Genomic DNA, 43,119 nt, shown 5'->3' with positions numbered 1-43,119 from the left:
TGGTCGGCGATGCGGCCAAGTGCAAGTGGATCTCCGATCTGCTGCTCGACAATTGCGGCGTCTATGTCCAGCCGATCAACTATCCCACCGTGCCGAAGAAGACCGAGCGGCTGCGCATCACCCCGACACCGCTGCATTCCGACGCCGATATCGCCCATCTCGTCGACGCCCTGCATTCGCTCTGGTCGCGCTGCGCGCTGGCAAGGCACGTCGCCTGATCTTTCAACGATCACCTGGGTTCTAACCCCGCGAATCGGAACCTCCATCAGAGGTTCTGACGGCCATTGGTTTTGTTCCTCATCCATTAGCCAGATAATGGTTGTCTGTGCTTTGCATTGAGATTGCCTGCCGCTGCGCGGACGAATGACACATTGCAATCCTGTCTCATGGATTCGCGCCGGCCTTTCCCACGCCTCCTCCCTGCGGTCCACGTCTCGTCGCTCCATCTTTCGATTGCATGAGAAAACCTTTTCTCACTTGACAGAGAGATTGGTAAAAGCTTTTCTCAAGCCACTTCAGAAGGAGGAAGGTCTGAACATCTCGGGAGGAAAAAGAGGCAGGATCACCATCCATGAGGTGGCGTCGGCTGCCGGGGTGAGCATCTCGACGGCGTCGAAGGCGCTCAACGACACCGGCCGGATGGGGGCGGAAACACGCGAGCGGGTGAAGCGGATTGCCGGCGAGATCGGATATCGGCCGAATGCGCTGGCGAGAGGTCTTCTCAGCAAGCGCAGTTTCACCATCGGGCTGCTGACGAACGACACTTACGGCCGTTTTACGCTGCCTGTGATGGCGGGCATTTCGGACGCTCTCGTCGATCATGGCGTTTCGGTTTTCCTGTGCGCCATCGAAGACGATCCGGCGCTCGCTCAGACCCATGTCGATGCGATGCTGGACAAGCAGGTGGACGGTATCATCGCGACCGGCAAGCGGCTGGACAGGCGTCTGCCCGTCGATCTGTCGAATTTGCATGTGCCCGTCGTCTACGCCTTCACGGAGGGGACGCAGAACAGCGTTACGTTCCGTTCGGACGACGAACAGGGTGCGAGACTGGCTGTCGAGTGGCTCGTGAAGGTCGGGCGGCGGCGGATTGCCCACATCACCGGGCCGGAGGATTTCTTCTCGGTGCGGGAACGTGCCGGCGCCTATCACGAAGTCGCAGGTCATCGCGAACCGGTGCTCTACGGCGTGTGGTCGGAAAGCTGGGGGCATGACGCGGTCGAACAGCTTTGGAAGAGGCCGGGAGAAAAACCGGATGCGCTCTTCTGCGGCAACGACCAAATCGCCCGCGGAGCGGTGGATGCGCTGCGCGAGCGCGGCATCAAGGTGCCGCAGGACGTTTCGGTGATCGGCTTCGACAATTGGGAGATTGTCGCAGCCCAGACGCGGCCACCGCTGACGACGGTGGATATGGAGCTGAAGGAGCTCGGGCGGCAGGCCGGATTGACGGTGCTGGCGCTTGCGGAAGGACGGCCTGTCGAGCCGGGAGTGAGGAAATTGCCCTGCCGGCTCGTCGTCCGGCGGTCATGCGGGGGTAAGCCCCCCGAAGAATGAGATCAGGGAAATGAGCAAAGGCGCAAGGAGATGCGCCATATTGGGAGGAGTGTCATGATCAAGCGTCTATTGGCGGCGACCGGCATCGCTACCTTGTGCCTGGTGTCGGCTGCATCGGCCGCCGAAAACGTCGAAATGTGGGTTCGCACGGGGATCGGCGACTCCTTCAAGAAGGTCGTCGAATCCTATAATTCGAGCCATGAGAACAAGGTCGTGGTGACCGAGGTGCCGTTCTCCGAACTGGTGCAGAAATATGCGACGGCGATTGCCGGCGGACAGGCGCCCGACGCGCTCTCGATGGACCTCATCTACAATCCCGCCTTTGCCGCGGCCGGCCAGCTGGAAGATCTGACGGATTGGGCGAAGTCGCTGCCCTATTTCAACTCGCTTTCGCCGTCGCATGTCCGACTCGGCACCTATCAGGACCGGATCTACGGCCTGCCGCTCTCTGTGGAAACATCGGTCTTTGCCTGGAACAAGGATCTCTACAAGAAGGCCGGCCTCGACCCGGAGAAGGCGCCGGCGACCTGGGAGGAAATCACCGCCAATGCGGAGAAGATCCGGGCGCTCGGTGACGACACCTACGGCTTCTATTTCTCCGGCGGCGGCTGCGGCGGCTGCATGATCTTCACCTTCACGCCGCTCACCTGGGGGGCGGGCGCCGACATCCTGTCGGCCGACAGCAAGACGGCGACGCTCGATACGCCCCAGATGCGCAAGGCTGTCGACATCTACCGCAACATGGTCAAGAAGGACCTGGTGCCGGCGGGTGCTGCCAGCGACAACGGCACGAACTTCCTGACCTTTACCAACGGCAAGATCGGCCAGCAAAGTCTTGGCGCCTTCGCTATCGGCACGCTGGTGACCCAGCATCCCGAGATCAATTTCGGCGTGACCCTCATCCCCGGCGTCGACGGAAAGCCGTCGTCCTTTGCCGGCGGCGACAATTTCGTCATCACCAAGGGCACGAAGAAGATCGACGCGGTGAAGGACTTCCTCGGATATATCTATTCGGAAGACGGCCAGAAGGTCATGGCTAAATATGGCAGCCTGCCGACACGCGGCGACATTGCCGACAAGGTGCTCGAAGGTCTCGACCCGCGCATGCAGGTCGGCCTCAAGGCGATCAGTGTGGCCAAGACGCCCTATACGCTGCAGTTCAACGACCTGATCAACAGCGCCAACGGTCCCTGGGCAACCTTTACCAACGCCGCGATCTTCGGCGACGACGTCGACGGTGCGTTCTCCAGCGCCCAGTCGGAAATGCAGTCGATCATCGATAGCGGCCAATAACTCTCCCAAGGCCGCGGCCGGGGAGCGGTGGCAGCTTCCCGGCCAACTTCAATGGACAGATGCGGAGTGTTTCGATGACCGGTTCCGGTTCGAATACCCTATTGCCTCGGCGAAAGCGGCGGCGCAGATCGAACTGGCGCGGCCCTCTCTACATCGCGCCTGCCATGGCGCTGGTGATCGTCTTCTTCGTCATGCCGGTTCTCTTCACGGGATGGATGAGCCTTCACAACTGGCCGCTGATGGGGGCATCACGCTGGATCGGATTCAACAACTATTTCCGCATGTTCAACGACACCCGCTTCATGGCGGCGCTGAATTTCACGGCCTATTACACCGTGATCGTCACCATCGCGATCTTTGCCGTCGCCTTTCCTCTGGCGATCTTCGTCGAAAAGGAACGGCAGTTCGTCAGCGCCTACCGCACGATCATCTTCCTGCCCGTCGTCGTCGGCCTTGCCACAGCCTCGCTGCTCTGGGTCTGGCTTGCCAACGTCGACAGCGGCTTCATCGGCCCGGCCTTGAGAGCGCTCGGTCTTGTCGAAAAAAGCCCCAACCTGCTTGCGACCTTCGACACCGCCTTTCTGACGATCGTGGTGATGGTCGTCTGGAAGATCGCCGGCTTCACCATGATCATTCTTCTGACCGGGCTTCAGGCCATTCCGTCGGAATTGACGGAGGCCGCCCGCATCGACGGCGCCGGCCGCTGGCAGCGCTTCCGGCATCTGACGCTGCCGCTGATGCGCAAGACGATCGCGCTGGCGCTGATCGTCTCCGTCACCGGCTCGATCCTGGCTTTCGACCAGTTCTACATCATGACGTCGGGAGGGCCGCAGAACAAGATGATCTCGGTGGTCTACTACATCTTCAACCAGTCCTTCGTCTCCTTCAATCTCGGCTATGGCGCCGCGCTTTCAATCGCGCTTCTCGCCATCCTCGTCGCCATCAGCATCGTGCAGCTCTGGCTGCTTCGTGTCGGGGAGGAGCGCCCATGACCACGTCAAGAGAGCGCCGCGCACGCAAGGCCATCCGTGCGAAATCGGCCTACCACGTCACCGGCATCGCCATTTCGATCTTCTTTCTCGCGCCCTTCGTGATCACGCTGCTCGCCTCCTTCCGGCGGGGCGCCGAGGCCAGCCTGCCGCCCCTGCCGCCATGGCCGACATCGGGCGTCAGCTTCGATGCCTATGCGCTGCTCGATACGTTCGGCGCCGGCATCTGGCAGCATATGATCAATTCGCTGTTCGTTTCGGCTGCCACGGTGGTGCTCACCGTTCTCGTCAGCCTGCTCGCCGGCTACGGTTTCTCGCGTTACCGGTTCCCGATGAAGAATGCGCTCTTCGTGCTGATCATCGCGACGCTGATGATCCCGTTCCAGTCGATCCTGACACCGCTCTTCATCATCCTGGCAAAGCTCGGCCTCAACAATTCGCTGCTCGGGCTGACGCTCGTCTACGTGACGCTGCAATTGCCCTTCTCCGTCTTCATGATGCGCAACGCCTTCGACGCCGTACCGAAGGAAATCGAGGAGGCCGCGCGCATCGACGGCGCGCGCGATCTGAGGCTCTTGGCGCGGGTTCTCCTGCCGCTGGTGCTTCCGGGTGTCGCCACGGTCGCGATCTTTGCCTTCCTCAATGCCTGGAACGAGTTTCTGGCCGCGCTCGTGCTGCTCTCCAGCAATGAGAAATACACCCTGCCGGTGCTGATGACGGCGGTTCGCGCCGGACGGCTCGGCGCGATCAATTGGGGAGCGGTGCAGGCCGGCGTCGTCGTCATGACGATCCCCTGCCTGATCGTCTTCCTGCTTCTGCAACGCTACTACATGCGCGGGCTGATGGCCGGCGCGGTGAAATGATCCCAAGAAGGTAGAGCCCATGACCAACTCACGTAATGACCGCCAGTTTCGTCCTGTCGCCGTTCCCGATGTCGAACTCGGCGGGTTCTGGGGCAAATGGCAGGATGCCGTCTGTAATTCGACCGCCGAGACCCTGCTCGACCGCTGCGTCGAAGCCGGCATGCTCAAGGCGATCGATGTCAGCCAGCCGAGCCCCGGCGTCGTCATTCCCATTCAGCCATGGGGCGGGACGACGCAGATGTTCTGGGATTCCGATCTCGGCAAGTCGATCGAGACGATCGCCTATTCGCTCTATCGCCGGCCGAACCCGAAGCTGGAGGCGCGCGCTGATGAGATCATCGACATGTATGAGAAGATGCAGGACGAGGACGGCTATCTGAACGCCTGGTTCCAGCGCGTGGAGCCAAGCCGGCGCTGGACCAACCTGCGCGACCATCACGAGCTTTATTGCGCCGGCCACCTCATGGAAGCCGCCGTCGCCTATTATCAGGCAACGGGCAAGCGCAAGCTGCTCGACATCATGTGCCGCTATGCCGATTACATGATCAAGGTGTTCGGCCATGGCGAGGGCCAGATTCCTGGCTATTGCGGCCATGAGGAAGTCGAACTGGCGCTGGTCAAGCTCGCCCGTGTGACCGGCGAGAAGAAATATCTCGACCTTTCGAAATTCTTCATCGACGAGCGCGGCACCGAGCCGCATTTCTTCACGGCCGAGGCCGCTCGCGACGGCCGGAGCGCTGCCGACTTCCATCAGAAGACCTATGAATATGGGCAAGCGCACCAGCCGGTGCGTGAACAGACGAAGGTCGTCGGCCATGCCGTGCGCGCCATGTACCTTTATTCCGGCATGGCTGACATCGCCACCGAATATAAGGACGACAGCCTGACGGCGGCGCTGGAAACGCTCTGGGACGATCTCACGACCAAGCAGATGTATATCACCGGCGGCATCGGCCCGGCCGCGTCCAACGAAGGCTTCACCGACTATTACGACCTGCCCAATGATACGGCCTATGCGGAAACCTGCGCCTCCGTCGGCCTGGTCTTCTGGGCAAGCCGCATGCTCGGACGCGGGCCGGACCGGCGCTATGCCGACATCATGGAGCAGGCGCTCTATAACGGTGCGCTGCCCGGCCTTTCCACGGACGGCAAGACCTTCTTCTACGACAACCCACTCGAAAGTGCCGGCAAGCACCATCGCTGGAAATGGCACCATTGCCCCTGCTGCCCGCCCAACATCGCCCGCCTGGTGACGTCGATCGGCTCATACATGTATGCCGTTGCCGATGATGAGATCGCCGTGCATCTCTATGGTGAGAGCACCAGCCGGCTGAAGCTTGCCAACGGCGCCGAGGTAACGCTGGAGCAGGCCACCAACTATCCGTGGGATGGCGCGGTCGCCTTCACCACCAGGCTGGGAAAGCCGGCCCGATTCGCTTTGTCGTTGCGTATTCCGGATTGGGCGGAGGGTGCAACGCTTAGCGTCAACGGAGCGATGCTCGATCTCGGCGCTCATCTCCGCGACGGATATGCGAGGATCGATCGCGAGTGGGCGGACGGCGACCGCATCGCCCTTTACCTGCCGCTGGCGCTTCGCCCGCAATATGCCAATCCGAAAGTGCGCCAGGATGCCGGCCGCGTCGCACTGATGCGCGGCCCGCTCGTCTACTGCGTCGAGACGACGGATAATGGTGAAGACCTCAACGCCATCGTTCTGCCCCGCGAACTGCCGACCGCCGAAACCGTCGTGCTGAAGGAGCTCAACGATGCCGTCGCCCTCGATCTTAAGGTCGAGCGCGAGGAAACGTCGGGCTGGGGCACGCCGCTTTATCGCGGGGCGCCGGCTGAAAGGCAGGTCGCCATGGCGCGTTTCGTGCCCTATCATCTCTGGGACAACCGCGCGCCCGGAGAGATGCTCGTCTGGGTTCAGTCGGGCAAATAGGTCGCTTGGGGATGACGAACGGTATGGGTAACAAGAGCGTCGTGCTCCAGGACGTGCGGAAAAGCTATGGCAGCCTGCAGGTGGTCCACGGGATCGACCTGACGATTGCTGAAGGCGAATTCGTCGTCTTCGTCGGCCCTTCGGGCTGCGGAAAATCGACGCTGCTTCGCATGATCGCCGGCCTGGAGGACGTGACCGATGGCGAGATCGAGATCAAGGGACGCCTCGTCACCGATCTCGACCCGTCCGAGCGCGGCATCGCCATGGTCTTTCAGTCCTACGCGCTCTACCCGCATATGAGCGTGCGCGACAACCTGGCCTTCGGGCTGAAGATGGCGCGCACCAGTCCCGCCGACATAGAGACGCGCGTCAAGGCGGCTTCCGCGATCCTGAAGATCGACCATCTTCTCGACCGGCGGCCCGGGCAGCTCTCCGGCGGCCAGCGCCAGCGCGTGGCGATCGGCCGGGCGATCGTGCGCAAGCCCGACGTCTTCCTGTTCGACGAGCCGCTCTCCAATCTCGATGCGGAACTGCGCGTTTCCATGCGCATCGAGATCGCCCGCCTTCACCGCGAACTCGGCAATACGATGATCTATGTCACGCACGACCAGACCGAGGCGATGACGCTCGCCGACAAGATCGTCGTGCTGCGCGACGGTCGTGTCGAGCAGGCGGGAACGCCACGGGAAATCTATGAAGATCCCGCCAATACTTTTGTGGCGGGCTTCATCGGCTCACCGCGGATGAACCTGCTGAACGCCCGCTGGCGCGGGAAAGGCCTTGTCGAAGTCGCCGGCTCTCGTATCGAAAGCGGCTTAGCCTGGACAGACGGGCCGGCGGCAAGCGCCGTGACGCTCGGGCTGCGGCCGGAGCATCTGAAGGTGGCGTCCGGCCAGTCGGGCAGCCTGACGGCGAGGGTCGATTTCTCGGAATATCTCGGGGGAACGCAATATCTCTATTGCCAGCTGGCCGACGGCCAGTCGCTGACCGTCGAGCATCGTTCACCGGTCAGCATTGCGGCGGGCGAAGAGGTCAGCCTGCTGTTCGAGCCATCGGATTGCAGATTGTTCGATGAAGGCGGCAAGCGGCTGCGGTAATCGCCCCGCCGGGATCGTCAGCCGGCGGCATCCAACTTCATGAGTTCGGCCGCTCTTTGCCGAGCCTGCCTGTCGGCGGCAAAGACATCGTCCATGCCGGCTGCCGGCGGCAGGTGGGCGAGCTCGTCCATGACCCTTTCGGTGATGTCGGCCATGGCAAGGAAGGACAGCCGTCTCTCGATGAAGGCTTCGAGCGCCACTTCCTTGGCGCCGTTCAGAACCGCGCCCTGAACACCGCCGCGCGTCATTGCAAGCCGCGCAAGCCGCAGAGCCGGAAAGCGCCGCTCGTCGGGCGCCTCGAAATCGAGCCGCGCGAGCTTGGCGAAATCCAGCCTTTCGATCGGCAGGTTCGGCCGGCGCGGAAAGGACAGCGCGTAGCCGATGGCGGTGCGCATATCGGGCGCGCCGAGCTGAGCCAGAACCGAGCCGTCGGTATAACCGACCATCGAATGAATGATCGACTGCGGATGGAAGATGACTTCGATCTGCTCGGGCTTCAGGCCGAAAAGGTGGCGGGCCTCGATCATCTCCAGCGCCTTGTTGAACATCGAGGCGCTGTCGATCGAAATCTTCAACCCCATCGACCAGTTCGGATGGGCGCGCGCGGTTTCCACCGTTACGCCTGCCATTTCCTCCAGAGATGCGGTGCGGAAGGGGCCGCCCGATGCCGTCAGGATCACCCGCTCGATGGCGTGGCGCTGATTTTCTTCCAGCACCTGGAAAATCGCATTATGCTCGCTGTCGACCGGAAGCAGCCTGCCGCCACCTTCATGGATCGCCTTGATGAAGAGATCGCCCGCCGAGACCAGGCATTCCTTGTTGGCAAGGGCGATATCGGCGCCGCGCCTTGCGGCTGCGAGCGTCGGCGCGAGACCCGCCGTGCCGACGATTGCCGCCATTACCCAGTCGGCTTCGCGGTCGGCCGCTTCCAGGAGGCCGGATTTTCCCGACGCGACGGCGATGCCGCTGCCCGCAAGTTCGTTTTTCAGGGATTCGTAATGCCGGTCGTTCGCCGTGACCGCCAACCGCGCGCCGAAGGACCTGGCTTGCCGGGCCAGCAGCTCGACATTGCCGTTGCCCGTCAGAACGGAGATTTCGAACATCTCCCGTCCGCCCAGATGTTCGACGACATTGAGGGTGTTGCGGCCGATCGACCCGGTCGAGCCGAAGATGCTGAGGCGCCGCGGCGCGGTGTTGCCTGTTATCATGTGGTATTTCGCGAAAAATTTCTCTCGTAGGCCCAGGCTCTACTAGGCTTTGGAAGGAGCGGCAAGTGTGCGGTGCAGCAGATTTCCGGCCTTTGAGGGGTTTACAGAGCGCCGTCAGGATGTGATCCTTATGACATTCCGAGAGGAATCGAGCTTCCGCCGCGGCCGGTTACGGCCGCATGGAAATCGAGGTGCTGCGGCGTCCTGAGAACAGGCACTCGAGTGCCCCGGCCTTTCCGGCCGAACATTAAATCGAGGATGAAGCCGGGATGGGCGGCTTGGCCGCGATCCCTCATCGTGTTCGCTGCGCGCTTTCATGTGCGTTGCCGCGTCGGTTTCGGCGCGGCGGCGCTCTATCGAATCAAACATCGGATGTCATGACGATATTCAAAACAGCACTCACCCTTTTTACCATTTTCTTTTCGGTCACGGCGGTTGCAAAGGCGGACGACCTATTGATCTGGTCGCCGGCCAAGCTCTCCGACCGGTCCTACAAGGCGACGATGGGTTTTCGCCTGCCGGCGGAGTGGGAAACGAGCGCCGGCGCCGATCTCGCCCTCGCCTCGACCAAAGGCGGCGCGCTGCTGCCCGATTCCGAACAGGCGATGCTCTGGGGCAGGATCAGCAGGACAACCGTCACACCGGCGGGCCAATCGCAGCAGGGCGCGAAGGTGAGCGTCGATACGCTGCGCGGCGGCGGCGCCCTGACGCTCAGCCGCTCGCGCAGCTGGATACTGTCGGATTCGCTCGACATGCAGTCGAGCCGCTCCGTCAGCGTCCGTTACGACCCGGTCGATACCAGGCAGTCCTCGGTGACGGCGTCGCAGGCGCTGAAACTCATCTATCCCTGGACGGGGACCTCGCTTTCGGCGGGTGCGGGCGTGAGCAACGCCAGCGGCGACTTTTCGAGCACGGTCGCGGTCAACCAGGCCATCCTGCCGAACCTCAACCTCGATGCCTCGGTGAGCAATCCGTTTTCGCCCGCCGAGACTGGCGGCGTCAATCTGCGCTATCGCGTGCGGTGGTAGCGCCACGAAACCAAACGGGGCCGGTGGCGTTTCTTCCTCAGGTTTTACGGAGGAATGGACGATGGTTTTCAAAGAGCCGACATTTCACGGGCTCGAGCCTGAAATGGAATTGGAAATCGCCAATCGTGCATCGGTGGAAGCCGCAGTCGCCAACGCCCTGGCGATCGCCGGCGGTATCGATGCGTCGGATGTCGAGGTGACGATGGAAAATGGTCAGGTCCTGCTGAGCGGCACCGTCGGTACGGTCGGCGAGATCGAACGGGCAACCGCGGTCGCCAGGGCCGTCGAAGGCGTCAATGCGGTACAGAACCGGATTCTGCTGGGCGGGCCTTCCGTCGGCGACCCACATTGATATCAGCGCATGAAGCGCATATCGAGCGCCGGCCAAGCCGGCGCTGATCAGCCGGCGAAGCGCTCGACGAGGAAGGACGACCCCGCCAACCGGTCGGTCTTCCCAGTGGTGACCGGCCCCTGCGGCTGATGAGCGATCGCCAGCAGCAGGGCGCTGACGGCGACGTAGCCGATCGCGAGAAGAGTCATCTTGATACGCATGATCGATACTCCTGTTTCGCGATAAACGCGGTTGATATCGCGAAGTTCCTGATGGCGAGATCAGATGAAAAGCCCGGCCGGGGAGGATCGGCCGGGCTTTCATGCAGGGGGTTGTCCTATCGGCAGATTCGGGTTTCCTTGATGACCGTATGGCCGTGACGGCGGATCTTTTCCGTCTTGGTGAAGCAATCGCGCGATACGCGCTGCGTCATGCCATGATGGCGATAGTAGGGACGATGACGATAGTACGGGCGTTCGGAATCGCCGTAATAGGGACGGGCGTCGTCCGTCGTGATGGTGACGCTGGCCGCCTGAGACGGCATGGCGGAAAAGACGGACGCTGCGGCGAGCGTGCAGGCGAGGATAAGCTGTTTCATGACGAGCCTCTCTTTTCTCAGTTGGTCACGCCATCAACTCGCCGGAAGCAATGTCGGTTCAATCACATAGCGTTACCGATTGTGTCGAACGGAGAAACCTTTCGTCCGCCCGCTCGTTAGCGCAGGGGATAGCCGGAGGCATCGATCATGGGACCGATTGCAAGAATAGTCGCCATCACCGCCGGGCTTGCCGGCGGCACGATTTTCTCGCAGGCGCCGGAATTTGCGCAGCAATACCGCCAACGGATCGGCGGTGCGCTCGACGAGTTGCGCGTCATCGTCGAGGACTTCAATGCCCAGGCCGCCCAGCACCATCTCGACCGCCAGCAGGCGCTCAACGCCTATGCGCAATCCTCCGACGATTTCCTGCGCGACCGCGGGGTCTCGATGCAGAACACGATCACGCGCTACGAAACGTTGTTGTCGCAGCAGCTGAAACTCGGCACCGCCGCTCCCGTCGCAAAACCTTTCGTGCTGTTGCGCAATGCCGATGACGTCGTCTTCGCCAATACCTGGCGCGATTTCGTGCCCGGCGTGCCGGTGAGCTTTGCGGGTTTCGTCTGGGGTGCGATCGGATTTATCGGCGGGTGGGCCGTCGCGGCGGTGCTGGGATTGGGCGCGCGACGGGTTGCGAGGCGGCGACGAGCCTATCGCCAGGCGCCGTAAGTCAGCACGGGAGGCAACGTCGCTCGGCACCGATTTGCAAAACGAGGCCGGTCATTCTAACTACTCCCGCAGCACGCGAGGAAGGCCAAAGACAATGCAAACCATTTGGAAAAAGCCGGTAACGATCGCCCTTGAAGGGCCGGATCAATGGGTGGTGATCCAAACCACCCAGGCTGCAACATGGGCGTTGATTGAAGACTGGCCGACAGACGAGGGTCCCGCCCTGGATCGCGCTTGCGCCGTTTGCGCGGATGTCATGTCCGGGAAACGAAGCCGGGAAGAGGCGCGGCAGGCTTTCATAGAGGCTGCGATTGAAGCTGGGATTCCCATGAAGGAATGAGCTCAAGCTACCAACGGCAATCCGCTTCCATCTGCCCAGCACTTGAAGACCGGTGATCCCGGCGCGATTCGAACGCGCGACCCCAGATTAGGAAACCGATACGAATCCTTGCGGCGCAGGGGATGCGTTTCATGTTGCAGTCACGCAAGAAATACCGCCCCGGCTGCGGCCAATTCGTCGGCGTCGTCGGTCTTCGGGAACAGGTGACCATAGGTATCCATGGTCATCGCAATGGTAGAGTGCCGCCCTTGAGGATTGGAAACGCATAAAGATGATCGGCTACGGCATCTCAGCTCTTATCGCTATTGCGGGCTTGACGACAGGCGCTATCATCACATGGATGAGCGACGAAGCTGTGGCTTGGCTGCGGCACTGGCTAAAGATCAACTGATCGATTGCGTGGTTCCGTTCGCTAAAAAAAGGCCCCGCCGAGACGGGGCAAGGTCTTTGGTAAAGACGGAACGCACAGGAGGACACCCGTGCTTTCCTACTGACACAACGAGATGGGATTGGTAAGGTTCCACGTACGGTCTCGTACTGAGGACCTACTCACACCACAAGCGGGCGGTGCGATGGCGTACGGTCTACCGCACCGCTGAAATTACCCTCAATCCCTTTTTCAGCGCCAGCTTCCGTGCGTATTGTTCCCCACCTGATAGTTCTTTTTATGAGCCTTTCGGTCAGTTGTAGTTTTTTCGCAGTGCTCCTCGACCCTCCTGCATGCCTCCGGGACTGCACTTCCACCGCCGGTAATACATCAAAAGGACGCCCCGATCGTCCTTTGAGCAATCTCGCAATAAGCGCATCGTCAGGACTAAGATATACGGGTTCGTGTTTGGAGCAAACCATGGGGCTGGTCGAATACTGCCTGCACAAGCTTGGAAGCTTTTTTTACAACACTTACTATCTGAATGGTAAGGCAATGGCGCTCAGTTTCGCCATTTCCATTGGCCTGGTTCTGACGGTTTTCGCGGTGGAACTCACCTATGTGGGGTTCGGCAATTCCGGGTTCCGTCGGGTTTTCTTCGAGCGCAGCAAATCCACAATCACCGACCTCGTCTATTTCGTCCTTCAGGCGACGGGAATGATTACGCTATTCGCGGCGCTCGCATCATTTGGTCTGTCCTATGCCATCACCCACGCGGCTCAGGATGCCCCCCACCTGGACCTTGCCCGGATGCTGCCAGGCTGGGCACATGTTCTCTTGTTCCTGGTGCTGTCAGACTTCTTGAGCTACTGGCAGCATCGGTTGATGCACCGGCTGCCCGTACTATGGCGGCTGCACGAATTTCACCACGCAGCCGAAGAGTTCAACGCGCTGACTTCGTCGCGGGAGCATCCGCTGGAGAAGGCCATAAACATCGCCATTATGGTCGTTCCGGCGCTGCTAATCGGCCTGCCAACGGCCGAATTCGCCATCGTGACCATCACCTTTGGCGCCATTGGTCTGGTCAAGCACAGTGCCATTCCCTGGCATGGCTGGTTTGGCAAGTACGTGATCCAGTCAGCACGCGACCACTTCATCCATCACTCCCGAGTGCCGGAACATCACGACAAGAATTTCGCGAATTATTTCCCGATCTGGGATCATTTGTTCGGCACCTATTACAAGGGCGATGCAGATGGTGCAAAGCTCGGTCTGGACCGCGACTACTTCAACCAAACCGATCCGTTCCGCGAAACCATCGCCACAGAAATCCGTTTCTTCCAACGCGCGTGGCAAGCTGCCAAGGCCAAGTGCGGCATAAGCCGCATAAGCGGAAAACCTGCCTCGCCGCAGGGGCTGTCGGGCTCGGAACAACGCCGATAGCGCGAAGCTGGCATCTCTCTGTTGTGATAAGCGGCAGCTTTCCGGAATCCACGAACTAGCTCCGTAGCCTCGAAGTGGTCGTACTCGCGATTGTAGGCACGACAAATTTGCTCGCTTCCTTACCGATATTCTCGATAAACAATTGCCCGTCCACGACAGCCAGGCACATCGCCGAAATTATATCGTCGCGAACAAACTTGAGTAGAGCGCGGGATACAGCGTTGTTTATCAGCTTGAACACGGAGTCGGGCGACAGAGAAATCTGTTTTTTTGAGCGCTCCCTAGCTGTTTAGTCCCGGCATTTGATGGATACGGTCGAGGATGAATCGATCTGGCTCGGAAGTCCACCGTTTGCAGATGAACTCGTAGGGTGTGAGGCCCTCTAATGGCTTGAGCCTGCGCCCAAAATTGTAGGCGTTGATGAAGTCGGCGAGATGCTCTTTGAGTTGTGCGTGATCGTCGTTCCGGAGACACTCTAGTCCAAGCCGCCTTGGTGTCAGAGCACAAGATACGATTCATCTTAGGACGGCTCAGCCAAAGCGGCGTCGTGCCATAAGAAATTTGGAAGGGCTTAGTCGACCGGGGTCTTATAGGTTCGTCGCCTTCAGTGTTCGGTAGATCGGGCAGTGCGTTAAGTCTGGCGAGCTCGTTCGCGTAGTCCAGACGCGCCCGTCTCCGGGCTAGGCCCGCACCAAGTTGAGCATGGCTTCCTGGCCCTCTGGCGGTAGATCTTTGAAAGCCATCCTAAACCTCCCCGCAGATCGTGTCGCATGTTGCAGTCCATGTTGCATGGATTCGCCGCTACTCATTTGAAACGCTTGGAAATCAAGGGAAGTGGCGCAACATGACTGCGACATGAGCTTTGAGCGGGTAACTAGTTGATTTTACTGGTGATCCCGGCGCGATTCGAACGCGCGACCCCCAGATTAGGAATCTGGTGCTCTATCCTGCTGAGCTACGGGACCACTTGCATGCCATGCATACAAAAGGCTTGGCGCGAAGCCAAGCCTTAATTATTGCCAATGCATGTCGCGCAAAAGTGTGCGGCGGTTTTGCGGTAACGACATGCGTAAAACAAAAATCGAAAGCGCGAGAAGCGAATCTGAAAGATCGCGGCGCGCTTTAGGCGCCGAGGCGTTGTTCGGCGAGGCGGACCCAGTAGGAGATGCCGTGGGCGATGGCTTCGTCGTTGAAGTCGTAGGCCGGGTTGTGCAGGCCGGCGCTGTCGCCGTTGCCGATGAAGATGAAGGCGCCGGGGCGCGCGTTCAGCATGTAGGAAAAATCCTCGCCGCCCATCATCGGATCGATCTCGGGGTTGACGTTGGCTTCGCCGGCGATGGCGCTCGCGACGGCGACGGCATGCTCGGTCTCGTCAGGGTGGTTGATGGTGACGGGATAGTTGCGGTGGAAGCTGATCTCGGCTTCCGCGCCGTGGGCCGCGACCACGCCTTCGATGACTTGCCTCAGCCGCGTCTCGGCGAGCGTGCGCACCTCGGGATCGAGGGTGCGGACCGTGCCGGCGAAGGTGGCGTCGTTCGGAATGACGTTATGGGCGAAGCCGGCGTTGAATTTGGTGACTGAGACGACGACCGAGGCCAGGGGATCGATCGTGCGCGAAGCGATCATCTGCAGGTTGGTGACGATCTGGGCGCCGATGGCGATCGGGTCGATCGTGCGGTGCGGCTGGGCGGCGTGGCCGCCGCGGCCCTTGATGGTGATCGTAAATTCGTCGGTCGCCGCCATGATGGCGCCCTTGCGGATGGCGAACTGTCCCACAGGCAGGCCGGGCAGGTTGTGCATGCCGTAGACCTCTTCGATGCCGAAGCGCTCCATCATGCCGTCCTGGACCATCAGGTTGCCGCCGCCGCCGCCTTCTTCGGCGGGCTGGAAGATGACGGCGATATTGCCGTTGAAATTGCGGGTCTCGGCCAGGTATTTCGCCGCGCCGAGCAGCATGGCGGTGTGGCCGTCATGGCCGCAGGCATGCATCTTGCCCGGCGTCTTCGAGGCCCAGGGCTTGCCGGTGATTTCGGTCAGCGGCAGGGCGTCCATGTCGGCGCGCAGGCCGATCGTGCGGCTGCCTTCGCCCTTGCCTTTGATCAGGCCGACGACACCGGTGCGGCCGATGCCGGTGACGATCTCGTCGACGCCGAATTCCTTGAGCTTTTCGGCCACGAAGGCGGCCGTGTTTTCCACCGCGAAAAGAAGCTCGGGCCGGGCGTGGATATGGCGGCGCCATTCGGCGACTTCGTCCTGCAATTCGGCGGCTCTGTTCAAAATCGGCATATTGGCGTTCCTGTTATGAAAATCCCGGCAATCGTTGATCGCTTCACAAGGGCGTGAGGCTCACGCAAATTACTTCGTCAATGACCTTTGCCATGTCATAGCCATATAGGCTAGATAGGGGAAGCTTTCGAGATTTCCTGATATCTGAAGGATGAGCCGTGTCGACGAGCCGCTTTGGTTTATTTGCCGCAGTGCGGCCGTTTAGCTTCCTAGTCGCCGCGACTGCCGGTTTTCTTGCCTCCGTTCCGCTTGCTGAGGCCAATCCGCATATTCTCGTCGATGTGCAGACCGGCCGCGTGCTCGAGCATGAAGAAGCCTTCCGCAAATGGTATCCGGCCTCGCTCACCAAGCTGATGACCGTCTATACCGTCTTCGACGCGATCCGCGCCGGTCAGATCAGCCTCGACACGCCCATCGTCATCAGCAAGCGCGCCGCCGCGCAGCCGGCCGCCAAGATGTATTTCAAGCCGGGCCAGAAGCTGACGCTCGACAGCGCGCTGAAGATCCTGCTGGTGAAATCGGCCAACGACATCGCCGTTGCGGTCGCCGAAGCCGTCGGCGGCACGCAGGAAGGCTTCGTGACGCGCATGAACGGCGAGGCGCTGAAGCTCGGCATGACCGATTCGCATTTCGTCAACCCGAACGGCCTGCCCGGCAAGGGCCAATATACGACGGCGCGCGATCTTGCCGTGCTGACGGTGGCGCTGCGCCGTGATTTTCCGCAATATGCCGGCTATTTCTCGCTCGAGGGGTTCACCACCGGCCAGCAGAACGTGCCGAACCTCAACATGCTGATCGGCCGTTTCGCCGGCGCTGATGGTATGAAGACCGGCTTCATCTGTGCCTCGGGCTTCAACCAGATCGGTTCGGCGACGCGCAACGGCCGCACGCTCGTCTCCGTCGTGCTCGGCACGGACAGCCTTGCGGCACGCGCCGACGCGACGGCGAACCTCCTGCAGAAGGGTTTCACCACGCAGCCGTCCAACGGCGACACGCTAGGCTCGCTGAAGCCTTACGGGCCGGGACAGGATCAGGTTGCCGACATCACCGCCGATATCTGCAGCGCCAAGGGCGCCAAGATCCGCAGCGAGACGCGCGACGAGGTCGGCCGCATGAAGGTGCAGTCGCCCTATATCCAGGAAATGGATCACGAGCCGCAATTCGTCTTTGCCGGCCTCATTCCGGGGCAGGACCCGCAACCGGCTCAGAAGCCGGAAAAGATGGCGCGCGGCGATGCGGCAGGAACGATCGCCAATGTGCCGGTGCCGCTGCCGCGCCCTGCGACAACCTTCTAAGATAGATTGGCTGCCTGAGGTAACGTAACATGAGCGGGCTCAACGACAGGATTCCGGTCACCATCCTGACTGGCTTTCTCGGCGCCGGAAAATCGACGCTGCTCAACCGTATCCTCAAAGATCCTGCGATGAAGGATGCGGCTGTCATCATCAACGAATTCGGCGATGTCGGCATCGACCATCTCCTGGTCGAAAGCTCCGGCGATTCGATCATCGAGCTGTCTGACGGATGCCTCTGCTGCACCGTGCGCGGCGAGCTCGTTGATACGCTGGCGAACCTGATGGATGCCGTGCAGACCGGCCGCGTCAAGCCGGTGAAGCGCGTCGTCATCGAGACGACAGGCCTTGCCGACCCGGCGCCGGTCATGCAGGCGATCATGGGAAATCCCGTCATCGCCACCAATTTCGATCTCGACGGCGTCGTCACGGTCGTCGATGCGGTGAACGGGCTGCAGACGCTCGACAATCACGAGGAAGCGCGCAAGCAGGCGGCAGTCGCCGACCGGCTGATCATCTCGAAAAAGTCGATGGCCGAGCAGGACGAGGCCTTGGAAAGGCGCCTGCGTGCGCTCAATCCGCGTGCCGCGATCATGGATGCCGATAGCGCGGAGGCGGGCACCTCAGCTGTGCTGGTCAACGGGCTTTACGATCCGGCGACGAAGATCGCCGATGTCGGCCGCTGGCTGCAGGACGAGGATGCGCATGAGGCGCATCACCATCACGACCATGGTCGTGATGAAGACCACCATCACGGTGGCGATCATGGACACCATGGTCATCACCACCATCATCATCACGGCCATGAGGATCAGGACCCGCACGACGTCAACCGTCACGATGCGTCGATCCGCTCCTTCTCCATCATCGAGGAGAAGCCGATCGATCCGATGGCGCTCGACATGTTCATCGATCTCCTGCGCTCGGCCCATGGCGAGAAGCTGCTGCGGATGAAGGCGATCGTTTCCGTCTCCGACCGGCCGGACCGGCCGCTGGTGCTGCATGGCGTCCAAAGCATCTTTCATCCGCCGGTGCGGCTTGCCGCCTGGCCGGGGGAAGACCGGCGCACGCGCATGGTGCTGATCACCAAGGACCTGCCGGAGGCTTTCGTGAAAGATCTCTTCGATGCATTCCTCGGCAAGCCGCGCATCGACAGGCCGGACCGTCAGGCGCTGTCGGACAATCCGCTCGCCATTCCGGGATTGCGAATTTAGCGCTTGCGGATCAGGAAGCGGTGACCGTTTTCGGTCTTTTCCGTCTCGACCAGTTCGTGGCCGTCCTCATTGCAGAAATGCGGCATGTCGATCACAGCCATCGGATCTGTGGTGTCGACGCGAATGAGTGCGCCGCTTGCCATGGTGGCAAGCTTCTTGCGTGTCTTGATCACGGGGAATGGGCATTTCAGGCCGCGAAGGTCGTAGAGAACGGGGGGCAAGCCGCTCAGTTCCGCGCCCAGAACTTCCAGAACGGCTTCTTTGCCGTGGCGTCCGCCGTTTCCTGCGGTTCGGGCGCCGTGTAGGCCAGCGGGTTCTGCGTCGGCACCGGCACGACAGCGGGTGTCGCGGCGGCAACTGCCGTTGCCTGCGTCTGCGGCTGGGCTGGTGTTGCGGGCGTGGCGCCCGCTGCGGAATTGGCGGTGAGGCTCTGGGCGGTGCGCTTGACCATCAGGTCTTCGAGTTCGGCGACCTTGACCATGCGGCCGGCTTCGAGCGACGTGCCTGTCGGCGCGAAGGCGAGTTCGCGGCCCTTGCGCAGCTTGGCGACAACGGCCTTGCGCTCGGCCTCGGACGGGTCGTACCAGGCCATGCCGTCATATTTGCTCATCGCCTTGGCATAGTCGGCATCATAGGTCTTGCCGTAGGAGGCAAGGGCGGCCGTCAGCGCCGGCGGCGTCGACATGGCCGGGCACTTGCCGGCGGCGTTGAAGGCGCCGCCATCGGTTGCCTGCTGGTTGAAGACATATTTCTTCTCGCAGACGTTCACCTCGGGCGGGCGCTTCGTCACTTCGAAATTGTCGTAGCCGACCTTCAGCATCTTCCAGAAGTCGTAGCTCGGGTCGAGGCGATGCTTGACCATGTTTTCCGCCGTCATGCGGAAGGGGAAGGCCTGCAGCTGCACCGTCGACTGGCCGCCCTTGAAGGCGTCGCGGGCGAAGGCGTAGATCTCGAGCACCTGCTGGTCGGTCATCGAATAGCAGCCGGACGACGAGCAGGCGCCATGGATCATCAGGTCGGAGCCGGTGCGGCCGTTCGCCGCGTCGTAGCGGTTCGGGAAGCCGGTGTTGATCGCCAGATAATATTTCGAGTTCGGGTTCAGGTTGGCGCGCGTCAACTCGTAGAAGCCTTCCGGCGCCTGCCGGTCGCCGGTCTTGACTTTCGGGCCAAGACGGCCGGACCAGGCGCAGATCTTGTAATCGGCGACCTTGTCGAAACGGTTGTCGGCCTTCGCCTTCCAGATCTCCATGGCACCTTCTTCCTTGAAGATGCGGATCATGATCGGCGAATTGCGGTCCATGCCCTTGGCGGCCATGGCGGTGAGGATATGGGAGGGAAGCGGCTGCTCGACCTTGTTCTTGACCTTGGAAAGATCGACCTGCGCCGTCTCCAACGTGTCGTTGCAGCCGGCCAGAGCCAGCGCCATGAGGGAGACATAGGCAAAATGACGTATGCGCATTCAAACTAGCCCATAAAGATGATGCGACCCGGTCCGCCTATGGAGTCCGGGTACGAAACGGAATCATAAGCGGCTTATACTTCACAAATTCTTAACAGCCTATGACGTGCCCGGGACGCCCCTGCAAGCGCGAATGTTAAAGATAACAACAATGTGGCCAAGATTTGGCCCCAATCGACGAGACGTCAGTTCTTACCCTACAGATTACGGCCCATATTGAGGAATTTCTGCCGCCGCTCGTTGCGCAATTGCTCGCCGGAGCGCGATGCCATTTCGCCGAGCGCGTTGGCGATCACGTCACCGGTCGCGGCGATCACGCTGTCGGGATCGCGATGGGCGCCGCCGAGCGGCTCGGAAATGATGCCGTCGATGACGCCGAGCGATTTCAGGTCTTCGGCGGTGATCTTCATGTTGGTCGCCGCCTCGCGGGCGCGGGTGGAATCGCGCCAGAGGATGGAGGCCGCGCCTTCCGGCGAGATGACGCTGTAGATCGAATGTTCGAGCATATAGACCCGGTTGCCCGTAGCGATCGCGATCGCGCCGCCCGAGCCGCCTTCGCCGATGACGACGGAAACGAGGGGAACCTTGACGCCGAGACACATTTCCGTCGAGCGGGCGATCGCCTCGGCCTGGCCACGCTCTTCAGCACCGACGCCGGGATAGGCGCCTGCCGTGTCCACCAGCGAAATGACTGGCAGGCCGAAACGATCGGCCATTTCAAGGATGCGGATCGCCTTGCGGTAGCCTTCCGGGCGGGGGCTGCCGAAATTGTGCTTGAGACGGCTCTTGGTGTCGTTGCCCTTTTCCTGGCCGATGACGGCGACGGGCTGGCCGCGGAAGCGGGCAAGGCCCGCCTGGATCGCGGCATCCTCGGAAAATTTGCGGTCGCCGGCGAGCGGCGTGAATTCCTGGAACAGCGTCTTGGCGTAATCGACGAAATGCGGGCGCTGCGGATGGCGGGCGACCTGCGTCTTCTGCCAGGCATTGAGCTTGGAATAGATTTCGACGATCGCCTCGCGGACGCGAACCTCCAGCCGGCCGATTTCATCGGTGGTATCGATGCTCTCGTCTTCCGTTGCGAGCTTCTTCAGCTCGATGATCTTGCCTTCGAGGTCGGAGATCGGCTTTTCGAAGTCGAGATAATTGTGCATGAGGTGCGTTTCCGTTCCTTGTGCCACGGGGCGTTTTCCTGGCTCCGCCCCTTGTCGCCGGTCCTATTCGTGCTTTTTCGCCTGTTTGGCAAGGGGGTGATGCGTCTGGACGAGCTGCTGCAGCCTCTCTTCGAGCACATGTGTGTAGATCTGCGTGGTCGAAATGTCCGAATGGCCGAGGAGTTCCTGCACGACGCGCAGATCCGCGCCATTGGCAAGCAGATGGCTTGCAAAGGCGTGGCGCATGACATGCGGCGAGATCATCGACGGCGTCAGGCCGGCGCGGATCGCCAGATTCTTGAGGTCGCGGGCGAAAACCTGGCGCGGCAGGTAGCCTTCCCTGGAGGCGGCGGGAAACAGCCAGGGGCTTTCCTGCGGCTCCTTGGCGGCGGCGTTTTCCCTAGCCATCAGGCGTCCGTAGGCTTTCAAAGCTGCTATCGCCGAGTGCGACAGCGGCACCAGCCGTTCCTTGTTGCCCTTGCCGCGGATCATCAGGAATCGGCCCTCCTGGTCGAGCACGCGGGCGGGGAGCGAAACGAGCTCGCTGACGCGCATGCCGGTGGCATAGAGCAGCTCCAGAAGCGCCAGCATGCGCAGGCGCTGCAGCTGGCCGGCCGCCGGATCGTCCGCCTCGGCCTGCGCCTGGGAAAGCAGCCGGCTGACCTCCTCGACGCCCATCGTCTTCGGCAGCGGGCGGCCCTTCTTCGGCGCGTCGAGAACGCCTGTGGGATCGTCGGTGCGCAGGCCCTCGGCGTAGAGGAACTTGTAGAACTGGCGCATGGCGGCAAGCCGGCGCGCCTGCGAGGAGGGTTTGAAGCCCTGGCCGGCGAGCGAGGAGAGATAGGCGGCAAGATCGGCGGAGGCGGCTTCGGTGAGCCTTATGCTGCGGCCGTTCAGGAAGGACCTGACATCGTCGAGGTCGCGCTCATAGGATTGCAGCGTGTTGGCGGCCGCGCCGCGCTCGGCGCTCATCATTTCCAGAAAGGATTCCACATGGACGCGGCCGAGATCCCTCATGTTCTCACTTCCTGGTCGGGTTGATCGTGCCCGTCGCCGGCGGGTTGACCCGCTCGGACGGAATGCGGATCGTGACGTCGCGCTGCTGCGGCTCGACGAAGGTCACAAGCGCCCACATCGCTCCGTAGACCGTCCCGGCGAGGATCGCGCAGAAGAACAGGAAACGGAACAGGGTCGGCATCCGGCAACTCCTTCATGCTGTGCTTCTGTTATAAGAAGCGTATTCGCAAGTGCAAGAAGCGCTCTTCAAGCCATGATTCCCTTGTCCGCGACTTGACGCTCCACCTGCATTTGTCGATACGGTTTGCAAACAAAGTGTGAATGGACCGATGAGTGAACCACTGCTGACCGTTGCTGACAGCCTGAAAGACAGCGCTCGCGCTGCGCTCGGTTCACGCAATCTGATCCTCGTCGGCCTGATGGGCGCCGGAAAATCCTCGGTCGGGCGCATCGTCGCCAGCCAGCTCGGCATTCCCTTCATTGACAGCGACCATGAAATCGAGCGCGTTTCGCGCATGACGATCACCGAGCTTTTCGCGGCCTATGGCGAGGAAGAATTCCGGGCGCTGGAAACGCGGGTGATGAAGCGGCTCTTAAAGGGCGGGCCGCGCGTCGTCTCCACCGGCGGCGGCGCCTTCGTCAACGAGCGGACGCGCAGACACATCAAGAAGGGCGGCCTTTCCGTCTGGCTGAAGGCGGATCTCGACGTGCTCTGGGAGCGGGTCAACAAGCGCGAGACCCGGCCGCTGCTCAAGACCGAAAATCCGAAACAGACGCTCGAGAACCTGATGAACGCGCGTTATCCGATCTATGCGCAGGCAGACCTCACCGTGCTTTCGCGCGACGTGCGCAAGGAAATCATGGCCGACGAGGTGCTGAAGGCCGTGATCGAAGCCCAGAAGGAAAGTACAGCGTCATGAATGCCATAACCTCCGCCCCCGCCGTCCAGACGGTGCATGTGCCGCTCGGCGAGCGCGCCTACGATATTCTGATCGGGCCGGGGCTGATCGCGCGGGCCGGCGCCGAGATCGCCTCCCGCCTCAAGGGCCGAAAAGCTGCGATTATTACCGACGAGCATGTGGCGCCGCTCTATCTCGAAGCGCTCGTCGCAAGCCTCGATGCGGCAGGCATCGTCTCGGCTGCGGTCGTTCTGCCAGCCGGCGAGAAGACCAAGAGCTTCGAACATCTGATTGATGTCTGCGACAAGGTGCTCGAAGCCCGCGTCGAGCGCAACGACTGCGTCATCGCGCTCGGCGGCGGCGTCATCGGCGACCTTTCCGGCTTTGCGGCGGGCATCGTCAGGCGCGGCGTGCGTTTCGTGCAGGTGCCGACCTCGCTGCTGGCGCAGGTCGATTCTTCCGTCGGCGGCAAGACGGGCATCAATTCCCGCCATGGCAAGAACCTGGTCGGCGTCTTCCATCAGCCGGACCTAGTTCTCGCCGATACGGACGTGCTGAATACGCTGAGCGCGCGGGAATTCCGGGCAGGTTACGCCGAAGTCGCAAAATACGGTCTGATCGACAAGCCTGACTTCTTCACCTGGCTGGAAACGAACTGGAAGGCTGTCTTTTCAGGCGGCTCCTCGCGCATTGAGGCGATTGCCACGAGTTGCCAGGCGAAGGCCGATGTCGTCGTTGCCGACGAGCGCGAGAACGGCCAGCGGGCGCTGCTGAACCTCGGCCACACCTTCGGTCATGCGCTGGAAGCGGCGACCGCCTATGACAGCCGCCGCCTCGTGCATGGCGAAGGCGTTTCGATCGGCATGGTGCTGGCGCATGAATTCTCTGCACGGATGAACCTCGCAAGCCCGGACGATGCGCGCCGCGTCGAGCGGCATCTGAAGGAGGTCGGCCTGCCGACCCGCATGTCCGACATTCCGGGCGAACTGCCGCCGGCCGAAACGCTGATGGAGGCGATCGCGCAGGACAAGAAGGTCAAGAGCGGCAAGCTCACCTTCATCCTCACACGCGGCATCGGCCAGTCCTTCGTCGCCGACGACGTTCCGGCCTCCGAGGTCGTCAGCTTTCTCAGGGAAAAACACGGCTGATGACGATCGAAGGCGCTCTGGAATTTCTCGCGGCATACTGGCCGGAGATTGTCTCGATCGCCGCGCTGGTGTTCCTGTCTGCCTTCTTTTCCGGCTCGGAAACCGCGCTGACCGCCGTATCGCGCAGCCGCATCCATACGCTCGAAGCGAACGGTGACGAACGCGCCGGTCTCGTGCGCCAACTGATCGAACGGCGCGACCGGCTGATCGGCACGCTGCTGATCGGCAACAATCTCGCCAACATCCTTTCCTCTTCGATCGCCACCAGCCTCTTCCTCGGCCTGTTCGGCAGTTCCGGCGTGGCGCTGGCGACTCTCGCCATGACCGTCATTCTGGTCATCTTCGCGGAAGTGCTGCCGAAAAGCTGGGCGATCTCGACGCCGGAGCGCTTTGCGCTTGCCGTCGCGCTTCCCGTCAGGCTCTTCGTTGCCGTCGTCGGCCCGGTGTCCTCCTTCGTCAATGCGATCGTCCGGCGAATTCTTTCGCTGTTCGGCATCAATCTTTCGCGGGAAGTATCGATGCTGACCGCGCATGAGGAACTGCGCGGCGCCGTCGATCTCCTGCACCGAGAGGGATCGGTGGTGAAGGCCGACCGCGACCGGCTCGGCGGCGTGCTCGACCTCAGCCAGCTGGAACTGTCCGATATCATGGTCCATCGCACCAAGATGCGGGCGATCAATGCCGACGATCCGCCGGAAGCAGTGGTGCGCGCCATCCTGGAAAGCCCGTACACACGCATGCCGTTGTGGCGCGGCACGATCGACAACATCATCGGCGTCGTCCATGCCAAGGATCTCCTGCGGGCGCTTGCCGAGCCGAACATGGAGCCGCAGAACCTCGATGTCGTGAAGATCGCGCAGAAGCCGTGGTTCGTGCCCGACAGCACCAATCTCGAAGATCAGCTCAACGCTTTCCTGCGCCGCAAGCAGCATTTCGCCGTCGTCGTCGACGAATATGGCGAGGTGCAGGGCATCGTCACGCTGGAGGATATTCTGGAAGAAATCGTCGGCGATATTTCCGACGAACACGATATCGAGATGCAGGGCGTGCGCCAGGAGGCGGACGGTTCGGTCGTCGTCGACGGCGGCGTGCCGATCCGGGATCTCAACCGAGCGCTCGACTGGAACCTGCCCGACGAGGAGGCGACGACGATCGCCGGCCTCGTCATCCACGAATCCATGACCATTCCCGAGGAACGCCAGGCCTTCACCTTCTACGGAAAGCGTTTCGTCGTGATGAAGCGGGAGAAAAACCGCATCACCAAGCTGCGCATCCGTCCCGCGCAGGAAGACGATACGAAGCCGGCCTGATCCGGCTTGGATTGCCGGCGTCCTATATCCATATAGGCTGCTGTGCGGCTACCAGCGGGTCGGTTCATCAGGTGCCGCCGGTTCGACGGCCAGCGCATGCAGGCCGGCATCGAGCTCGGGTTTCAACAGGTCGGTGATCGCCCGGTGGCGCGCCAGCCGCGACATGCCGGCGAATTTTGCCGAAACGATCCTCACCCGCATGTGGGTTTCGCCGGTTCCCGTGATGTCGGGCTGATGGCCGGCATGCAGATGGCTTTCGTCGATGACGCTCAGGCGTTCGGGCGCGAAGGCTTCGACAAGTTTTTCTTCGATGCGGGTCCGCAGGGTCATCATCCGGTCTTGCTGCTTCGCGAAAAGGGTTCCCACCAAGCCAGCAACATTCCCATTTGTCAATTCTTGTTGTCGCCTTGCGACAGCCTCATAATTAGCGCCGCCATGAGACTTGATTCAAAATACTTCGACCGCATCCGTACACGCCGCAAACGCGAGCAGGAGACAGAGCAGGCGCCGCCTACCTGTCAATGGGACGGCTGCGACAAGAAAGGCTCGCATCGCGCTCCCGTGGGACGCAATGCGGAGGGCCAGTTCTTCCTGTTCTGCTTCGAGCACGTCAAGGAATACAACAAGGGCTACAATTATTTCTCCGGCCTTTCGGACGGAGAGATTGCCCGATACCAGAAAGAGGCGATCACCGGCCATCGGCCGACATGGACCGTCGGCGTCAACAAGTCGGCCAAGGACAGCCCGCTCCATTCGGAAGTGCGCTCCGGCGCCTATTCGCGCGTTCGCGATCCCTTCGGCTTCGTCAAGGAAGGCGGCAAGGGGAGCGGGCCGCGCTTTCCCCAGGCGCGCAAGCTGAAATCGCTGGAAAGCAAGGCCTTCGACACGATGGGCCTGCATGCCAATGCGACCTCGGCGGAGATCAAGAGCCGCTACAAGGAACTGGTCAAGAAGCACCATCCGGACGCCAATGGCGGCGACCGCGGTTCGGAAGAACGCTTCCGCGCCGTCATCCAGGCCTATCAATTGTTGAAGCAGAACGGTTTTTGTTAATTCCCGTCCTTGCTCTTGGGCTTCAATCGGGTATGGTCCAAATCGGCTGAGGCCGCAGGCAAACGCGGCTCATATTTGCGCGTTTTCCTGACATCGCCTCCGCCGACCTTCCGGACGCGGCGTTTCTTGTCCGGGACTCTTTCAAGAATGCTCGCAAGCGGTCATCATCCCGCCGAGGTTTCGTCTCAGTCCCGGAGAAGTATCGCCGACGTTCCGACCTGGACGGACGCGGAGATAATCGCGGCGTCACGGTTGCGACATGGCCTGAGACAGTATGGCCGGGTGGTTTCACCCGCCTTGGAGACATGATGAGCAAGATCGACCTCGATATTTCAGAACTGCCCGATACCACCGTTTCGGTCCGCGAGACCTTCGGCATCGATTCCGACATCCGCGTTCCCGCCTACAGCAAGGGCGACGCCTATGTGCCGGACCTCGACACCGACTACCTGTTCGACCGCGAGACGACGCTCGCCATTCTCGCAGGCTTCGCGCATAACCGCCGCGTGATGATCTCCGGCTATCACGGCACGGGCAAATCCTCGCATATCGAGCAGGTGGCGGCGCGGCTCAACTGGCCTTGCGTGCGCATCAACCTCGACAGCCATGTCAGCCGTATCGATCTCGTCGGCAAGGATGCGATCGTCGTCAAGGACGGTCTGCAGGTGACCGAATTCAAGGACGGCATCCTGCCCTGGGCCTATCAGCACAATGTCGCGCTCGTCTTCGACGAATATGATGCCGGCCGCCCGGACGTGATGTTCGTCATTCAGCGCGTGCTGGAATCTTCCGGCCGCCTGACGCTGCTCGACCAGAGCCGCGTCATCCGGCCGCACCCGGCCTTCCGCCTGTTTGCGACCGCAAACACGATCGGTCTCGGTGACACCACAGGCCTCTATCACGGCACGCAGCAGATCAACCAGGCGCAGATGGACCGCTGGTCGATCGTGACGACGCTGAACTACCTGCCGCATGATCATGAAGTGAACATCGTTGCCGCCAAGGTGAAGAGCCTCGGCAAGGACAAGAACGGCCGCGAGACGGTTTCGAAGATGGTGAGGGTCGCCGACCTGACGCGCGCCGCCTTCATGAACGGGGACCTCTCGACCGTCATGAGCCCGCGCACGGTCATCACCTGGGCCGAAAACGCCGAGATCTTCGGCGATCTCGCCTTCGCCTTCCGCGTCACCTTCCTCAACAAGTGCGACGAGCTGGAGCGCCCGCTGGTCGCCGAGCATTATCAGCGCGCCTTCGGCGTCGAGCTGAAGGAAAGTGCCGCCAACATCGTTCTCGGAGCCTGAGGCCCGACCGATCATGGCAGCTCGCGGTGACAATTCGAAAGCAAAGCCCGGTGCGCCCGTCGACGTCGAGCCGTTGCGCCGGGCGATATCGGGCTGCGTACGCTCGATCGCCGGCGACGGCGATGTCGAGGTGACCTTCGCCAACGAACGGCCTGGCATGACCGGGGAACGGATCCGGCTGCCGGAGCTTTCCAAGCGGCCGACGGCGCATGAGCTGGCGGTCACTCGCGGGCTCGGCGATTCCATGGCGCTGCGCCTCGCCTGCCATGACGAGAAGGTGCATGCGACGATGGCGCCGCAGGGCTCGGACGCCCGCGTGATCTTCGATGCGGTCGAGCAGGCGCGTGTCGAATCGATCGGCACACTGCGCATGGAGGGCGTGGCGGCGAACCTGCGCTCCATGACGGAAGAGAAATATTCCAAGGCGAATTTCACCGGCATCGAGCGCCAGGAAGATGCGCCGATCGGCGAGGCCGTGGCGATGATGGTGCGCGAGAAGCTGACCGGCCAGCGCCCGCCTGCCTCCGCCGGCAAGGTGCTCGACCTCTGGCGCGGCTTCATCGAGGACAAGGCGGGGGCCGACCTCGATACCCTCTCGGGAGCGATCAACGACCAGCAGGCCTTCGCCAAGCTCGTCCGCAACATGCTGTCGGCCATGGAGATGGCCGAGGAGTACGGCGACGACGAGAGCGAAGCCGACAATGACGACCAGTCGGAGCAGGAAGACCAGCCGAGCGGCGACGAGCAGGACCAGGACGAGGTCGACGAGGATGCCGGCACCGATGCCGCCCCCGTCGAGGACAGCGAAGTCTCCGACGAGCAGATGGAGGACGGCGAGACCGAAGGCGCCGAGATCTCCGACGACGACATGATGGAAGAGGGCGAGGACGATTCGGAAACGCCGGGCGAGACCCGCCGTCCGAACACGCCTTTTTCCGATTTCAACGAGAAGGTCGATTATCACGTCTATACCGAAGAGTTCGACGAGATCATCACCGCCGAGGAACTTTGCGATGCCGCCGAGCTGGAGCGCCTGCGCGCCTTCCTCGACAAGCAGCTTGCGCATCTGCAGGGCGCCGTCGGGCGCCTCGCCAACCGGCTGCAGCGCCGCCTGATGGCGCAGCAGAACCGTTCCTGGGATTTCGACCTGGAAGAGGGCTACCTCGATCCGGCCCGGCTGCAGCGCATCATCATCGACCCGATGCAGGCGCTTTCCTTCAAGATGGAGCGCGACACGCAGTTTCGCGACACCGTCGTCACCCTGCTGATCGACAATTCCGGCTCGATGCGCGGCCGGCCGATCACGGTTGCCGCCACCTGCGCCGACATCCTCGCCCGCACGCTGGAGCGCTGCGGCGTCAAGGTCGAGATCCTCGGCTTCACGACGAAGGCCTGGAAGGGCGGGCAGGCGCGCGAAACCTGGCTTGCCGGCGGCAAGCCGCAGACGCCGGGCCGCCTCAACGACCTGCGCCACATCATCTACAAATCCGCCGACGCGCCGTGGCGGCGGGCACGCGCCAATCTCGGGCTGATGATGCGCGAGGGCTTGCTCAAGGAGAATATCGACGGCGAGGCGCTGATCTGGGCGCATAATCGCCTGCTCGCACGCCGCGAGCAGCGCCGCATCCTGATGATGATCTCGGACGGGGCGCCGGTGGACGATTCGACGCTGTCGGTCAATCCGGGCAACTATCTCGAGCGGCATCTGCGCGCCGTCATCGAGCAGATCGAGACGCGTTCGCCCGTGGAACTGCTGGCGATCGGCATCGGTCATGACGTGACGCGCTACTATCGCCGCGCCGTGACGATCGTCGATGCCGACGAGCTTGCCGGCGCGATGACCGAGCAGCTTGCCTCCCTCTTCGAAGATCAATCCACCCAGCCACGCGGCGGCCGGCTCCGTCGCGCCGGCTGACGCCAATCAGGGAAACGTCGGGGATGATAGGCAATCGCCTCCGCCGTGTGGCGTCGATCCTTCTCTGCATCGCCACCGGCACCTGCCCGTCATGGGCCGGCGACGACGTGTCGGTCATTAGCCGGCAAATATCCGATTTCAGGATCGGCTCTTCGCAGATGCAATTCGGCTCGCTGGAATTTCTCGGCGGGCTGGAGATGGTCTCCAGCAGAGCGCTGTTCGGCTCGCTCTCCTCCATCCGCTTCCGGCAGGATCAAAAACACTTCGTCGTGGTGCTCGATACCGGCCAGTGGTTGACGGGCAGCATCAAGCGCGACGTCAAGGGCAGGCTTTCAGGCCTTTCCAATGTCGAGATCACGCCGATGAAGAACAGCGCCGGACGCAGCCTCGAGGGCAAGGGCTATATGGACGCGGAGGGCCTGGCGCTCGACGGCGACCGGATCCTGGTCTCCTTCGAGCAGGAACATCGCGTCGACGTCTATCCCGATCCCGGCTTTGCCCAATCGCGTGCGATCGCCACTTTGCCGATCCTCATCCCGCGCAAGATGCTGAGCTACAACCGCGGTATCGAAACCATCGCTGTCGCGCCGGCATCGAGCCCGCTCAAGGGCGGCGTGGTCATCGTCTCGGAACGTGGTCTCGACAGCGACGGCAACCGGTTGGCTGCCATTCTGAGCGGGCCGCTGAAAGGGCAGTTCGCGGTCGCGCGGGATGGCAGCTTCGACGTCACCGACGGCGCCTTCCTGCCGAACGGCGACCTGCTGCTGCTGGAGCGGCGTTTCAACATGGCCGAAGGCATCGGCATGCGCCTTCGGCGCATCAAGGGCGCCGATATCCGGCCCGGCGCCGTCGTCGACGGCGAATTGCTGCTCGAAGGCGATTTCAACTCGCAGATCGACAATATGGAAGGGCTCGACACTTTCCAGGCCGCCGACGGCACGACCCATCTCATCCTGATATCGGACGACAACCATTCGATCCTGCAGCGCAATCTGATGCTGGAATTCCGACTTTCCGACAGTGTGAAGCAGGCTGCGTCAGACTGATGTCACAAGCTTTGGCTATCGGATTGAACCGCAGTCGGCCGATCTGAGCCTTCGTCCCGTAGCCGCTATCGGAGGGAAATCATGGTGCATATCCATGTCATGGGCGCGTCCGGTTCCGGCACGACATCGCTCGGCCTTGCGCTTGCCGAGAAGCTCGATATCGCCCATCTCGACACCGACGATTTCTTCTGGATGCCGACCGATCCGCCGTTCACGACGCCGAGGGATGCCGATGAGCGCATCCGCATGCTCCTTGAAGCGGCGGCGCGGCATGACGGCTGGGTCCTCTCCGGCTCCGCGCTGAAATGGGGGAGGCAGATCGAGCCGTTCTATGACCTGATCGTGTTCCTGAGAATCGAGCCGGAGCTTCGGATGGCGCGCATCCGTGCGCGGGAGATCGCCCGATATGGAGAGAGGATCGGTCCTGGCGGCGACATGGAAGTCAAAAGCGGAGAGTTCATGGAATGGGCGGCAAGCTATGATACTGCGGGTCCTGAACAGCGCAGTCTTGCGGCACACGAACAATGGCTGGAAACGCAGACCGCGCCGGTGCTGCTGCTCGATTCATCGCGAGAGATCGACGATCTGACGGCAGAGGTGCTCCTGCATCCTGCGATCGCCGCCGGTGCTGTCCGGCGGCGTCGGTGATCTTGTTGCTCAGCTGGCGCGCGCGGCCTGCATCGGCCGCAGCACGTTCATCAGCGCGCCATAGGGCAGCAGCATGACGAGGCCGACTATCATCTTGACGGCGAAATCGCCGAGCGCCCAGGAAATCCAGCGAGGCGCCTCGGTGGCGAAGACGCCGAGGACGGGAGCGGCTTCCAGCGCGAAAGGCTCGTTCGGGCCGAGGAAGACGAAGAACGCGGCAAAGGAAAGCGAGAAGAACATCACCGTATCGAGCGCCGAGCCGATCAGCGAGCCGACGAGCGGCGCGCGCCACCAGGCCTGGCGGCGAAGGCGGTTGAAGACGGCGATATCGAGCAGCTGGCCGGCGAGATAGGCCGATCCGGAGGCGATGGCGATGCGCGGCACGGAGGTGAAGAAGGACAGCGTCACACCGACGACGAAGCCGGCAAAGACGACCTTGCGGGCTGCCTGCGGGCCGAACTGGCGATTGGTCAGATCGGTGATCAGGAAGGCGACCGGATAGGAGAAGGCGCCCCAGGTCAGGATGTCGGCGAGATTGATGCCGGCGACTTCGGCGTTCAGCGGAAACTGGACGAGGAAGTTGGAGGCGACGACGACAAGCGTCATCAGAGCGACATAGGCAATGGTATAGCGGGTCTTCAGCATTTTTTTATCCTGGGTGATGCCACCAGTTGGAGAGACAGGCCGGCAAAGCAAAAGGCCTGACGGAGATCATCCGTGCAAGCCTTTCGAAGCCGTATTGAAGAAGGGCAGAAGCTTACGCAGCAGCGGCTTCGGCGGTCTTCTTGACGATCTGGCGGCGCAGCAGGCGTGCGCGCATCGACAGTTCGTTTTCGCTTGCCTTGATCAGGAACGCATCGAGGCCGCCACGATGTTCGACGGAGCGAAGAGCCGCAGCCGAAACACGAAGACGATAACGCTGGTTGAGGGCGTCGGAGATCAGCGTTACCTGGCACAGGTTCGGCAGGAACCGGCGCTTGGTCTTGTTGTTGGCATGGCTGACATTGTTACCAGTCAGGACGGCCTTGCCGGTCAATTCGCACACGCGGGACATGGAACACCTATTCTTGTTTTTCTCGGGCCATCGAATTGCCATCCCCGGCAAAACCGAGCTCGCAATCCAACAGGCATGATTGGAAAGTTGCGGTTCTATAGTCAGACAGGCCGCGCGCGTCAAGCCAAACCTTGGCCTTTCCCGCAATTCTGTCAAAAAGCTGCTGTTTTCTTCCCTTCATGGCAGGAGTATAGAGCGCTCAGCAAGGCTGCCGGCGCAGGGCAAGACAAGGCTTCACTCATGGCTCATTCGGGCAGACGCATTTTCATTTCGGTCATCGCCGCATTCCTTGCCATACCGGCATCAGCGGCCGAGGTCCAGCATCAGACGGTATATCGGGTGACGCTCGCCGGCCTGCCGATCGCGCGCGCCGCGTTCCTGACGCAGATCGAGGACGATCACAGCTACAAGATCGCGGGCGATATCAAATCCGCCGGCCTTGCCGATCTCATCAAGACCATCTCGGCAAAGACCAGCGTCACCGGCGTCGTCCGTAACGACCGGCTGCAGGCGGTGAAGTATTCGCTCTACTATAAGACCGGCAAGAAGGCCCGCGTCTACGAGGTCAGCTACCGCAACGGCGACATCATATCGGCGACCACGACCCCGACGCCGAAGCGGCCGAAGAACTGGATCGACGTCACGCCGCGCGACATGCGCTCGGTGCTCGATCCGATCTCCGGCCTCGTTTTCACCGGGGATACCAAGGTCTGTTCGCAGACGCTGCCGATCTTCGACGGCGAGACGCGCATGGATCTGGTGCTCTCGCCGAAGGGCGACGAGGATTTCTCGACGGACGGCTTCAAGGGCAAGGCGCTCGTCTGCGGTGTGCGATTCGTGCCGCGCTCAGGCTACAAGAAGGGCCGCAAGGATATCGACTATCTCAGCAAGAGCGACCGGATGGAAATCTGGTTTGCCAAGTCGCAGGCGGCAAATGTATATGCTCCCGTCTATGTGCGCATTCCCACAGAATATGGAATGGTGACGATCACCGCCGTCAAATACGGCAGCGTCAGCTGACGGAGCTTTCGCCTCCGTGAAGGGGGACAGATGAAGCTTCGGGCGACGGCGATCGGTTTTACGGCCATTCTGATGTGGTCGTTCCTGGCGCTCTTGACGGCGGCGTCCGGCAAGATGCCGCCATTCCAGCTTTCGGCCATCTGCTTTGCGATCGGCAGCATTCCCGGGCTCGTCGTGCTCGTCCGCAATCCCGTGCGGCTCATGCTGCTGAAACAGCCGGCCAGGGTCTGGGTGACAGGCATCGCAGGGCTCTTCGGCTATCATTTCCTCTATTTCACCGCACTCAGGAACGCGCCGGCTGTGGAGGCGGGGCTGATCGCCTATCTCTGGCCGCTCCTGATCGTCGTCGGTTCGGCGCTTCTGCCGGGAGAGCGGCTGCGCTGGTATCATGTGGCGGGCGCGCTTGCCGGGCTTTGCGGCACTTTCCTCATCGTCGGCCGCAACGGCATCGACTTCGACGGCGCTTATGCCATCGGGTATGGCGCCGCCTTGCTCTGCGCCTTCACATGGTCCGGCTATTCGCTGCTGACGCGGCGTTTCGAGGCCGTCTCTACGGATGTCGTCACCGGCTTCTGCCTTGCAACCTCGATCCTGTCGCTGTTCTGCCATCTCGGCCTCGAGGCGACGGTCTGGCCGACAACGGGCTTCGAATGGATCGCCGTCATCGGGCTCGGGCTTCTGCCGGTCGGGGCTGCCTTCTATGCCTGGGATTACGGCGTCAAGAACGGCGATATCCAGATCCTCGGCGCCGCAAGTTATGCCGCGCCGCTGCTTTCGACGCTCATTCTGACGCTGTTCGGATTTGCCGAGCCGAGCTGGCGGATCGCACTGGCCTGCCTGCTCGTCACCGGCGGGGCGGTGCTGGCGGCTCAGGAGATGTTCCGCCGCAAGGCCGCAGTGGCGCCCGTCGCGGCGGAGTAGCCTCAGCCACCGGGCTTCCAGCCGGGCGGGGCCATTTCGAAGCTCGAAAATTCGAAGCCGGGCGCGACGGTGCAGCCGACCAGGGTGAAATCGCCGAGGCTTTCGGCCGATTGCCACCAATTGGCGGGAATGATCGCCTGCGGCCGCTCGCCGGCGGAAAGATCGGTTCCGAGCGTCAGCGTTTCACTCGTCGTTCCGTCTTCCGAACGGTGCAGCGAAAGCGGCGCGCCGGCATAATAGTGCCAGACCTCGGCGGCGTCATGGACGCGGTGCCAGTGGGAGCGCTGTCCCCGCGTCAGCAGGTAATAAATTGCCGTCGAATGGCCGCGCGCGCCTCCCGAGGTGTCGCGGAAGGTCTGCACGTACCAGCCGCCCTCCGGATGCGGCTCCATGCCGAGTTCGCGGATGATCTCCTCGGGAGACATCAGAAATTATCCTTGCGCTTGCGGATCTCGGCAAAGACCTCCTCGTTGGTCTTGCCTTCCATGACCAGATTGCGGCGGATCGCCGGATCGGCGGCGCGCAGGAACGGATTGGTTTCCTTTTCCAGCCCCAGCGTGGTCGGAATGGTGAATTTGCCTTCCGCCCGCAGGGCTTCGATCTCGACGGCACGGGTCTTCAGGCGCTCATTGCCGGGATCGACCGTCAGTGCGAAGCGGGCGTTGGAGAGCGTATATTCGTGGCCGAAATAGACGGCGGTCTCATCCGGCAGCACGGCGAGCTTCTGCAGGGAATGCCACATGTCGGCGGCCGGGCGTTCGAACAGGCGGCCGCAGCCGAGCGCAAACAGCGTGTCGGCGGCAAAGAGCAGCTTGTCGTCGGCGAAGTGATAGCAGATGTGGCCGGCGGTATGACCGGGTGTTTCGATGACGTTGACCGTATGGTCGCCGAAGAGGAACCTGTCGCCATCGGCCATCGTGCGGTCGAGGCCGGGAATGGCGACCGCCTCGTTGATCGGGCCGATGATCTCGCAGCCGAACTGCTGCTTCAGCGCCAGGTTGGCGGCGACATGATCGGTGTGGTGATGGGTGGTGAAGATATGGGTGATCTTCCAGCCGCGGCGTGTCGCCGCTTCCAGGATCGGCGCTTCCTCCGGCGCGTCGATCGCCGCGGTAAAGCCCGTCTCCACGTCATGCACGAGAACGCCGAAATTGTCGGTGCGGCAGAGAAAAACGTCTAATTCCAAAGGTTTCATCGTCAAATAATCCTTTGTCATGCGAGTCTTGCGGGAATGTAGAGGGTCCGGCCTTGAAGTCCAACCGCCCGCTGATAACATTTATCGCAATGCACGCCGATATCGTCGACCTACGTCAGTTCTACCATTCCGATCTCGGGCGTCTCGCCGAGCAATCGATCGCCATGGCGCTGTCCTCGCTCTGGGTGCGGCTGCCGCAGGAGCGGCTTGTCGGCCTTGGTTATGCCGTGCCCTTCCTCGATCGCTTTCAGGCCGATACCGAGCGCACCTTCGCCTTCATGCCGGCCGGGCAAGGCGCGGTGAACTGGCCGATGGGCTCGCTTTCCTCGACGACGCTTGTTTTCGACGAGGAATTGCCGCTGCCGGATTCGTCGATCGACCGGGTGCTGATGGTGCATTCGCTGGAATTTGCCGAAAGCCCGCGCGAGACGCTGAAAGAGCTCTGGCGGGTGCTGGCGCCGGGCGGACGGCTCGTTATCGTCGTGCCGAACCGGCGTGGTGTGTGGGCGCGCATGGAGCACACGCCCTTCGGCTCCGGCCGGCCCTATTCGCGCGGCCAGCTGACGCATCTGCTGCGGGAGACGAATTTCACGCCGGGGGCGACGGCCGAGGCGCTGTTCTTTCCGCCCTCCAAGCTCCGAACCATCCTGCGTCTTCGCCGCGCCTTCGAGCGGATCGGCCGGACGCTGTGGCCGGCCTTCTCGGGCGTCATCATCGTCGAGGCGCAGAAGCGGCTCTATCAGGGTCTGCCGGTCGCCGCGCGCGCCTCCCGCCGCGTCTTCGTGCCGGTTCTGGCACCTCACGGCGTACCGACGACGCGCAATCGCTGAGCGCGTTCCCGCTCTCGACAAGAACCGCATTCCGCTTTAATGCCACTTGGTCATTTTCCGGAAAATCCAAGGTCGACCCATGAGCGTTGAGATGAGCAAGCCCGTTCCGCGTCCCGGTATTCTCGATATCGCAGCCTATGTGCCGGGCAAGGAACATGCGCCGGGTGTCGCCCGCGTCTACAAGCTTTCCTCCAACGAAACGCCGCTCGGCGCCAGCCCGAAGGCGATCGAGGCCTTCAAGGCGGCGGCGGACAATCTGGGGCGTTATCCCGACGGGCAGGCGATCGAACTGCGCGAGGCGATTGCCGCCGTGCATGGCCTCAATCCGGCAAACATCCTCTGCGGCAACGGTTCCGACGAACTGCTCGGCCTGCTCTGCCATGTCTATCTCGGCGCCGGCGACGAAGGCATCATCACCGAGCACGGCTTCCTCGTCTACAAGATCCAGATTCTGGGCACGGGCGCCACGCCCGTCGTCGTCAAGGAGAAGGACTATACCGTCGACGTCGACGCGATCCTTGCTGCGGTGACGGAAAGGACGAAGATCGTCTTCATCGCCAATCCCGGCAATCCCACAGGCACCTACGTTCCCGTCAGCGAGATCCGCCGCCTGCAGGCCAGCCTGCCGAAACACGTCGTCCTCGTGCTCGATGCGGCTTACGCCGAATATGTGCGCCGCAACGATTACGAAGCCGGCATCGAGGTCGTCTCCTCCAACTCAAACGTGGTGATGACCCGCACCTTTTCGAAGGCCTACGGTCTTGCGGCGCTGCGCGTCGGCTGGATGTATGCTCCTGCCGATATTGTCGCTGCGGTGAACCGCGTGCGCGCTCCGTTCAACCTGAATGCTGCGGCGATTGCCGCCGGTGCCGCGGCCATCCGCGACCAGGCTTTCGTCCAGCAGGCCGTCTCCTTCAACCAGATGTGGGTGGAGACGCTCACGGAGGCTCTCGAAGCAATCGGGCTGAAAGTGACGCCGTCCGTCGCCAATTTCGTCCTCATCCACTTCCCTGACATCGACGGCAAGCGCGCCGCCGATGCCGACGAGCTCCTGACGAGCCGGGGCTACATCCTGCGCGCCGTGCGCAGCTATGGCTTTTCCAATGCGTTGCGCATGAGCATCGGTCCCGAAGAGGCCAATCACGGCGTCATTGCCACGCTGCGGGAATTCATGGGACAGCAGGCATGAGCGTGCTGTTCGATCGCATCGCGCTGATCGGCATTGGCCTGATCGGTTCCTCGCTCGCTCACGACATCAGGCGGCTCGGGCTTACGAAAGAGATCGTGGTCGCGACGCGCAGCGCCGATACGCTCAAGCGTGCGGAAGAACTCGGCCTCGGCGATCGCTACACGACGTCTTCGGCTGATGCCGTTAAAGATGCCGATCTCATTATCGTCTCGGTGCCGGTCGGCGCTTCGGAAAGCGTGGCGAAGGAAATCGCCGGCAGCCTGAAGCCTGGCGCTATCGTTACCGATGTCGGCTCCACCAAAGCGTCCGTCATCGCGCAGATGCAGCCGCATATGCCTGACAGCGTGCATTTCATCCCCGGCCATCCGCTGGCCGGCACGGAAAAATCCGGCCCGGATGCCGGTTTCCCCGGCCTTTTCGAAGGCCGCTGGTGCATCTTTACGCCGGTTGCCGGTACCGATGAAACGGCGCTGAAGCGCCTGCGCGGTTTTTGGGAGGCACTGGGTTCGAAGGTCGACGAGATGGATGCGGAACACCACGACAAGGTGCTCGCGATCGTCTCGCACCTGCCGCATATCATCGCCTACAACATCGTCGGCACCGCCGACGATCTGGAGACCGTGACGGAGTCCGAGGTCATCAAATATTCGGCCTCCGGCTTTCGCGATTTCACCCGTCTTGCCGCTTCCGATCCGACGATGTGGCGCGACGTCTGCCTGCACAACCGCGATGCGATCCTAGAAATGCTGGCGCGCTTCTCGGAGGATCTCGCTTATCTGCAGCGCGCGATCCGCTGGGGCGAGGGCGACAAGATTTTCGAACTCTTCACCCGCACACGCGCCATCCGCCGTTCGATCATCCAGGCCGGCCAGGATGTCGACGCACCCGATTTCGGCCGTCCCCACGCGCTAGAGAAGAAGTAGCCTCTCGCGATGGTGGAGGTGGCGAGCGCAAGTCAGGCGGATATCGACTGGCTGGCTCGCGAGGATGCCAGTGCCGGCAAGGCGTGGGTCTCGCGGTGCGTGGCGCTTGGCGAATATCTCGTTGCCAGGGAGGTCGGCGAGATCGTCGGTTTCCTGCGCTTCTCCCGCTTCTGGGGCAGGGTTCCCTATATGGAAATGATCCGCGTTCTGCCCGGCCACAGGCGGTCGGGTGTCGGGACGGCGCTGTTTCTCGCCTGGGAATCAGCCATGCGCGGCGAGGGCGCTCGGCTGCTGATGACGTCGAGCGAATGCGATGAGAGCCGGCCGCAGGACTGGCATCGCCGCAATGGATTTACCGAAACCGGTGCGATCGATCTGCCTGGCCTGCAATCCGTGCCAGAAGTGTTCTTCATCAAGCGGATCGGTTAGATCGGCGGAATCTTGCCGAGCGGGATGAAGCCGCTGACGGTGGCGTTGCCGCGATCGACGACGAGATCGACCGAGACTTTGTCCTTGCCGCCGGCAAGCGATTTCAAGAGCTTCGTCGCCGTGTTGACGGTCGAGGCGATATCGGGGAAGGCCTGCTTCAGGCTGTCGCCCCAGGGGCCGAGCTGTTCGATCTCCAGCTTGAATTTCCCGGAGAGGAGACCCTGCTCGTCGAAGGAGAAGGGGCCGGTCAGCGTCATCACCTTGCCGTCACCGATATCGGCAACGATGCGGCGCAGTTCGCCGGCAGAACCATTGAGGCCGTTCGGATCGCTGCCGTCGATGAGGCCGGCCTTGCCAGCGACAGTCAGATCGATGCTGGCGGACAGTTTCGGGAAGATCTGCGGCCAGTCCTTGATCGCCGTGTTCGCATCCTGCACCGAGATCGCCCCGTCGAGATCGGCGCCGTTCTGGCGCAGGTGAATTTCGGTGCGGGCCGCATCGAAGTTGACGGTTTGGCCGGTGAAGGAGGAGACCGCGGTCGCCTTCAGGCCTTCGATGACGGTCGAGCTGTGGTCGATGCCTTTCAGCCTGGTTGTGAGGCTGGCTTGCAGGTTCGCCCATTGAGCCGAGATCGAGAGGCCGTTGGTGGTGCGGATTTCGGCCGGCGAATCGAGCTCCCAGACGATATGGCCGGGCGCATAGACCTGTGCGGCCGAACGCAGCGCGCCGAAGGTGGCGGAGACGCCGTTGACATTGTCGTCGACATCGACCTTCGAGCAGAACAGGCCGATGCGGAAGGGATAGCCGCGGAATTCGATATCGGTGCATTCGCCGCTGACGCCCGCCGGATTGCCTGGCGCGATCGCCTGCAGCACCGTGGTCTTCAGCGCCGACGCCGCATAGAACCAGCCGCCGGTATAAAGCGCGATCACCAGGAGGATGCCTCCGCCCAGCAACCAGAATTTCTTGCTACTGCCTGATTGGCCGCTGCCGGATCGGCTTGACGCTGCCATGATGTTCTCCAATGGTGAATCGCAAAGTGATTCCGGTCTGGCGTGCGATATGGACGAATTTTGGGTGTTTGGCTACGGCTCGCTGATGTGGAATCCGGGCTTCGAATTTCTGGAGCGGGCAGAGGCCCTGGTGCATGGTTACAGGCGTTCGCTGTGCGTTCGCTCCTTCGTTCATCGCGGCACGCGCGACAATCCGGGCCTCGTTCTCGGTCTCGACAGGGGCGGCGCCTGCCGGGGCATGGCGTTTCGTATTTCGCCGGACAAATGGGATGAGGTGATCGATTACCTCCGCGCCCGTGAGCTCGTCACCAACGTCTATCTGGAGCGCCGGGTGCGATTGCAGTTTGCCGGCGGCCGCAGGATGGAGGCGATTACCTACATTGCCGATCGCGACCACGAGCAATATGCCGGTACGCTCGACGCGCTTGCGGCGGCGCGGGTGGTGAACGAGGCCAAGGGGCAATCCGGCCCGAACGATGCTTATGTCTTCAATACGCTCGCCCATCTGAAGCAGATGGGCATCCGGGACCATTGGCTGGAGCAGGTCGTCGACGAAGTGGAGCGGCTGCGCGCCGCCTAAAGCGCGTCGCGATCTTTCAGATTCGCTCCTCGCGCTTTAAGTCTTTGTTTTTACGCATGTCGTTATCGCAACCGCTGCTCGCTTTTGCGCGACATGCTCTAGTCACGCCGTCGCCGCCTTCACCTTGCGCAGCTCGGCCAACCTTTCCACGGCCGTCGGCGGCAAGGGCAGATGCGGATTGCGTTCGACGGTATCGATGAGGAGTTCGTCGCTTGCCCCTTCCGTCACCTCGACCAGATGGGCGAAGAAAGCGTCCGGATCCATCCCCGGCATGATCGGCGGCAAAATCTTCACCTTGAAGTGGCCGGGATAACGAAGGATGCTCCGCCGCGGCCAGAAGAGGCCGGGATGCATGACGATCGGCACGACGGGAATGTTGAGGTCCCGATACATGCGGGCGATGCCGTATTTATAGACCGGCTCGGCGCCCGGCGGGCGGCGCGTGCCTTCGGGATAGATGATGAGCTGGCGGCCGGTCGAAAGCTCTTCCCTGGTACGCTTCAGCACTTCCACCATCACCTTGCCGCGGGCGCCGCGATTGACCGGGATCACCCGCTGCTTCTTGGCATACCAGCCGAACAGCGGAATCCACATCAGCTCTCGCTTCAGGATGTAGACCGGGTCTTTCAGCCAGGGCAGCAGCGCATAGGTGTCCCAGAAGGACTGGTGCTTCGGCGCCAGGATGTAACTGCCGTCCGGCAGGTTCTCCAGACCCTCGATCTCGAAGGTCGTGCCGACGATGACCCGCATCAGCCAGTGGTTGGAACGCGCCCAGTTCTTCGGGATCGCATAGGCGGTCAGGCGCGGCGCCACGAAATAATAGGGCGAGAGCACGATCATCCGGATGATGAGGTTGGCGTAGAAGACCGTGTTGAAGAGAATGGAACGCAGGGCGATCATGAAATTTTCCCGAGGCATGCTCACGCGACCGGCCTACACGATATTGCCGGTCATAAAAAGCGTTTGATGATAGCTTGATGCAAATGCATCAGTCCGAGGCGACGCTTGCCGAGCGCAGCCCGGTGTGGCGGCCGAAGCCTGTGACGTTGCGGGCGCCGGCCAGCAGCACCTTCACATATTCGGCGAGCATGACGCGCATCGCGTTCGGATCGGTGAACCAGTTGCGGGTCTTCAGGTCCGAGTTGACGACGGGATAGGGGATGAATTCGATGTCGGGATCGACATAGGAGAGCTCGGCGAGGCTTCGCGGCATGTGGTAATTATTGGTGACGACGAGGACGCTCCTGTATCCCTTAGCGTGGATCCAGTTGGAGGCCTCCTCGGCGTTGCCGATCGTGTCTATGGCGTCGTGGCCGATATCGACGCAGCAGGAGAAGAGATCGGCCGACCCTTGCGTCATCCTGCGGATCTGCGCCGGTGTCGTCGTCGGGTGGACGCCTGAGATCAGCAGCCGCTTGCCGGCGCCCTTCTGCAGCAGTTCCACGGCCTGGTCGATGCGCTGATAACCGCCGGTCAGCACCACGATCGCGTCTGCCTTCGGCTCGACCGGCGGCTTCAGCGTCGTCACAGAATCGGCAAAACGCAGGAAACCGCCGAAGACCAGGGCGATCGCCAGCACGCAGGCAAAGCCGCCCCAGCGCAGCAGGCGGCGGATCGGGCCGCGCCGCGGCGGCAGACCCGCCGGGCGATGAAGCTCCGGGTCCTGCCGAATCGGGTTGCGTGTCGTCTGGCCCATGGTCATGAATCGTGATTATACGCTGATTGCGGCGCAGAACAGACGCTTTCATGACAAAACGGCATGGTTGGGATCAACTCGCGATGCCGTCGGTGCGCGTCGGGTCCGAACGCAATGTATCGATTTCGTAGATCGTCCGCATGACGGTCAGCCGCGCGGTGAAGGTCGTCAGCAGCGCGATGACGATCATCGTCGCGAAGATGCCGGCATAGCCGAGCACGCCGACGGAGAAGGTGCCGAAAAGTGCCGTCGCCTGATCCGTTTCCGGGGTTGCGAGCGTGCGGCTCTGCCAGAAGCCTGCGGTGGCGAAGAAGAGAGCGGCAAGCGCGCTGCCGATCGCCGAGCCCTTGAGGCTGATCTTCAGGAAATGCTTCTGGAATTCGGTGGCGACGAAGGAGCTTTCGGCGCCGACGAAATGCAGAACTTCGACGATGTGGCGGTTGCCCGACAGCGCGCCGCGCGTGGCGAAGACGACGGTCAGCACCATGGCCGAGAAGACCAGCAGCAGGATGCCGGTGCCGATCAGCACCGTCGTGTGCGCCATGGACACCAGCCGGTCGACCCAGGTGCGGTGGTCGTCGAGGCTGGCCTGGGGGATGCTGTCCTTGAGCATCGCCCGCATTCCATCGAAATCCGGCGGATTGCTCTCGTCGATGGTGATGACGACGAGGCGGGGCACGGGCAGATCCTTGAGATCGAGGCCGGGGCCGAGCCAGGGTTCGAGCAGGCGGGCGGTCGCCGCCTCGTCGACGATCTGGCCGCTCTTGGTGCCGACGAAGGTCAGCGCCAGGTCGCGCGCCTGCGTCAGCGC

The 43,119-nt window shown here is 62.1% G+C and carries 47 protein-coding genes, 1 tRNA gene and 2 pseudogenes (1 of these 50 running past the window's edge); 30 read left to right on the top strand and 20 right to left on the bottom strand.

Going from position 1 to position 43,119, the window contains the following annotated elements; all coding sequences use genetic code 11:
• The 7 genes from ATY78_RS13950 to ugpC form a co-directional block, all read left to right on the top strand.
• The coding region (locus tag ATY78_RS13950) for an aminotransferase class I/II-fold pyridoxal phosphate-dependent enzyme (protein ID WP_141105641.1) at positions 1–218 on the top strand (218 nt) is incomplete at its 5' end.
• Positions 219–576: 358 nt separating this feature from the next.
• Positions 577–1,554 (top strand): LacI family DNA-binding transcriptional regulator, encoded by a 978-nt coding sequence (locus tag ATY78_RS13945; RefSeq protein WP_088682929.1) that lies wholly within the window; start codon positions 577–579, stop codon positions 1,552–1,554.
• Between the two features lie 54 nt (positions 1,555–1,608).
• Entirely contained in the window at positions 1,609–2,847 is a 1,239-nt protein-coding gene (locus tag ATY78_RS13940; protein WP_088682920.1) for a sugar ABC transporter substrate-binding protein, read from the top strand.
• Positions 2,848–2,921: 74 nt separating this feature from the next.
• A complete protein-coding gene (locus tag ATY78_RS13935; RefSeq protein ID WP_088682919.1) occupies positions 2,922–3,839 on the top strand; it encodes a sugar ABC transporter permease in 918 nt (305 codons plus the stop codon).
• The gene (locus ATY78_RS13930; protein ID WP_088682918.1) at positions 3,836–4,699 is read left to right on the top strand and encodes a carbohydrate ABC transporter permease; all 864 of its coding nucleotides are present in this window, start codon (positions 3,836–3,838) and stop codon (positions 4,697–4,699) included. Before ATY78_RS13935 ends, ATY78_RS13930 begins: the two co-directional genes overlap by 4 nt.
• A gap of 19 nt (positions 4,700–4,718) precedes the next feature.
• Entirely contained in the window at positions 4,719–6,641 is a 1,923-nt protein-coding gene (locus ATY78_RS13925; protein WP_088682917.1) for a glycoside hydrolase family 127 protein, read from the top strand.
• A gap of 11 nt (positions 6,642–6,652) precedes the next feature.
• On the top strand, positions 6,653–7,738 hold the full coding sequence (gene ugpC / locus ATY78_RS13920) for a sn-glycerol-3-phosphate ABC transporter ATP-binding protein UgpC (RefSeq protein WP_088682916.1): 1,086 nt from the start codon (positions 6,653–6,655) through the stop codon (positions 7,736–7,738).
• Between the two features lie 17 nt (positions 7,739–7,755).
• Here the strand turns inward: ugpC and dxr are convergent, their stop codons facing one another.
• Positions 7,756–8,946 (bottom strand): 1-deoxy-D-xylulose-5-phosphate reductoisomerase, encoded by a 1,191-nt coding sequence (dxr, locus tag ATY78_RS13915; protein WP_088682915.1) that lies wholly within the window; start codon positions 8,944–8,946, stop codon positions 7,756–7,758.
• A 377-nt stretch (positions 8,947–9,323) separates the two neighbouring features.
• Here dxr and ATY78_RS13910 point away from each other — a divergent pair, with 377 nt between their 5' ends.
• Together ATY78_RS13910 and ATY78_RS13905 are read left to right on the top strand one after the other, a co-directional pair.
• Complete coding sequence (locus ATY78_RS13910; protein WP_088682914.1) at positions 9,324–9,974, top strand: hypothetical protein; 651 nt, start codon at positions 9,324–9,326, stop codon at positions 9,972–9,974.
• Positions 9,975–10,035: 61 nt separating this feature from the next.
• Positions 10,036–10,326 carry a BON domain-containing protein gene (locus ATY78_RS13905; protein ID WP_088682913.1) on the top strand — a complete coding sequence of 97 codons (291 nt, stop codon included), beginning with the start codon at positions 10,036–10,038 and terminating at the stop codon, positions 10,324–10,326.
• A 47-nt stretch (positions 10,327–10,373) separates the two neighbouring features.
• Here ATY78_RS13905 and ATY78_RS28565 read toward each other — a convergent pair whose 3' ends face one another.
• The gene (locus ATY78_RS28565; protein ID WP_190237458.1) at positions 10,374–10,526 is read right to left on the bottom strand and encodes a hypothetical protein; all 153 of its coding nucleotides are present in this window, start codon (positions 10,524–10,526) and stop codon (positions 10,374–10,376) included.
• A 116-nt stretch (positions 10,527–10,642) separates the two neighbouring features.
• The gene (locus ATY78_RS13900) at positions 10,643–10,903 is read right to left on the bottom strand and encodes a hypothetical protein (protein WP_088682912.1); all 261 of its coding nucleotides are present in this window, start codon (positions 10,901–10,903) and stop codon (positions 10,643–10,645) included.
• Positions 10,904–11,050: 147 nt separating this feature from the next.
• Here ATY78_RS13900 and ATY78_RS13895 point away from each other — a divergent pair, with 147 nt between their 5' ends.
• From ATY78_RS13895 to ATY78_RS13880, 4 genes and pseudogenes are all read left to right on the top strand, one after another.
• Positions 11,051–11,569: a DUF2937 family protein gene (locus ATY78_RS13895; RefSeq protein WP_088682911.1), complete on the top strand. Its 519-nt coding sequence runs from the start codon at positions 11,051–11,053 to the stop codon at positions 11,567–11,569.
• 94 nt (positions 11,570–11,663) lie between these two features.
• Complete coding sequence (locus tag ATY78_RS13890; RefSeq protein WP_088682910.1) at positions 11,664–11,909, top strand: DUF982 domain-containing protein; 246 nt, start codon at positions 11,664–11,666, stop codon at positions 11,907–11,909.
• Positions 11,910–12,153: 244 nt separating this feature from the next.
• Positions 12,154–12,300, top strand: a pseudogene (locus tag ATY78_RS13885) (DUF1515 domain-containing protein); the annotation flags it as partial.
• Between the two features lie 456 nt (positions 12,301–12,756).
• On the top strand, positions 12,757–13,719 hold the full coding sequence (locus ATY78_RS13880; RefSeq protein ID WP_088682909.1) for a sterol desaturase family protein: 963 nt from the start codon (positions 12,757–12,759) through the stop codon (positions 13,717–13,719).
• Between the two features lie 281 nt (positions 13,720–14,000).
• Here ATY78_RS13880 and ATY78_RS13870 read toward each other — a convergent pair.
• The 3 genes and pseudogenes from ATY78_RS13870 to ATY78_RS13860 form a co-directional block, all read right to left on the bottom strand.
• A pseudogene (locus ATY78_RS13870) lies at positions 14,001–14,180 on the bottom strand (IS481 family transposase); the annotation flags it as partial.
• A gap of 427 nt (positions 14,181–14,607) precedes the next feature.
• Positions 14,608–14,684, bottom strand: a tRNA-Arg gene (locus ATY78_RS13865).
• A 157-nt stretch (positions 14,685–14,841) separates the two neighbouring features.
• Positions 14,842–16,005 (bottom strand): M20 aminoacylase family protein, encoded by a 1,164-nt coding sequence (locus tag ATY78_RS13860; protein WP_088682907.1) that lies wholly within the window; start codon positions 16,003–16,005, stop codon positions 14,842–14,844.
• Between the two features lie 158 nt (positions 16,006–16,163).
• On the opposite strand from ATY78_RS13860, the gene ATY78_RS13855 reads away from it, so the two are divergent.
• Positions 16,164–17,300: a D-alanyl-D-alanine carboxypeptidase family protein gene (locus ATY78_RS13855; RefSeq protein ID WP_088682906.1), complete on the top strand. Its 1,137-nt coding sequence runs from the start codon at positions 16,164–16,166 to the stop codon at positions 17,298–17,300.
• Between the two features lie 29 nt (positions 17,301–17,329).
• Complete coding sequence (locus ATY78_RS13850; RefSeq protein WP_088682905.1) at positions 17,330–18,511, top strand: GTP-binding protein; 1,182 nt, start codon at positions 17,330–17,332, stop codon at positions 18,509–18,511.
• On the opposite strand, the gene ATY78_RS13845 is transcribed toward ATY78_RS13850, so the two are convergent.
• From ATY78_RS13845 to ATY78_RS28560, 5 genes are all read right to left on the bottom strand, one after another.
• Complete coding sequence (locus tag ATY78_RS13845) at positions 18,508–18,732, bottom strand: sulfurtransferase TusA family protein (protein ID WP_088682904.1); 225 nt, start codon at positions 18,730–18,732, stop codon at positions 18,508–18,510. The two genes, ATY78_RS13850 and ATY78_RS13845, sit on opposite strands and share 4 nt — an antisense overlap.
• Before the next feature lie 5 nt (positions 18,733–18,737).
• Entirely contained in the window at positions 18,738–19,970 is a 1,233-nt protein-coding gene (locus ATY78_RS13840; RefSeq protein WP_088682903.1) for a murein L,D-transpeptidase family protein, read from the bottom strand.
• Positions 19,971–20,167: 197 nt separating this feature from the next.
• Positions 20,168–21,121 carry an acetyl-CoA carboxylase carboxyltransferase subunit alpha gene (locus ATY78_RS13835; protein WP_088682902.1) on the bottom strand — a complete coding sequence of 318 codons (954 nt, stop codon included), beginning with the start codon at positions 21,119–21,121 and terminating at the stop codon, positions 20,168–20,170.
• Between the two features lie 63 nt (positions 21,122–21,184).
• Positions 21,185–22,138, bottom strand: a complete 954-nt coding sequence (gene xerD / locus ATY78_RS13830; RefSeq protein WP_088682901.1) for a site-specific tyrosine recombinase XerD — start codon at positions 22,136–22,138, stop codon at positions 21,185–21,187.
• Positions 22,139–22,142: 4 nt separating this feature from the next.
• Positions 22,143–22,319 (bottom strand): hypothetical protein, encoded by a 177-nt coding sequence (locus ATY78_RS28560; protein ID WP_088682900.1) that lies wholly within the window; start codon positions 22,317–22,319, stop codon positions 22,143–22,145.
• Positions 22,320–22,467: 148 nt separating this feature from the next.
• On the opposite strand from ATY78_RS28560, the gene ATY78_RS13820 reads away from it, so the two are divergent.
• The 3 genes from ATY78_RS13820 to ATY78_RS13810 are packed head-to-tail and all read left to right on the top strand — an operon-like array spanning position 22,468 to position 25,495.
• The gene (locus ATY78_RS13820; protein WP_088682899.1) at positions 22,468–23,058 is read left to right on the top strand and encodes a shikimate kinase; all 591 of its coding nucleotides are present in this window, start codon (positions 22,468–22,470) and stop codon (positions 23,056–23,058) included.
• The gene (gene aroB / locus ATY78_RS13815; protein ID WP_088682898.1) at positions 23,055–24,185 is read left to right on the top strand and encodes a 3-dehydroquinate synthase; all 1,131 of its coding nucleotides are present in this window, start codon (positions 23,055–23,057) and stop codon (positions 24,183–24,185) included. The genes ATY78_RS13820 and aroB overlap by 4 nt, the downstream gene beginning before the upstream one ends.
• Complete coding sequence (locus ATY78_RS13810) at positions 24,185–25,495, top strand: HlyC/CorC family transporter (protein ID WP_088682897.1); 1,311 nt, start codon at positions 24,185–24,187, stop codon at positions 25,493–25,495. The genes aroB and ATY78_RS13810 overlap by 1 nt, the downstream gene beginning before the upstream one ends.
• A gap of 48 nt (positions 25,496–25,543) precedes the next feature.
• Here the strand turns inward: ATY78_RS13810 and ATY78_RS13805 are convergent, their stop codons facing one another.
• On the bottom strand, positions 25,544–25,828 hold the full coding sequence (locus ATY78_RS13805) for a BolA family transcriptional regulator (protein WP_190237457.1): 285 nt from the start codon (positions 25,826–25,828) through the stop codon (positions 25,544–25,546).
• 102 nt (positions 25,829–25,930) lie between these two features.
• On the opposite strand from ATY78_RS13805, the gene ATY78_RS13800 reads away from it, so the two are divergent.
• The 5 genes from ATY78_RS13800 (at position 25,931) to ATY78_RS13780 (ending at position 31,458) form a co-directional block, all read left to right on the top strand.
• Entirely contained in the window at positions 25,931–26,548 is a 618-nt protein-coding gene (locus ATY78_RS13800; RefSeq protein ID WP_088682896.1) for a J domain-containing protein, read from the top strand.
• 308 nt (positions 26,549–26,856) lie between these two features.
• Positions 26,857–27,849 (top strand): cobaltochelatase subunit CobS, encoded by a 993-nt coding sequence (gene cobS, locus ATY78_RS13795; RefSeq protein ID WP_088682895.1) that lies wholly within the window; start codon positions 26,857–26,859, stop codon positions 27,847–27,849.
• A gap of 13 nt (positions 27,850–27,862) precedes the next feature.
• Positions 27,863–29,764 (top strand): cobaltochelatase subunit CobT, encoded by a 1,902-nt coding sequence (gene cobT, locus ATY78_RS13790; RefSeq protein WP_088682894.1) that lies wholly within the window; start codon positions 27,863–27,865, stop codon positions 29,762–29,764.
• Between the two features lie 23 nt (positions 29,765–29,787).
• Entirely contained in the window at positions 29,788–30,810 is a 1,023-nt protein-coding gene (locus ATY78_RS13785) for an esterase-like activity of phytase family protein (protein WP_088682893.1), read from the top strand.
• A gap of 81 nt (positions 30,811–30,891) precedes the next feature.
• Positions 30,892–31,458 (top strand): AAA family ATPase, encoded by a 567-nt coding sequence (locus ATY78_RS13780; protein ID WP_088682892.1) that lies wholly within the window; start codon positions 30,892–30,894, stop codon positions 31,456–31,458.
• A 9-nt stretch (positions 31,459–31,467) separates the two neighbouring features.
• Here the strand turns inward: ATY78_RS13780 and ATY78_RS13775 are convergent, their stop codons facing one another.
• Together ATY78_RS13775 and rpmB are read right to left on the bottom strand one after the other, a co-directional pair.
• A complete protein-coding gene (locus tag ATY78_RS13775; protein ID WP_088682891.1) occupies positions 31,468–32,103 on the bottom strand; it encodes a VUT family protein in 636 nt (211 codons plus the stop codon).
• 112 nt (positions 32,104–32,215) lie between these two features.
• Positions 32,216–32,512, bottom strand: a complete 297-nt coding sequence (gene rpmB, locus ATY78_RS13770) for a 50S ribosomal protein L28 (RefSeq protein WP_008527777.1) — start codon at positions 32,510–32,512, stop codon at positions 32,216–32,218.
• A gap of 240 nt (positions 32,513–32,752) precedes the next feature.
• On the opposite strand from rpmB, the gene ATY78_RS13765 reads away from it, so the two are divergent.
• A complete protein-coding gene (locus ATY78_RS13765) occupies positions 32,753–33,532 on the top strand; it encodes a DUF3108 domain-containing protein (protein ID WP_088682890.1) in 780 nt (259 codons plus the stop codon).
• A gap of 30 nt (positions 33,533–33,562) precedes the next feature.
• A complete protein-coding gene (locus ATY78_RS13760; RefSeq protein WP_088682889.1) occupies positions 33,563–34,453 on the top strand; it encodes an EamA family transporter in 891 nt (296 codons plus the stop codon).
• A gap of 2 nt (positions 34,454–34,455) precedes the next feature.
• Here ATY78_RS13760 and ATY78_RS13755 read toward each other — a convergent pair whose 3' ends face one another.
• Positions 34,456–34,878, bottom strand: a complete 423-nt coding sequence (locus tag ATY78_RS13755) for a cupin domain-containing protein (RefSeq protein ID WP_088682888.1) — start codon at positions 34,876–34,878, stop codon at positions 34,456–34,458.
• Entirely contained in the window at positions 34,878–35,648 is a 771-nt protein-coding gene (gene gloB / locus ATY78_RS13750) for a hydroxyacylglutathione hydrolase (RefSeq protein WP_088682927.1), read from the bottom strand. The genes ATY78_RS13755 and gloB overlap by 1 nt, the downstream gene beginning before the upstream one ends.
• Positions 35,649–35,701: 53 nt before the next feature.
• Here gloB and ATY78_RS13745 point away from each other — a divergent pair, with 53 nt between their 5' ends.
• The 4 genes from ATY78_RS13745 (at position 35,702) to ATY78_RS13730 (ending at position 39,019) form a co-directional block, all read left to right on the top strand.
• A complete protein-coding gene (locus tag ATY78_RS13745; protein WP_088682887.1) occupies positions 35,702–36,478 on the top strand; it encodes a class I SAM-dependent methyltransferase in 777 nt (258 codons plus the stop codon).
• A 91-nt stretch (positions 36,479–36,569) separates the two neighbouring features.
• Positions 36,570–37,667 carry a histidinol-phosphate transaminase gene (hisC, locus tag ATY78_RS13740; RefSeq protein WP_190237456.1) on the top strand — a complete coding sequence of 366 codons (1,098 nt, stop codon included), beginning with the start codon at positions 36,570–36,572 and terminating at the stop codon, positions 37,665–37,667.
• Positions 37,664–38,590, top strand: coding sequence for a prephenate/arogenate dehydrogenase family protein (locus ATY78_RS13735; protein ID WP_088682885.1), 927 nt, complete (start codon positions 37,664–37,666; stop codon positions 38,588–38,590). The genes hisC and ATY78_RS13735 overlap by 4 nt, the downstream gene beginning before the upstream one ends.
• Before the next feature lie 9 nt (positions 38,591–38,599).
• Positions 38,600–39,019, top strand: a complete 420-nt coding sequence (locus tag ATY78_RS13730) for a GNAT family N-acetyltransferase (RefSeq protein ID WP_088682884.1) — start codon at positions 38,600–38,602, stop codon at positions 39,017–39,019.
• Here ATY78_RS13730 and ATY78_RS13725 read toward each other — a convergent pair.
• Positions 39,016–40,032, bottom strand: a complete 1,017-nt coding sequence (locus tag ATY78_RS13725; RefSeq protein ID WP_088682883.1) for a DUF2125 domain-containing protein — start codon at positions 40,030–40,032, stop codon at positions 39,016–39,018. The two genes, ATY78_RS13730 and ATY78_RS13725, sit on opposite strands and share 4 nt — an antisense overlap.
• 49 nt (positions 40,033–40,081) lie before the next feature.
• Here ATY78_RS13725 and ATY78_RS13720 point away from each other — a divergent pair, with 49 nt between their 5' ends.
• A complete protein-coding gene (locus ATY78_RS13720; RefSeq protein WP_088682926.1) occupies positions 40,082–40,612 on the top strand; it encodes a gamma-glutamylcyclotransferase in 531 nt (176 codons plus the stop codon).
• Positions 40,613–40,714: 102 nt separating this feature from the next.
• Here the strand turns inward: ATY78_RS13720 and ATY78_RS13715 are convergent, their stop codons facing one another.
• From ATY78_RS13715 to ATY78_RS13705, 3 genes are all read right to left on the bottom strand, one after another.
• Positions 40,715–41,512, bottom strand: a complete 798-nt coding sequence (locus ATY78_RS13715; protein ID WP_088682882.1) for a 1-acyl-sn-glycerol-3-phosphate acyltransferase — start codon at positions 41,510–41,512, stop codon at positions 40,715–40,717.
• 88 nt (positions 41,513–41,600) lie between these two features.
• On the bottom strand, positions 41,601–42,314 hold the full coding sequence (locus tag ATY78_RS13710) for a YdcF family protein (protein WP_190237455.1): 714 nt from the start codon (positions 42,312–42,314) through the stop codon (positions 41,601–41,603).
• A 67-nt stretch (positions 42,315–42,381) separates the two neighbouring features.
• Positions 42,382–43,119, bottom strand: partial view of an ABC transporter permease gene (locus ATY78_RS13705; RefSeq protein ID WP_088682880.1) — the 3' portion only. It continues 276 nt past the right edge of the window; the window shows 738 of its 1,014 coding nt (coding positions 277–1,014); the start codon falls outside the window, past its right edge — the gene reads right to left on this strand; its stop codon occupies positions 42,382–42,384.

Origin of the sequence: Rhizobium sp. R635 (genome assembly GCF_002211285.1) — a bacterium.
GTDB lineage: Bacteria > Pseudomonadota > Alphaproteobacteria > Rhizobiales > Rhizobiaceae > Rhizobium.
This window is presented reverse-complemented; position numbering and strand designations above follow the sequence as displayed.

What these genes read in the sequence shown, in the direction of transcription:
- ATY78_RS13940 (WP_088682920.1), top strand. Translation starts at nt 1,609, where the DNA reads ATGATCAAGCGTCTATTGGCGGCGACCGGCATCGCTACCTTGTGCCTG.
- ATY78_RS13935 (WP_088682919.1), top strand. Translation starts at nt 2,922, where the DNA reads ATGACCGGTTCCGGTTCGAATACCCTATTGCCTCGGCGAAAGCGGCGG.
- ATY78_RS13930 (WP_088682918.1), top strand. Translation starts at nt 3,836, where the DNA reads ATGACCACGTCAAGAGAGCGCCGCGCACGCAAGGCCATCCGTGCGAAA.
- ATY78_RS13925 (WP_088682917.1), top strand. Translation starts at nt 4,719, where the DNA reads ATGACCAACTCACGTAATGACCGCCAGTTTCGTCCTGTCGCCGTTCCC.
- ugpC (WP_088682916.1), top strand. Translation starts at nt 6,653, where the DNA reads ATGACGAACGGTATGGGTAACAAGAGCGTCGTGCTCCAGGACGTGCGG.
- dxr (WP_088682915.1), bottom strand. Translation starts at nt 8,946, where the DNA reads ATGATAACAGGCAACACCGCGCCGCGGCGCCTCAGCATCTTCGGCTCG.
- ATY78_RS13910 (WP_088682914.1), top strand. Translation starts at nt 9,324, where the DNA reads ATGACGATATTCAAAACAGCACTCACCCTTTTTACCATTTTCTTTTCG.
- ATY78_RS13905 (WP_088682913.1), top strand. Translation starts at nt 10,036, where the DNA reads ATGGTTTTCAAAGAGCCGACATTTCACGGGCTCGAGCCTGAAATGGAA.
- ATY78_RS28565 (WP_190237458.1), bottom strand. Translation starts at nt 10,526, where the DNA reads ATGCGTATCAAGATGACTCTTCTCGCGATCGGCTACGTCGCCGTCAGC.
- ATY78_RS13900 (WP_088682912.1), bottom strand. Translation starts at nt 10,903, where the DNA reads ATGAAACAGCTTATCCTCGCCTGCACGCTCGCCGCAGCGTCCGTCTTT.
- ATY78_RS13895 (WP_088682911.1), top strand. Translation starts at nt 11,051, where the DNA reads ATGGGACCGATTGCAAGAATAGTCGCCATCACCGCCGGGCTTGCCGGC.
- ATY78_RS13890 (WP_088682910.1), top strand. Translation starts at nt 11,664, where the DNA reads ATGCAAACCATTTGGAAAAAGCCGGTAACGATCGCCCTTGAAGGGCCG.
- ATY78_RS13880 (WP_088682909.1), top strand. Translation starts at nt 12,757, where the DNA reads ATGGGGCTGGTCGAATACTGCCTGCACAAGCTTGGAAGCTTTTTTTAC.
- ATY78_RS13860 (WP_088682907.1), bottom strand. Translation starts at nt 16,005, where the DNA reads ATGCCGATTTTGAACAGAGCCGCCGAATTGCAGGACGAAGTCGCCGAA.
- ATY78_RS13850 (WP_088682905.1), top strand. Translation starts at nt 17,330, where the DNA reads ATGAGCGGGCTCAACGACAGGATTCCGGTCACCATCCTGACTGGCTTT.
- ATY78_RS13840 (WP_088682903.1), bottom strand. Translation starts at nt 19,970, where the DNA reads ATGCGCATACGTCATTTTGCCTATGTCTCCCTCATGGCGCTGGCTCTG.
- ATY78_RS13835 (WP_088682902.1), bottom strand. Translation starts at nt 21,121, where the DNA reads ATGCACAATTATCTCGACTTCGAAAAGCCGATCTCCGACCTCGAAGGC.
- xerD (WP_088682901.1), bottom strand. Translation starts at nt 22,138, where the DNA reads ATGAGGGATCTCGGCCGCGTCCATGTGGAATCCTTTCTGGAAATGATG.
- ATY78_RS28560 (WP_088682900.1), bottom strand. Translation starts at nt 22,319, where the DNA reads ATGCCGACCCTGTTCCGTTTCCTGTTCTTCTGCGCGATCCTCGCCGGG.
- ATY78_RS13820 (WP_088682899.1), top strand. Translation starts at nt 22,468, where the DNA reads ATGAGTGAACCACTGCTGACCGTTGCTGACAGCCTGAAAGACAGCGCT.
- aroB (WP_088682898.1), top strand. Translation starts at nt 23,055, where the DNA reads ATGAATGCCATAACCTCCGCCCCCGCCGTCCAGACGGTGCATGTGCCG.
- ATY78_RS13810 (WP_088682897.1), top strand. Translation starts at nt 24,185, where the DNA reads ATGACGATCGAAGGCGCTCTGGAATTTCTCGCGGCATACTGGCCGGAG.
- ATY78_RS13805 (WP_190237457.1), bottom strand. Translation starts at nt 25,828, where the DNA reads ATGATGACCCTGCGGACCCGCATCGAAGAAAAACTTGTCGAAGCCTTC.
- ATY78_RS13800 (WP_088682896.1), top strand. Translation starts at nt 25,931, where the DNA reads ATGAGACTTGATTCAAAATACTTCGACCGCATCCGTACACGCCGCAAA.
- cobS (WP_088682895.1), top strand. Translation starts at nt 26,857, where the DNA reads ATGAGCAAGATCGACCTCGATATTTCAGAACTGCCCGATACCACCGTT.
- cobT (WP_088682894.1), top strand. Translation starts at nt 27,863, where the DNA reads ATGGCAGCTCGCGGTGACAATTCGAAAGCAAAGCCCGGTGCGCCCGTC.
- ATY78_RS13785 (WP_088682893.1), top strand. Translation starts at nt 29,788, where the DNA reads ATGATAGGCAATCGCCTCCGCCGTGTGGCGTCGATCCTTCTCTGCATC.
- ATY78_RS13780 (WP_088682892.1), top strand. Translation starts at nt 30,892, where the DNA reads ATGGTGCATATCCATGTCATGGGCGCGTCCGGTTCCGGCACGACATCG.
- ATY78_RS13775 (WP_088682891.1), bottom strand. Translation starts at nt 32,103, where the DNA reads ATGCTGAAGACCCGCTATACCATTGCCTATGTCGCTCTGATGACGCTT.
- rpmB (WP_008527777.1), bottom strand. Translation starts at nt 32,512, where the DNA reads ATGTCCCGCGTGTGCGAATTGACCGGCAAGGCCGTCCTGACTGGTAAC.
- ATY78_RS13765 (WP_088682890.1), top strand. Translation starts at nt 32,753, where the DNA reads ATGGCTCATTCGGGCAGACGCATTTTCATTTCGGTCATCGCCGCATTC.
- ATY78_RS13760 (WP_088682889.1), top strand. Translation starts at nt 33,563, where the DNA reads ATGAAGCTTCGGGCGACGGCGATCGGTTTTACGGCCATTCTGATGTGG.
- ATY78_RS13755 (WP_088682888.1), bottom strand. Translation starts at nt 34,878, where the DNA reads ATGTCTCCCGAGGAGATCATCCGCGAACTCGGCATGGAGCCGCATCCG.
- gloB (WP_088682927.1), bottom strand. Translation starts at nt 35,648, where the DNA reads ATGAAACCTTTGGAATTAGACGTTTTTCTCTGCCGCACCGACAATTTC.
- hisC (WP_190237456.1), top strand. Translation starts at nt 36,570, where the DNA reads ATGAGCAAGCCCGTTCCGCGTCCCGGTATTCTCGATATCGCAGCCTAT.
- ATY78_RS13735 (WP_088682885.1), top strand. Translation starts at nt 37,664, where the DNA reads ATGAGCGTGCTGTTCGATCGCATCGCGCTGATCGGCATTGGCCTGATC.
- ATY78_RS13730 (WP_088682884.1), top strand. Translation starts at nt 38,600, where the DNA reads ATGGTGGAGGTGGCGAGCGCAAGTCAGGCGGATATCGACTGGCTGGCT.
- ATY78_RS13725 (WP_088682883.1), bottom strand. Translation starts at nt 40,032, where the DNA reads ATGGCAGCGTCAAGCCGATCCGGCAGCGGCCAATCAGGCAGTAGCAAG.
- ATY78_RS13720 (WP_088682926.1), top strand. Translation starts at nt 40,082, where the DNA reads ATGGACGAATTTTGGGTGTTTGGCTACGGCTCGCTGATGTGGAATCCG.
- ATY78_RS13715 (WP_088682882.1), bottom strand. Translation starts at nt 41,512, where the DNA reads ATGATCGCCCTGCGTTCCATTCTCTTCAACACGGTCTTCTACGCCAAC.
- ATY78_RS13710 (WP_190237455.1), bottom strand. Translation starts at nt 42,314, where the DNA reads ATGACCATGGGCCAGACGACACGCAACCCGATTCGGCAGGACCCGGAG.